This window comes from Streptomyces sp. NPDC059373 (assembly GCF_042751495.1).
Classification (GTDB): domain Bacteria; phylum Actinomycetota; class Actinomycetes; order Streptomycetales; family Streptomycetaceae; genus Actinacidiphila.
Window position 1 is genome coordinate 168,067 of sequence record NZ_JBHYXC010000003.1, and the last position, 57,671, is coordinate 225,737.

The 57,671-nt window shown below is 67.0% G+C and carries 44 protein-coding genes, 1 tRNA gene and 3 pseudogenes (2 of these 48 only partly in view); 21 read left to right on the forward strand and 27 right to left on the reverse strand.

From position 1 onward, the window contains the following. The 14 genes and pseudogenes from ACFXJ5_RS08590 to ACFXJ5_RS08655 form a co-directional block, all read right to left on the reverse strand. Positions 1–2,095: the 5' portion of a LamG domain-containing protein gene (locus ACFXJ5_RS08590; RefSeq protein WP_384628734.1), read on the reverse strand. Its footprint begins 695 nt before the window's first position; 2,095 of the gene's 2,790 nt are visible here — the first part of the coding sequence; the start codon lies at positions 2,093–2,095; its stop codon lies off the left edge, out of view. 43 nt (positions 2,096–2,138) lie between these two features. Beyond that, complete coding sequence (gene arfA / locus ACFXJ5_RS08595; protein WP_384628737.1) at positions 2,139–3,641, reverse strand: arabinosylfuranosidase ArfA; 1,503 nt, start codon at positions 3,639–3,641, stop codon at positions 2,139–2,141. 50 nt (positions 3,642–3,691) lie between these two features. Next, positions 3,692–4,624, reverse strand: a complete 933-nt coding sequence (locus ACFXJ5_RS08600) for a family 43 glycosylhydrolase (protein ID WP_384628740.1) — start codon at positions 4,622–4,624, stop codon at positions 3,692–3,694. A gap of 4 nt (positions 4,625–4,628) precedes the next feature. After that, on the reverse strand, positions 4,629–5,525 hold the full coding sequence (locus ACFXJ5_RS08605; protein ID WP_384628743.1) for a carbohydrate ABC transporter permease: 897 nt from the start codon (positions 5,523–5,525) through the stop codon (positions 4,629–4,631). A gap of 6 nt (positions 5,526–5,531) precedes the next feature. After that, positions 5,532–6,506, reverse strand: a complete 975-nt coding sequence (locus ACFXJ5_RS08610) for a carbohydrate ABC transporter permease (RefSeq protein ID WP_384628745.1) — start codon at positions 6,504–6,506, stop codon at positions 5,532–5,534. Between the two features lie 8 nt (positions 6,507–6,514). Then, positions 6,515–7,870 carry an extracellular solute-binding protein gene (locus tag ACFXJ5_RS08615; RefSeq protein WP_384628748.1) on the reverse strand — a complete coding sequence of 452 codons (1,356 nt, stop codon included), beginning with the start codon at positions 7,868–7,870 and terminating at the stop codon, positions 6,515–6,517. A gap of 349 nt (positions 7,871–8,219) precedes the next feature. Further along, positions 8,220–9,089, reverse strand: coding sequence for a glycoside hydrolase family 43 protein (locus ACFXJ5_RS08620; protein WP_384628750.1), 870 nt, complete (start codon positions 9,087–9,089; stop codon positions 8,220–8,222). Further along, on the reverse strand, positions 9,089–10,102 hold the full coding sequence (locus ACFXJ5_RS08625; RefSeq protein ID WP_384628753.1) for a LacI family DNA-binding transcriptional regulator: 1,014 nt from the start codon (positions 10,100–10,102) through the stop codon (positions 9,089–9,091). Before ACFXJ5_RS08625 ends, ACFXJ5_RS08620 begins: the two co-directional genes overlap by 1 nt. Then, the gene (locus tag ACFXJ5_RS08630; RefSeq protein ID WP_384628755.1) at positions 10,087–10,602 is read right to left on the reverse strand and encodes a hypothetical protein; all 516 of its coding nucleotides are present in this window, start codon (positions 10,600–10,602) and stop codon (positions 10,087–10,089) included. The genes ACFXJ5_RS08625 and ACFXJ5_RS08630 overlap by 16 nt, the downstream gene beginning before the upstream one ends. Beyond that, positions 10,596–10,706 (reverse strand): IS3 family transposase, encoded by a 111-nt coding sequence (locus ACFXJ5_RS08635; protein WP_384628758.1) that lies wholly within the window; start codon positions 10,704–10,706, stop codon positions 10,596–10,598. The genes ACFXJ5_RS08630 and ACFXJ5_RS08635 overlap by 7 nt, the downstream gene beginning before the upstream one ends. Before the next feature lie 265 nt (positions 10,707–10,971). Beyond that, the gene (locus tag ACFXJ5_RS08640) at positions 10,972–13,860 is read right to left on the reverse strand and encodes a SpoIIE family protein phosphatase (protein ID WP_384628760.1); all 2,889 of its coding nucleotides are present in this window, start codon (positions 13,858–13,860) and stop codon (positions 10,972–10,974) included. Positions 13,861–14,134: 274 nt separating this feature from the next. Then, a pseudogene (locus ACFXJ5_RS08645) lies at positions 14,135–14,305 on the reverse strand (IS3 family transposase); the annotation flags it as partial. A gap of 141 nt (positions 14,306–14,446) precedes the next feature. Continuing rightward, positions 14,447–14,950 carry a hypothetical protein gene (locus ACFXJ5_RS08650; RefSeq protein WP_384628762.1) on the reverse strand — a complete coding sequence of 168 codons (504 nt, stop codon included), beginning with the start codon at positions 14,948–14,950 and terminating at the stop codon, positions 14,447–14,449. A gap of 139 nt (positions 14,951–15,089) precedes the next feature. Next, on the reverse strand, positions 15,090–17,306 hold the full coding sequence (locus tag ACFXJ5_RS08655; protein WP_384628764.1) for an MMPL family transporter: 2,217 nt from the start codon (positions 17,304–17,306) through the stop codon (positions 15,090–15,092). A gap of 308 nt (positions 17,307–17,614) precedes the next feature. Between ACFXJ5_RS08655 and ACFXJ5_RS08660 the strand changes: the two genes are divergently transcribed. Both ACFXJ5_RS08660 and ACFXJ5_RS08665 read left to right on the forward strand, forming a co-directional pair. Next, positions 17,615–18,337, forward strand: a complete 723-nt coding sequence (locus tag ACFXJ5_RS08660) for a response regulator transcription factor (protein WP_384629558.1) — start codon at positions 17,615–17,617, stop codon at positions 18,335–18,337. Positions 18,338–18,432: 95 nt separating this feature from the next. After that, on the forward strand, positions 18,433–19,791 hold the full coding sequence (locus ACFXJ5_RS08665) for a sensor histidine kinase (protein ID WP_384628766.1): 1,359 nt from the start codon (positions 18,433–18,435) through the stop codon (positions 19,789–19,791). 551 nt (positions 19,792–20,342) lie between these two features. Here the strand turns inward: ACFXJ5_RS08665 and ACFXJ5_RS08670 are convergent. After that, the gene (locus ACFXJ5_RS08670; protein WP_384628768.1) at positions 20,343–21,950 is read right to left on the reverse strand and encodes a M61 family metallopeptidase; all 1,608 of its coding nucleotides are present in this window, start codon (positions 21,948–21,950) and stop codon (positions 20,343–20,345) included. Positions 21,951–22,238: 288 nt separating this feature from the next. Here ACFXJ5_RS08670 and ACFXJ5_RS08675 point away from each other — a divergent pair, with 288 nt between their 5' ends. From ACFXJ5_RS08675 to ACFXJ5_RS08690, 4 genes are all read left to right on the forward strand, one after another. Next, entirely contained in the window at positions 22,239–23,879 is a 1,641-nt protein-coding gene (locus ACFXJ5_RS08675; protein WP_384628770.1) for an ABC transporter substrate-binding protein, read from the forward strand. A 68-nt stretch (positions 23,880–23,947) separates the two neighbouring features. Then, positions 23,948–24,913: an ABC transporter permease gene (locus tag ACFXJ5_RS08680; RefSeq protein WP_384628772.1), complete on the forward strand. Its 966-nt coding sequence runs from the start codon at positions 23,948–23,950 to the stop codon at positions 24,911–24,913. Continuing rightward, the gene (locus ACFXJ5_RS08685) at positions 24,913–25,800 is read left to right on the forward strand and encodes an ABC transporter permease (protein WP_384628775.1); all 888 of its coding nucleotides are present in this window, start codon (positions 24,913–24,915) and stop codon (positions 25,798–25,800) included. Before ACFXJ5_RS08680 ends, ACFXJ5_RS08685 begins: the two co-directional genes overlap by 1 nt. Next, positions 25,797–27,650 (forward strand): dipeptide ABC transporter ATP-binding protein, encoded by a 1,854-nt coding sequence (locus tag ACFXJ5_RS08690; protein WP_384628778.1) that lies wholly within the window; start codon positions 25,797–25,799, stop codon positions 27,648–27,650. The genes ACFXJ5_RS08685 and ACFXJ5_RS08690 overlap by 4 nt, the downstream gene beginning before the upstream one ends. 32 nt (positions 27,651–27,682) lie before the next feature. Here the strand turns inward: ACFXJ5_RS08690 and ACFXJ5_RS08695 are convergent, their stop codons facing one another. After that, positions 27,683–28,408, reverse strand: coding sequence for a transcriptional regulator (locus tag ACFXJ5_RS08695; protein WP_384628781.1), 726 nt, complete (start codon positions 28,406–28,408; stop codon positions 27,683–27,685). 215 nt (positions 28,409–28,623) lie between these two features. Here ACFXJ5_RS08695 and ACFXJ5_RS08700 point away from each other — a divergent pair, with 215 nt between their 5' ends. The 4 genes from ACFXJ5_RS08700 (at position 28,624) to ACFXJ5_RS08715 (ending at position 33,650) form a co-directional block, all read left to right on the forward strand. Further along, positions 28,624–29,727, forward strand: coding sequence for an aminotransferase class V-fold PLP-dependent enzyme (locus ACFXJ5_RS08700; RefSeq protein ID WP_384628783.1), 1,104 nt, complete (start codon positions 28,624–28,626; stop codon positions 29,725–29,727). Between the two features lie 19 nt (positions 29,728–29,746). Then, positions 29,747–30,127 carry a RidA family protein gene (locus ACFXJ5_RS08705; RefSeq protein ID WP_384628786.1) on the forward strand — a complete coding sequence of 127 codons (381 nt, stop codon included), beginning with the start codon at positions 29,747–29,749 and terminating at the stop codon, positions 30,125–30,127. A 65-nt stretch (positions 30,128–30,192) separates the two neighbouring features. Further along, positions 30,193–32,226: a S9 family peptidase gene (locus tag ACFXJ5_RS08710; RefSeq protein ID WP_384628788.1), complete on the forward strand. Its 2,034-nt coding sequence runs from the start codon at positions 30,193–30,195 to the stop codon at positions 32,224–32,226. Next, a complete protein-coding gene (locus ACFXJ5_RS08715) occupies positions 32,223–33,650 on the forward strand; it encodes a S10 family peptidase (RefSeq protein WP_384628790.1) in 1,428 nt (475 codons plus the stop codon). Before ACFXJ5_RS08710 ends, ACFXJ5_RS08715 begins: the two co-directional genes overlap by 4 nt. A 41-nt stretch (positions 33,651–33,691) precedes the next feature. Here ACFXJ5_RS08715 and ACFXJ5_RS08720 read toward each other — a convergent pair whose 3' ends face one another. Continuing rightward, complete coding sequence (locus ACFXJ5_RS08720) at positions 33,692–35,686, reverse strand: amidohydrolase family protein (RefSeq protein ID WP_384628792.1); 1,995 nt, start codon at positions 35,684–35,686, stop codon at positions 33,692–33,694. Between the two features lie 178 nt (positions 35,687–35,864). Continuing rightward, on the reverse strand, positions 35,865–36,035 hold the full coding sequence (locus ACFXJ5_RS08725; RefSeq protein ID WP_384628795.1) for a hypothetical protein: 171 nt from the start codon (positions 36,033–36,035) through the stop codon (positions 35,865–35,867). Between the two features lie 31 nt (positions 36,036–36,066). On the opposite strand from ACFXJ5_RS08725, the pseudogene ACFXJ5_RS08730 reads away from it, so the two are divergent. After that, positions 36,067–36,213, forward strand: a pseudogene (locus tag ACFXJ5_RS08730) (IS110 family transposase); the annotation flags it as partial. Between the two features lies 1 nt (position 36,214). Here ACFXJ5_RS08730 and ACFXJ5_RS08735 read toward each other — a convergent pair. Together ACFXJ5_RS08735 and ACFXJ5_RS08740 are read right to left on the reverse strand one after the other, a co-directional pair. Then, the gene (locus ACFXJ5_RS08735; protein ID WP_384628798.1) at positions 36,215–36,604 is read right to left on the reverse strand and encodes a transposase; all 390 of its coding nucleotides are present in this window, start codon (positions 36,602–36,604) and stop codon (positions 36,215–36,217) included. Between the two features lie 23 nt (positions 36,605–36,627). Continuing rightward, positions 36,628–37,224 (reverse strand): helix-turn-helix domain-containing protein, encoded by a 597-nt coding sequence (locus ACFXJ5_RS08740; RefSeq protein ID WP_384628801.1) that lies wholly within the window; start codon positions 37,222–37,224, stop codon positions 36,628–36,630. Positions 37,225–37,388: 164 nt separating this feature from the next. Here ACFXJ5_RS08740 and ACFXJ5_RS08745 point away from each other — a divergent pair, with 164 nt between their 5' ends. The 3 genes from ACFXJ5_RS08745 to ACFXJ5_RS08755 all read left to right on the forward strand — a co-directional run bounded on the left by ACFXJ5_RS08745 (position 37,389) and on the right by ACFXJ5_RS08755 (position 39,704). Further along, the gene (locus tag ACFXJ5_RS08745) at positions 37,389–39,167 is read left to right on the forward strand and encodes an MOSC domain-containing protein (RefSeq protein ID WP_384628804.1); all 1,779 of its coding nucleotides are present in this window, start codon (positions 37,389–37,391) and stop codon (positions 39,165–39,167) included. A gap of 15 nt (positions 39,168–39,182) precedes the next feature. After that, on the forward strand, positions 39,183–39,473 hold the full coding sequence (locus ACFXJ5_RS08750; protein ID WP_384629560.1) for a transposase: 291 nt from the start codon (positions 39,183–39,185) through the stop codon (positions 39,471–39,473). A 78-nt stretch (positions 39,474–39,551) separates the two neighbouring features. Next, positions 39,552–39,704: a hypothetical protein gene (locus tag ACFXJ5_RS08755; RefSeq protein ID WP_384628807.1), complete on the forward strand. Its 153-nt coding sequence runs from the start codon at positions 39,552–39,554 to the stop codon at positions 39,702–39,704. A gap of 937 nt (positions 39,705–40,641) precedes the next feature. Here ACFXJ5_RS08755 and ACFXJ5_RS08760 read toward each other — a convergent pair. Together ACFXJ5_RS08760 and ACFXJ5_RS08765 are read right to left on the reverse strand one after the other, a co-directional pair. Beyond that, positions 40,642–40,718, reverse strand: a tRNA-Thr gene (locus tag ACFXJ5_RS08760). Between the two features lie 1,173 nt (positions 40,719–41,891). After that, positions 41,892–43,013 carry a hypothetical protein gene (locus tag ACFXJ5_RS08765; protein WP_384628810.1) on the reverse strand — a complete coding sequence of 374 codons (1,122 nt, stop codon included), beginning with the start codon at positions 43,011–43,013 and terminating at the stop codon, positions 41,892–41,894. 1,071 nt (positions 43,014–44,084) lie between these two features. Between ACFXJ5_RS08765 and ACFXJ5_RS08770 the strand changes: the two genes are divergently transcribed. From ACFXJ5_RS08770 to ACFXJ5_RS41255, 7 genes and pseudogenes are all read left to right on the forward strand, one after another. Further along, on the forward strand, positions 44,085–44,570 hold the full coding sequence (locus tag ACFXJ5_RS08770) for a hypothetical protein (RefSeq protein ID WP_384628813.1): 486 nt from the start codon (positions 44,085–44,087) through the stop codon (positions 44,568–44,570). 705 nt (positions 44,571–45,275) lie between these two features. Beyond that, entirely contained in the window at positions 45,276–47,741 is a 2,466-nt protein-coding gene (locus ACFXJ5_RS08775; protein WP_384628816.1) for an ATP-binding protein, read from the forward strand. A gap of 187 nt (positions 47,742–47,928) precedes the next feature. Continuing rightward, complete coding sequence (locus ACFXJ5_RS08780) at positions 47,929–49,137, forward strand: HNH endonuclease (RefSeq protein ID WP_384628819.1); 1,209 nt, start codon at positions 47,929–47,931, stop codon at positions 49,135–49,137. Continuing rightward, the gene (locus tag ACFXJ5_RS08785; RefSeq protein WP_384628821.1) at positions 49,137–49,451 is read left to right on the forward strand and encodes a pyrophosphohydrolase domain-containing protein; all 315 of its coding nucleotides are present in this window, start codon (positions 49,137–49,139) and stop codon (positions 49,449–49,451) included. The genes ACFXJ5_RS08780 and ACFXJ5_RS08785 overlap by 1 nt, the downstream gene beginning before the upstream one ends. Before the next feature lie 242 nt (positions 49,452–49,693). Then, positions 49,694–51,133 (forward strand): DNA phosphorothioation-associated putative methyltransferase, encoded by a 1,440-nt coding sequence (locus ACFXJ5_RS08790; RefSeq protein WP_384628824.1) that lies wholly within the window; start codon positions 49,694–49,696, stop codon positions 51,131–51,133. A gap of 429 nt (positions 51,134–51,562) precedes the next feature. Then, positions 51,563–51,868, forward strand: a complete 306-nt coding sequence (locus tag ACFXJ5_RS08795) for a hypothetical protein (RefSeq protein WP_384628827.1) — start codon at positions 51,563–51,565, stop codon at positions 51,866–51,868. A gap of 76 nt (positions 51,869–51,944) precedes the next feature. Beyond that, positions 51,945–52,591: pseudogene (locus tag ACFXJ5_RS41255) on the forward strand (transposase); the annotation flags it as partial. A gap of 19 nt (positions 52,592–52,610) precedes the next feature. Here the strand turns inward: ACFXJ5_RS41255 and ACFXJ5_RS08805 are convergent. The 5 genes from ACFXJ5_RS08805 to ACFXJ5_RS08825 all read right to left on the reverse strand — a co-directional run. After that, positions 52,611–53,621 (reverse strand): DUF4238 domain-containing protein, encoded by a 1,011-nt coding sequence (locus tag ACFXJ5_RS08805; protein ID WP_384628833.1) that lies wholly within the window; start codon positions 53,619–53,621, stop codon positions 52,611–52,613. A gap of 518 nt (positions 53,622–54,139) precedes the next feature. Further along, on the reverse strand, positions 54,140–54,940 hold the full coding sequence (locus tag ACFXJ5_RS08810; RefSeq protein ID WP_384628836.1) for a phosphoadenosine phosphosulfate reductase: 801 nt from the start codon (positions 54,938–54,940) through the stop codon (positions 54,140–54,142). 248 nt (positions 54,941–55,188) lie between these two features. Then, positions 55,189–55,866 carry a hypothetical protein gene (locus tag ACFXJ5_RS08815; protein WP_384628838.1) on the reverse strand — a complete coding sequence of 226 codons (678 nt, stop codon included), beginning with the start codon at positions 55,864–55,866 and terminating at the stop codon, positions 55,189–55,191. Between the two features lie 144 nt (positions 55,867–56,010). Further along, the gene (locus tag ACFXJ5_RS08820; RefSeq protein WP_384628841.1) at positions 56,011–56,922 is read right to left on the reverse strand and encodes a phospholipase D family protein; all 912 of its coding nucleotides are present in this window, start codon (positions 56,920–56,922) and stop codon (positions 56,011–56,013) included. Further along, positions 56,922–57,671: the 3' end of an ATP-binding protein gene (locus ACFXJ5_RS08825; protein WP_384628844.1), read on the reverse strand. The gene runs 1,116 nt beyond the window's last position; the window shows 750 of its 1,866 coding nt (coding positions 1,117–1,866); the start codon falls outside the window, past its right edge; it ends in the stop codon at positions 56,922–56,924. Before ACFXJ5_RS08825 ends, ACFXJ5_RS08820 begins: the two co-directional genes overlap by 1 nt.

Sequence of the window (57,671 nt, forward strand, 5' to 3'; positions counted from 1 at the left end):
TGGCGCCGTTGGTGAAGTCGACGGCGTTGCCGTTCCACTTGGCGCGGCCGATTACTGTGTGCCCGGTTGCCTTCCAGGGGGAGGAGAAGGCGGTGGTGCCCTGGAGCGTTCCGTTGACGTACAGCGCGATGGTGTGGGCGCTGTTGTCGTAGACACCGGTCAGGTGGTACCAGGTGCCGGTGACCGGGGTGCCGCCGGTCACCTGTGTCGCGGTCGAGTTTGTCGAGTCGCTGCTTCGCACGGTGAACGCGAAGGTGCCGCCGGTGAGTTGGAGGTAGAAGGGGCTGATGGAGCTGCCGTCGATGCTGGCGATGGTCTGGTTGCCGGTGAGGCTGTTGAGCTTGACCCAGGCCGAGACCGAGTAGCTCGCGCTGGTGTCCAGTGCGGTGGTGGGTACGTCGACGTAGCTGGTGCTGCCGCCGGTCAGGCTGACCGCGTTGGTGCCGATCTTGCCGGTTGTCCAGGAGGCCCCGGACAGCAGTGTGCCGGTGTTGTGATCGTTGGTGGTGTCGGCGGCGGTGGTACCGGTGCCCTCCTCGAAGTTCCAGCGTGCTCCGTAGCTTGCTGTCGGCGTCACACCGCTGCCGTTGTAAGCGCCGATGTTGGGCGCGGTCGTGGCGGAGACGGTGTTGCCGAAGTAGTCCAGGCCGCCGTTACCCGACACCAGTACGCCCGCGCCGATGGCGGGGGAGCCGGGTTGCAGCTTGTAGGCCGCCGCCGAGCTGAGGCCCGAACTCGCCCCACCGGGGGAGACGAGCAAGGGGTTGGTCGTCACCTTGTTGGCGTCGGTCGGCTCACTGCTGGCGTGGGTGCCGTAGAACAGGTTGTGGGTCCAGGTACCCGAGGAGGAGTAGCTGCCCCCGGATCCCGCGTTGTAGACGAGGTTGTTGGAAAAGACGATGTTGTTCGCTGCCGGTGTGCCCGCGTCGACCCCGCCGTTGTCGCCGGGGCCGAGGTAGATGGTGTTGTTGTAGACCTGTGCGGTACCGGTGGAGACGACGCCCTCCAGCGTCGGCAGCACAGAGCTGATCGAGCCGTCGTTCTGGCTGATGTTGTAGCGGACGATGGAGTCCTTGGCGCCGAAGGTGCTGCTGCAGCAGTACTCCTGGAAGCCGAACGGATTGTCGTGGGTGTAGTTGTACTGGATGATCGTGCCGGTGTTGTCGTGGTCGATGTCGAACGCTTCGCCGTCCCAGAGGGCGCGCCACTGGCGGGAGATCTCGTTGTTCTGCCAGATGCCGTTGTTGTTCAGCGCCATCCAGAACCCGGCGCCGGAGAAGCGGTAGCCGCTGTTGGTCGCCATGTTGTACTGGACCAGCGGATTGTCGCAGTACACGCAGACGATGTCGTTGCCGCCCATGTCGGTCAGCGTGTTGTTCTGGATCACGACGTTCGACGTCAGGATGCCGTGTCCGGTGCCGTTGAGGGAACCGAGGTAGATGCCGCCGGCATCGACCTTGGTGAGTGTGTTGCCCTGAAGCAGCACATCGTCCCAGCCGTTGCTGCTGTTGTTGTCGTTCAGGTTGAACGCGATACCCGACGATGTGCTGGGCTGCGGCCCGGCCCCCCAGGTGCCTTTCACATCGTGGATGTTGTTGTTGACGATGTGGATCCCGTGCAGGATGCCACTGGTGTCGTTCTGGAGTTGGATGCCGCTGCGGACCGCTGCGGTCGTGGTCGTGTTGGTGATCTCCAGGTTCTGAATCGTCCAGTACTGCTGGCTGACGAGGTAGACCGCCGCGTCGGCGCCCGCGCCGTTGATGATTGGCGCGGCCCCCGAGCCGTAGCTCGACACCACGATCTGATTGCCGCTGGCGCCGGACCCCAGGGGGTGGAGTTCGCCGGTCCAGGAGCCGCCGTCCTGGAAGAGGATCTGGTTGCCGGCGACGAAGGTGGTGGCGTTGACGTTGGTGAGCGTCTTCCACGGCGTGCTGGTGGTGCATCCGTCGTTGCTGTCGCTGCCGCTGCTGGACGAGACGTAATAGGTGGTGCAGGTCGTCGCCGCGTGGGCTTGAGTGCTGGGCATGATCATGACGCCCAGTACGGCTATCGCGGTTCCTGCCGCCGAGAGCAGGCGGCGTGGCCATCTTCGCATGTGCGTTCCTCTTTGAACGTGAACGGATGGGACGGGAACCGCCTCAGGCCATTCGGATCATGTTCCAGGACAGAGGCGGCAGGGATGCCCTGAGGGTGCCGTCGGTGAGGGCGGCCCCGTAGGACGTGATGGGGGTGACGCGCTCGCGGTCCGCGAGGGTGTTGGCGGCGTCGGGGTCGGCGTCGGCGAGGACCGAGTGCTCGACGACCCTGTTCAGGCAGAGGCCACGCAGCGCGACCTCCAGGGGCAGCGACTCGGTCTGGCTGCGGTTGACGGCGAAGACCGTGACGGCCCCGATCGCGTCGTCGATGACGGCCGTGGCGTGCAGCAGGGGTACGTCGCCGAACCTGGCGGTGGGATAGCTGGGGCTGTCGATCCGGACCTCCAGCACCCTGCCCCGGCCGTATCGCGAGGCCTGGGCGAAGGGGTGGAAGGTGGTTTGCCGCCAGGCGGGGCCGCCGGGCTCGGTCGTGATCGGGGCGATGACGTTGACGAGCTGGGCGAGGCAGGCGATGGTGACGCGGTCGGCGTGCCGGAGCAGCGTGATGAGCAGGGAGCCGAAGACGACGGCGTCGGTGACGGTGTACACGTCCTCCAGAAGCCGGGGAGCCTCCTTCCAGTTGCGGGGTTCGCTCTCGGCGCGCGAGGAGTACCAGATGTTCCACTCGTCGAAGGAAATGCCGATCTTCTTCTTCGACTTCAGGCGGGCGCCGACCGCGTCACAGGTCGCGATGGTGTTCTCGATGAAGGACTCGGTGTCCACGGCGGAGGCCAGGAAGGAGTCGCGGTCGCCGTCGTCGTCCTGGTAGTAGGCGTGCATCGAGATGTAGTCCACGTGCTCGTACGCGTGTCCCAGGACCGTGGACTCCCACGCGCCGAACGTCGGCATGAACTGCCCGGAGCTGCCGCAGGCGATCAGCTTCACCTCGGGGTCGATCAGCCGCATCGCCCAGGCGGTCGTCGCGGCGAGCTTGCCGTACTCGTCGGCGTCCTTGTGGCCGATCTGCCAGGCGCCGTCCATCTCGTTGCCCAGGCACCACAGGCGCACGCCATAGGGCTCCTTGTCACCGTGATCGGCCCGCTCGTCGGAACGGGTCGTACCGCCGGGGTGGTTGGCGTACTCCAGAAGCTCCAGCGCCTCCTTCGTGCCGCGCGTACCGAGGTTGACGGCGAGCATCGGCTCGCTGCCCTCGACCTTGCGCAGGAAGTCCATGAACTCCGACAGCCCGAACTGGTTGGTCTCCGTCGCCCGCCACGCCGGGTCCAGGCGGCGCGGGCGCAGCTCCTTCGGGCCGACGCCGTCCTCCCAGTCGAACCCGGAGACGAAGTTGCCGCCCAGGTAACGGATGGCGGTGACACCGAGTTCGCGGACCAGGTCCAGGACGTCGCCGCGCAGGCCCTCGGCGTCGGCGGTCGGGTGCCCAGGCTCGTAGATGCCGGTGTAGACGCAGCGGCCCAGGTGCTCGACGAACGAGCCGAACAGCCGGGGATCGACGGTTCCGACCTCGAATGCGGAGTCGAGGACGAAGCGGGCGGGACGGTGCATAGCGGCCTTTCCACTACGACGAGAAGTCAGGCGAGGCGTCAGGCGAGGCGTCAGGGGGCGGTGAGGTCCGGCTCGACCGGCTCGTCGCGGTCGCAGCGCAGTTCCCCGTCGACCACCCGCACCGCGGCGACCTGAAGGGACGAGCGGCGGCTCGCGTACGTACCGTCGTCTCCGGCGGGTCCGCGGTCGGGGTGGGTGAAGTAGAAGACGTAACCCGTGTCTCCCTGGACGACCACGTCGGCGTGCAGGCCGATCGTGCCGTCGTCGGGGCGTGCGCCCGGGGAGTCCAGGATCAGTCCCCGGTGCTCCCAGTGCCGCAGGTCGGCCGAGCGCAGGACGCCCTGCCCGCGCCACTCGTCCACAAGCATCCAGTAGTGGCCGCCCAGCTCGAAGACGTTGGGGCCCTCGTGCGGACGGTGGGTGACGGCGGGGCCGGCCGGCTTCCAGTCGTAGAGGTCGGCGCTGTCGGCCGTATACGTATGCGAACCGTGGCGCTCGTCCTTGAACCACATACGGAAACCACGGCCGTCCGGCAGCGGGTACACGCACGCGTCGATCACCCGGTCGGAGCCCAGGTCGAGGGGGCCCACGAAGGTCCAGTCGAGCAGGTCCGTGCTGGTGTGGTGCAGAATCCGGGCCTCGCCGGACCAGGAGTCGGGCACGCCCCGGAGGTAGCTGACGTACATGTGGTACTGCCCGTTGTGCCAGATGATCTCGGGCGCCCAGAAGGTGTTCCGGCCCCATTCGAAGTCGAGCCCGGTGAGGGTTCCCCGGTAGACCCAGGTCCGGCCGCCGTCCGACGACGTCGCCACGCCGAGGTCGGTGCCGTGCACCCAGGCCACCCCCTCTCCGGGCGCGGCGGTGCGGCGGTTGGTATAAACCAGCCACCATTCGCCGGTCTCTCGGTTCCTGATGACGGTGGGGTCGGCGGCCCCGTCGTGCACCGGGTCGCGGAAAAGCGGGGCGTTCACGGCACCGGCCACGTGATCAGCCCTTCAGCCCGGAGTTGGCGAAGCCGCGGACGTAGCTGCGCTGGGCTGCCAGGAAAAGGATGACGACGGGCACCAGGTAGAGCAGCGCCCCGCCGGCGATCAGGTTCGGCAGCGGGAAGCCCTGGTTGATGACGTAGCCGTTGCCGACTCCGACGGCCAGCGTGGTGTTGGACTGGTCGAGCAGCAGGTTCGGCGCGATGAAGTCGCCCCAGACCGTGTTGAAGGCCAGCACGAACGCCGTCACCAGCAGCGGGCGCGACAGCGGCAGGAAGATCTGTACGAAGATCCGGATCCGGCCCGCGCCGTCGATGACCGCCGCCTCCTCCAGTTCCTTGGGGAAGCTGGAGAAGAACTGCCGGTACAGGAAGATCGCGTACGGTGCTCCGGCCGTGCCCCATAGCACCCAGGGCCAGTAGGTGCCCACCAGGCCGAAGTTGGCGAACAGCAGATAGGTGGGGATCAGGGTGACGATCTGCGGCACCATCATTGTCGAGATGAGCAGGCCGAACAGCAGGTTCTTGCCGGGGGCGCGCAGCCGGGCGAAGCCGTAGCCGACGACCGCGGAACTGAGGGTGGTGAGCAGCGCGAACAGCGCCGACAGGACCACCGAGTTGCGGGCGAATCGCCAGAACGGGATGAGGGTGACGACCTTCTTGTAGTTGCTCCACTCGAACACCGAGGGCAGCCAGGTGTCCTCGTTGACCGCGTTGGCGGACCGCAGCGAACTGATGATCAGCTCCGCGAAGGGCAGGACCATCAGGACGGAGACGATCAGCAGGACGGTGAAGACGACCGGGTGCCTGGGCCTCCGCTGGTACCAGATCGGTCGCGCCGCACCGTTCGCGGGCATCTTGCCGGCCGCGGAGATCTGGGATTTCTCATCGAGTGCCATGGCGGATCAGCCCTTCCCGGACGCGGTGGGATCGACGGCGTAGAACACACTGCGTCCGACGAGTTTGAAGATCAGCACGGTCAGGACGACGATGACCAGGAAGAACACGGTCAGCATCGCCGAGCCGTAGCCGTACCTCGAATACGCGAAGAACTGCGAGTACACGTCGACCATGTAGACCCGGTTGGCGTTCGGGATGTTGGTGTAGAGGTCGCCGCCGCCGGTGCTGATCGGTGAGAGCAGCAGGGCCGGGACGAAGGTCTGCAATGTGGTGATGGTGACCAGAACGGTCTGGAAGAGCAGGACGGGGGAGATCACCGGGAGCGTGACGTGCCGGAAGGCGGTGAGCGCGCCGCCGCCGTCCAGTTTCACGGCCTCCAGCTGCTCCATCGGCACGGTTTGCAGGGCCGCCAGGTTGATGATGATGCCGGCGCCGACACCCCACAGCAGGACGACGATCAGGACGATGAAGGCCCGATTGCCGGTGAGCCAGTTCACCGCGTCGGCCCCGAACATCGCCCCCACCCGGTTCGCGGCTCCGGAGTTCTGGTCGAAGACCACCTTCCAGATGAGCGCGCTCGCGACCGGGGGCACGATCGCCGGAATGTAGATCAGCGTCCGGAAGACCGTGCGCCCGCGGACGCGTTCGTTGAGCAGTACGGCCAGAACCAGGCTCCCGATGATCGTCGCCGGGACGATGATCGCGACCAGGAGCAGGGTCTTGGACAGCGACGACAAGGTGTCCGGCGACGTGAGCACCTCGCGGTAGTTGGCCAGGCCCACCCATGGTTTGAACACGGAGACGCCGTCCCATGCGGTGAAACTGAGGTACAGGGCGTAGCCCACCGGGAACAGGGTCAGCACCGCGGTGCCGATGATCCACGGTGAGAGGAAGCCGTAGAACGCCAGAGCCTCACCTTTACCGCTGTCGAGCCGGCGCCTCTTGGCCGGCCCGACGGACCGGACGCGTTGCAGTCGCATGTCCGTGCCTACTTTCCTGCGAGCTTCTTGCCGTTCGCCAGCACGGCGTTGACGTCCTTGGTCAGCAGGTCGGCCAGGGCCGCCACGGACTTGCCGGCGCCCACGGCGGCCGTGAAGTCCTTGGCCAGGGTGGTGTTCAGCGCGGTGGTCAGGGCGTAGGGGGTGGCGACCGGGATGACGGACACGTAGGGCAGTTCGTCGGTCTGGACCTTGAAGGAGGCCTTCTGGAACTCGGTCTTCTGCGGCACCAGGGACAGCATCGACTTCATCGAGGGCAGGCCGTTTCCGGCGGCGATCCGCTTGGCGGCGCCGTCACCGCCGCAGTACCACTCCATGAACTCGAAGGCGGCACCGGGGTTCTGCGACTTGGCCGGGATCCAGTAGCCCACGGCGCCGAAGGAGGGGCTGACCCGCTTGCTGCCCAGCATCGGGGCCGCCGCGAAGACGGTCTTGGACTGGTACGCCGGGGCGGTGCCGGCGACGAAGCCGTTGAACCAGTACCCCTGGCCGGCGGTGGCCTGCTTGCCCGCGAGGTATTCGGGGCCGTCCCAGTCCGGGCTGGGGTTGATGGCCGAGTAACCGACCTTCGCCTTGGCGGCGTTGACCAGCCAGGTCAGGGCCCTGATCGCCTCGGGGGAGGTGAAGTCCGCGGTGCCCAGGTCCTCGGACATGATCCGGCCGCCGGCGGTCGCCACCATCGCGGCTATCTGGTCCATGCCGGGCGTCGTGGTGTACAGCCCGTACACGCTGGTCTTGCCGTGGGACGACTTGGTGAGCTTCTTGGAGGCCTCGAGCAGCTCGTCGTAGGTGATCGGCTTCGTCGGGTCCGGCGCGGTCAGCCCGGCGGCCGACCACATGTCCGAGTTGTACCACCACATCGCGTCCTGCGACCAGTCCTTGGCGATGCCGTAGCGGGCGCCCTTGCCCTGGGTCTTGCCGTCCCACTTCCAGCAGTTGTTGATGGGCAGGATGTCGGAGGTCTTGAGGATGCTGCTCTTGGCGAAGTACTCGTCCAGGTCCAGGGCGATGCCCCGGCTCGCGATGTACGGCGTGACATCCGTTCCGGCGTCGCGCACCAGGTCCGGCGGGTTACCGGCGGCCAGCATGGCGTTCAGGCGGGTCGGGTCGGTCAGGATGATCTTGATCTTCAGCCCCGGGTATGCCTTCTCGAAGGCGGCGACCTCGGCGGGGGTGATCTCACCCTGGTTGCTCATGATCGTCAGAGTGCCCTTCTTGGGCGCCTTGACGGAGGCGGAGGAGGACGAGGACGAGGTGCCCGAACAGGCGCTGAGGGCGGCTGCTCCGGCCATGAAGCCCACGCTCTTGAGCACCGAGCGTCTGCTGAAAGCCTGTGAGTGCTGCATGGTGCCTAACTCCTTTGATAGGACCTGTTGGTAAGACCACTGGCAGAGACCGCGGTCGGTCTGGCGCATGACGGCATGACCGACCGCCCTGTGTGGGGATGCTGGTGGGCGCGCAGGCTGTGAGGCGCGCATGCAGAGGTGACTCAGGCGCCGGGGACCGCCGGATGAGGCGGGCCTGGCGGTGGGAGGCCGACCGACTTATGTCCTCGGGCGGCGGCGTGCTGATTCAGGCGGGCCCGCTGCCGGACCGGCTGTTACGCGTTCATGTGCGGGCGGAACTGTCGTGTTTCGTCTTTCGTCGTGGCTAATCGGTTCCCGGGGCCGTGCGGAGCCGTTATGAGGGGGCTGTTCATACGCCCGCCCCGTCGAGCGCCGCCGCGTGCTCCCCGGGCACGGTCAGCACGGATGCGTGCCGAATGCCCGGCGGCAGGGAGATCTCCGAACGCGTCCACCGCACCCCGTCCGGGCTGGAGGCGGCGCCGTACCGGCCCTCCAGGTAGTGGTCGAAGAGCAGCACCCACTCCTCGCCCCGGCGGAAGAAGGCGGGCCCTTCCACCGGCGCCGGGCTGACCGGCCCGCTCGGCTGGGCGAAGCCCGTGCCCGGCCGCGAGAACGTGGTGACCAGGATGTACTTGTGGTCCGTGGACGGATCGTTGGTGCCGCGCTCGTCCTTGAAGGCCATCACGAACCGGCCGTCGTGGTGGGTGACGGTCGCGTCGATCACCGAATACCCCGGGTCGAAGAACAGCTCGGCCGGCGAGTAGCTGACGAAGTCGCTGGTCGTGCAGTGCCAGATCCGATGGTCCTGACCGACGTTCGCGAAGTCGCGTCCCTCGGCCGTGCTGCCGGCTCCCTCGACCACCGACGACCAGATCAGGTGGTAGAGCCCGGTGGCCGGGTCCAGGAAGAACTCCGGGGCCCAGGCGTTGTGCGCGCCGTCGATCCCGGCCATGACCGGCAGCAGCTCCTGCTCCGACCAGGTCAGCAGGTCGGCGGAGGTCGCGTGGACGATGCTGGGACTGGTCCAGCCGTCGGTGGCCAGCAGATGGAACAGCCCGTCGGGTCCGATGCCCAGGAAGGGGTCACGGAGCCTGCCCGTGCCGACCGTTCCCCGCAGGAGCGGGCGGCCTTCGTTGACGGCGCTGAACTCCTGGCCGTCGTGGCTGACCGCCAGATGGAGTGCCTCGTCGGCATCCGTGAAGTACGAGACCACATACATCAGCCACGCTCGGGCGGTGCGGTGGTGCCACGGACGATGAGTGAGGTCGGCATCTGCATGTGCTCCATCAGGGGTGCGTTGCCATCGATGATCGACATGAGCGCGCGGACCGCGGTCTGCCCCATGTCGTGCAGCGGCTGGCGGACGGTCGTGACTCCGGGATACGACTGCGCTGCCTGGGGGAGGTCGTCGAAGCCGACGACCGACAACTGCTCGGGGACGCTTGAACCGTGCTTGCGCGCGGCATCGACCGCCCCGAAGGCGATGAGGTCGGCGCCTGTCATGATCGCGGTCGGGCGATGTTCCTCGATGATGCGGGACGCGGTACGGAAGCCTGAGACGTAGCTGAAGTCGCAGTAGGCGACCATGTCCTCGTCCACGGGGAGGCCGGCGAGCCGCATCGCGTCACGGAAGCCCTCGTACCGGATGGTGGAGCTCTCCAGGTCGAGGTTGCCGCCGATGTAGGCGATCCGCCGGTGCCCCAGGTCGATGAGGTGCTGGGCCGCGCTGCGCGTGCCCTGGTAGTTGTCGACGGTGATCCTCGGCAGATCGACGTCGATGCGGCGCGGGTCGATGACGACGGTCGGGATCTTGCGCTGGCGCAGCAGGGAGATCGTCTGGTCCTCCAGCACCGGCGCGATCATCAGCAGGCCGTCGACGAGCCCCCGGGTCAGGAACTCGATCCGTTCCCGTTCGCGCGAGCTGTCGTGATAGCTGGCGTTGATCAGGGCCTCGAACTCGACGCTGGCCAGTTCGTCGGCGATCCCCCGTACGATCTCCAGCCCGTACTGGATCGTGAGGTCGAGGGTCAGCACCCCGACCAGCCCCGTCCGGCCGCCCTTGAGGCCCCGGGCGGACACATTCGGTACGTATCCGAGGCGCTCGACGACCTCCATGACGCGCCGGCGGGTGTCGTCGGACGCTCCCGGCTTGCCGTTGAGCACGTTCGACACGGTCATCGCGGAGACGCCGGCCTCCTCGGCCACCTGCGCGATCGTCACGCGATGGGACACAACGCCTCCGTCATCCGATCGGTGTTCGTGGTGAACTGGCTCACATCGGGGCTAAAGTTAACGATAAAGTAGGACGCGGTCAACGGTCGATCGCAACGAATATGTAACGTCGAGTTCACCGGCCTCCGCACCGCCCCACCGCATCCGCGATCCGGAGGACGATCATGCGCTACCGCGAACTGGGCCGAAGCGGCCTGTCCCGTGTCCGAGACAGGCCACGGAGCCTGGGGCATCGGCGAGGCCGACTGGCTCGGCGGCCACGAAGATTCACGTGCGACTCCCGGCAGGGGCGGATCCATCCGCGGGGCCGCTTGTCGAGTTGCCACATAGGTGATGTCGCCGCACCAGCGCACCCGCGGCGCGGTGAAATCCCGCTCCAGCAGATCCGGGGCCTTCGGCGCCGGGGCATCCTGCACCGTGATCCGCTTCGCCTTACGCAGGTGCCGGCCCGAAATCCCGGCAGCCCGCATCAACCGCGCGACCCGCTTGTGATTCACCACGACCCGGTCTCCCGCAGCTCACGGGTGATCCGCGGCACCCCGTAGGCGTCCTTCACGGCCCCGTGAATACCCCGGATCCGCTCGGTCAGCTCCGCCTCTGCCACGGCCCGATCCCGGCGGGCCGGCTCCGTGACACGCCAGCGATAGAAGCCCGGTTGGTCACGGCAGTTCCGCAGGCACGTGGCCTGGACGGCACCGCAGAGTCGATCCCCCTGTCCGACGCGTCCACGGACGCCGTCCTGGTGGCCGAGGCCTGGCACTGGGTCGACTCGCAGCGGGCCATCCCCGAGGTCGCCGCAGCGCCGCAGCGAGCCCCGAACCTCCTTCGCGGTTTCCGCGGGCTGCCGCGGAGCGGGTGGACGGGACGCCTCACATCGCTTGGTCGAGGACGGCAAGAAAGGCGTCCGGCGATTCGGGGCCGGTCAGGGCCTGCTCCGTCCAGATGCACTTGCCCGTCGCCGTGTACCGGGTGCCCCACCGCTGGGACAGCGCGGCGACCAGTTGCAGACCCCGGCCGCCCTCGTCCGTCTCGGACGCCCGGCGGATCCGGGGCGTGGTGAGGCTGCCGTCGGAGACCTCGCAGACCAGCGTGCGGCTGCATAGCAGGCGGAGCAGCATCGGGCCCCTGGCATAGCGCACCGCGTTGCCCACCAATTCGCTGACCAGTAGTTCCGTGGTCATCGCCAGCTCGTCCAAGTGCCACGTGGAGAGCTGTTCACGGGCCAGTCTGCGCGCCTGGCCCGCTGCCTGCGGCTCCATCGGCAGCGGCCATACGGCGATCGCTTTGGGCGGCAGCCCATGCACGCGGACGGCCAGCAGGGCCGCGTCGTCGGCGGACTGCTGCTGGTCGGTGAGGAGGCCCGAGATGAGCTTTTCGCAGAGGATGTCGAGGTCGCCGCTGCGGTCCTCGGCGAGCAGCCGGGCGAGATGGGCCATCCCGGCTTCGATGTCGCGGTCGACGGACTCGATGAGCCCGTCGGTGTAGAGGACGAGCAGGCTGTTCTCAGGCAGCACGAGTTCGACGTTCTCGAAGGGCGGTTCGGCGGCGCCCAGCGGGGGGTTCGGAGCCGAGTCGGGGAAGTAGACGGTGCCGTCGGCACGGACGACAGCGGGCGGCGGATGACCGGCGCGGGCGAAGGCGCAACCGCGGGTGCTGGGGTCGTAGACCGCGTACAGGCAGGTGGCGTACGAGTCGTCGCCGAGCCCGGAGACGATGTCGTTGAGGTGGGCGAGGATCTCCTCCGGGGGCAGGTCCAACTCGGCGAGGGTGTGTACGGCGGTGCGCAGCCGCCCCATGGTGGCCGCCTCCGAAAGCCCGTGGCCCATGACGTCGCCGATGACGAGGGCGACCCGGTCACTGGAGAGCGGGATGATGTCGTACCAGTCGCCGCCCACGTCCATGCCCTGCCCGGCGGGCAGATATCGGGCGGTGGCGGTGCAGGCGGGCAGCGAGGGCAGCGCCTGGGGCAGCAGGGCGTGCTGAAGCTCCTGCGCGCGGGTGTGCTCCGCGTCGAAGAGCCGGGCCCGTTCCAGCGCCTGGGCGACGAAGCCGCTGATCGCGACCAGCAGCGTGCGTTCCCCCCCGGTGAGGCGGCGCGGCCGGTCGAAGGAGATCACGCACACCCCGATCGGATGGTCCGAGGCGACCAGCGGCAGGAACGCCCACGCCTTCTTGCCCCCCGCCCCTGGATGGTCGGCCAGCTCCGGGTAGCGCGCGACGTACTCCTCGGGAGAGGAGACGAACTGCGGGGCGCGGGAGGCCAGGGCGTCCGCGACCGGGTTGTGCCCGGACACGGGAAGGCCCGCGATCCGGTCGAGGAAGTCCTGGTGATAGCCGACGCTGCCGACGACGTGCATCCGGTTGCCCTCGATGACCTGCACGACCAGCCCGACCGCGCCGAACGGCGGCAGTACGTGCCGGGCCACGGCGTCCGCCACGTCCGCGGAGCCGGTCGCGCTGGCGAGCGCCGCGGTCAGCTCCGCGATGCGGGCGGCCCGCTCGGCGTCGGCGCGTACGGCCGCCTCGCGCTCGGCCTCCCGCATCCGCTTGTCGTGGATGTCGGTGAAGTAGAAGGCCAGCCCATCGGGGAACGGGATCAGCCGCAGGTGGTACCAGCGCCCGGTTCCGGGTGCCCGGATGTCCAGTTCGGTGGGCGTGGACAGGGCGACGGTCTCCTGGCACAGGGCCCGCAGGTCGGGAATGCCGAACTCGGCGGCGAGGTCCCACACCGGGCGGCCGACCAGCTCCTGGCCGCGGCCGAGGACCCGCGCCGCCTCCATGTTGAGGAAGGTGACCCGCCACTCGTGGTCCAGCGCGAGAAAGCCGTCGCTCATGTGCCGCAGGGCGCGGCCGATCGCGTCACGGGCGCTGCGGGACTCCGTGCTGTCCCAGATCGTACCGATCACGCTGAGCGGCTGGTCGTTCTCGTCCCAGTTCACCCGGCCGCGTGACTGGATCCAGCCGGTGGTGCCGTCCGGGCGATTCACCCGGTATTCCGCACCGATCATGCTCCGGTCGCGGAGCGCCTTCTCGGCCGCGACGATCAGCAAGGACAGGTCGTCGGGGTGGACGGTGTTCCTCCACGTCTCGGTCCGCCCGTCGAACGTCTGCGGATCGATACCCAGTGCAGTCATCGCCGCCTCGTCCAACAGCAACTCGCCGGTGACGATGTTCCACTCAAAGGAACCGACGTGTACGGCCTTGGGCGCCTGCCGCAGGCCGCCCTCGGAAGGGCCCGCGGGAGACGCCTGCTCCTGTGGCGGCGGAGGGCCGGGCGGGAGTGGGCGGCGCAACCGCTCGGCGGCCCAGGCCGCGACGGCTTCCAGGAACGCCCACTGCTCGGGGCCCGGCTCGCTGGTGGCGTCGGCCAGGACGGTGAGCGATCCTATGAGGCCGTCCGGGCCGGACACCGGGACGGCCGCTGCGCCGGGAAGACCAAGGGCCGCCGAAGGCCCGGGGGCGGACTCGCCGGGCAGCGGTGGCGCGGGCACCCAGACCCGGCCTTCTTCGCGCGTGGCACGGGCACCGGGCGAGTCCCCCCGGTCGTCGAGGGACACCCAAGGTCCGGTCATCGCCCCGGGCAGCCCGCTGCTCGCGACCAGGCGCAGGTTGTGCTCACGCCCATGCCCGAACTCATGCACATGCACCATGCCGCCCACTCCGCCGAACTCGGCCACGGTCTGTTCCAACGCGAGACGCAGGGCTTCGATGACCTCTGTGTCGTCGCCTATTGCGCTGAGTATGAGCCGCCGGTCCATGTCCCTAATGTATATAATGTCCATGCCCGTGACGAAGTTTGTTCCGGTGATCAGCCCGGCGCTGATGCGTATCGCCCCATGCGTGAGCGTCCGGCGGTATGGCGAGACAGAAGGCTGGGGGAGTGAAACGGCAACCCGCACCGATGACAGCGCCGACCGCATCACCGGACGGCGCGTCGACGCCGGCCGGGGTGCCGCCCCCGCCGAGCCATAGCGGCAGCTTGTCCTGCGGGGGGCGGGACGGGCAGGTCGTCCGGAGCTCAGCCCGCTTGTGTTGCTGTTCGAACTCCATCGGTGAGAGGTAGGCCGGCGCGCTGTGGCGCCTGCGGGCGTTGTAGTAGGTGATCCACCGGAATATCTCCAGCCGTGCCTGACTCATCGTCACAAACAGCTTGTTGTGCATCCTGGCCACACCTCTGCAGCGCCGCTGCAGAAATGGCCGCACCTCGGCCTCACATCGCCGTCCGCGGGCTCGCCGAGCGCTTCAACCCCCGCCGGGGAAAGTCACCGAAAGCAAAAGCCCCAGGTCACGGCGAGTGAGTCCTGAGGCTTCCACAGAGCCGCCTTCGGGATTCGAACCCGAGACCTACGCATTACGAGCTCGCAAGATCGTTCCCCTGGGCTTACCTGACTGTCCCCATTTTCTTCGTTCTAGCAGGTCAGAAGGCATGCAATCCCCCGGGGCTTCGTGATCATTCACGGGGTTTCCCTCTCCTTCCGGCCCCAGATTGGCCTCAGGAAGGCCCCGCGCGCCGCCCATGCCGCCCTGCAGGACCGAGGCGACCGCGTCGACGCCGGCGGCGACCACTTCCAGACGGTCGGCGCCGTCCCGGCTGAACACGTCGGCAAAGCCCAGCTCGTACGCCCCGGTGGTCGTGGGGTCCACGTCGTCGTCGCAGTACAGGAATGCGGCGGCCAGCTTGTCGGGGTCCACGGTGCCGTCGTCGCCGGCAGCCCAGTCCAGGACCCTGGTGCGGGCCTTGCCGCCGTCCCACGGGGCGTCAGGGTCCTCGCGCACAGGAAGTTCCAGGTCGCCGCACAGAGCGGCGGACACCTCACCCTCGGGCAGCGTGGAAGGGCCGACGTACAAGTGAAATTCCCCGGGGAACTTCAGTGTTTCGGAACGTGAGGGGGTCCGCCTTGTCCGGAGGACCCCCTTACAGGGCACCTGGTCGTGCTGTCCGTCCCCACGCCAGCCGACCAAATGGGCATGGCTGCCGGCAGTGGAACTACCTGACCGACTCCCCCAAGGTGGCGCTTTGACCGCCGGGCTGCTGGGTGCCGTGCGAGTGAGCCGCCGCGAACCCGCGGGTGAGGCGTTCACCCTCCACATCGACATCCGGCAGGATCCGCCGCAGGAAGCGGGGCATCCACCAGGCGCCGTCTCCGAGCAACGCCATCACCGCCGGCACCATCGTCATACGGATCACGAAAGCGTCGAAGAGAACGCCGGCGGCGAGCCCCAGGCCGATACCCGTTGTGCTGCCGGACCCGGCGACAGCAGCACCCGAGAAGACACTCACCATGATCAGTGCAGCGGCGGTGACTACTTTCGAGCCCTTGGCGAACCCGTGCTGCATCGCTTCGGCAGCGGGCCGGCCGTGCGTGTACTCCTCACGCATCCTGGATACGAGGAAGATCTCGTAGTCCATGGCGAGGCCGAACAACACCCCGACCAGCAGGATCGGCACAAAGCTGATTACCGGACCGGTCGTCTCTGTGCCCAGCAGGCTCGCCAGCCAGCCCCACTGGAAGATGCCGACCACGAAGCCGAGCGTCGCGGCCATCGACAGCAGGAAGCCGACTGCGGCCTTCAGCGGTATCGCGATGGAGCGGAACACGATCGCGAGCAGCAGCACTGCCAGCCCCAGCACGATCGCGCAGTACACCGGCAGCGCGCCGGACAGCTTGTCGGAGACGTCGATGTTGACAGCGGTCGTACCAGTCACGCCGATCTTGGTGTTCGTGGCCTGCGCGACAGATCCACTCGCCTGGCGGATGTCGGACAGCAGTTTCTTGGTGCGCGAGTCATCCGGTCCGCTGCCAGGCGTCACGGTGACCACGGCCGCGTCCTTGGCGCCATCAGGCTGAGGAGCGCTCACCGAGCCCACGTCTCCGAGCGCGCGGATCTTCGTCGTCAGCTGTTCGGCCGCAGGCACGGCGGTGCCGGCCGAGCCCTCGACCAGGACGACCAGTGTGCTGCTGTGCCCAGGACCGAAACCTTCGTCGATCAGCCGCTGGGCGCGCAGTGCCTCACCCTGCAACTGTGTGAGCCCCAACTGCAAAGAGGCAGCGGGCACGGCGAGAGCCCCGAGACCGGCCAGCGACAGCAACAGAACCGGGACGCGCAGCCGGGTCGCCACACGGGCCCAGCGCATGCCCAGGGTCGTGGGCCCAGCGCGCCGCTTGGAGGAGGGCCTGAGGAACGGTCGGCTGCTGGCGATTCTGTGGCCCAGCAGACCGAGTACCGCGGGCACGAGGGTCAGGGCGACGAGAACGGCGATGAGCACGGTCGCTGCTGCCGCCAGGCCCATCACGGTCAGGAACGGGATATCCACGACGGCGAGTGCTGCCAGCGCCACCACCACCGTCGCGCCTGCGAACACGACAGCGCTGCCAGCTGTGCCGACGGCCAGTCCAGCCGAGTCTGCCGGATCCATGCCGCTCCTGACCTGCTCCTGGTGGCGGCTCATGATGAACAGGGCGTAGTCCATGCCCACGGCCAGGCCGAGCATCGACGCCAGCGTCATCGAAGTGCTCTGCAAGGTGACGAAGTGCGATGCTGTGAGGAGCAGCAGCAGCCCCAGGCCCACAGTCACCATGGCTGTGACGAAAGGGATCACTGCCGCGCGCAGGGAGCGGAACACCAGGACGAGGATGAGTAGGGTCGCCAGGATGCCGATGGTCTGTCCTGCCGGGTGTTCTCCGGGCGCCTTGGGCGCGGCAGGGCCACCCAGTTCTGTCGTCACGCCCTCCTCGCGTGCGTGGTCGGCTATCTCCTCCAGCGCGGTACGGGTTGCCTTACTCACCTCGGCGTTGGATGTGGCCTTGAACCGGATGGATATCACGCCGATCGTGCCATCAGCGGAGACGCTTCCACCGCTTGTCGACGGCGCTGTCACCGTAGCCACGCCCTCGACGTCCTGGGCCTTCCCGGCCATGTCGTCAACCACCTGGTGGACCGGCGCGGTGGTAACGGTCTTACCCTTCGGGGCCTGAACGACGATGGTCCCGGTTGCATGCTGGCGGCTCGCCGGGAATCGTTCGGCCACAGCGTCCAGCGTCCGCTGAGCCTCGGTCCCGGGGATGGTCACGGTCGACTCAAACGGTTTGGCGAGAGCCAGACCTGTTCCGGCAGCGGTGATCAGCATCACCAGCCACGCGCCGATCACGACCCACCGGCGCCGGTAGGAGAACCTACCGACCCTGAAAAGGAATGTGGACATGACAGATCTCCGGAGATATTCGGCGGGAGGATGGCCACGTATCGACGTGCCCTCGCGCTGGTTCGCAATCTGGCACCGTTGGAGAGCCCCACGGTGTTCGGCGGTTTCCGTTCCGCTGTGCTGTCCACGCTAGGGACCGGCAGCCGGCAACCAGCCCGATCGGGGCTCCGGAGCCCTTTCTTCACACGCAACTCCCATGGAAGACCGCCGCCGAGACCCAGAAGATGATCTGTATGCACAGGTCACGCCCACCTGCTCACCTCGCACCGGCGAGGAATCGCATGCTCAAGCAAGAGGAAGGCAGCCCCATGGCCGCTGAGGCACCGGACACGCAGGGCGCAAAGGCCGCCCGTGGACGGATCCTCGTCGTCGAGGACGAACCGGCGATCCTTGACACCGTCGGCCGCTACCTGACGTTCGTCGGCTACGACGTCCGTACCGCAGCCACAGGGCTACAGGCGCTGACCGCCGCTCGAGACTTCCTGCCCGAGCTGATCCTGCTCGACGTGATGCTCCCCGACAGCGACGGCTTCGAAGTCCTGCGCCGTATCCGCGCCGATCAGCTCCCGGTCGCCGTGGTTTTCCTCACCGCTCGCGACACTCGCAAGGACATCGTGGCCGGTCTGGTGGCCGGTGGGGACGACTACATCACCAAGCCGTTCGGCCTGGACGAGGTCACCGCACGTATCGGCGCAGTGCTGCGTCGTACCCGCACCACGGCATCTGACACCGTGCTCGGTGTCGCAGATCTGGAATTGGACACCCGCAGCCTCGTCGTACGCCGGGCCGGGAAACCGATCGCCCTCTCCCGTACCGAGCTGAGACTGCTCCGTTATCTGATGCTCCATCATGATCGCGTTCTCACTCGTGCCCAGCTGCTTGAGCATGTCTGGTCGTACGACTTCGCAGGTGACGACAGCGTGGTGGCCACGTACATCAGCTATCTGCGGCGCAAAGTGGACGACCGAGAACCCCAGCTCATCCACACTCAGCGGGGGATCGGGTACTGCCTTCGGACACCAACGTCATGAGGGGCGCAAGGCGACGTTCACTCCACCGCTTCCCTGCCCGTGTATGGACTCGGTGGCGTGGACTGTCACTCCGCACGCGTATCACCCTGCTGCTGATGGCCCTCTTCTCGGTCACACTGTCCGCGGCCGGCACGCTCATCACATCCACCGTCACCCAGGTCGTCCAGCACCAGACGGACGCAGAACTCCGCAACAACATGGCCAGCCTGCGCCTGCTGCACTCGCGACATCCCGAGCTGTTCAACGCGTTCATCGCCGACAGCTCGCGAGAAGTCAATACGAGCGGCAGCGGCTTGTACGTCGCTCTCGCAGGCGGCTCCTCGCCGCTCGAAGACGGGCCCGTGCTTCCCGACCCAATGCCGCCTGTCGGCAGCATCGTGACAGAAGGCAACGGCAGCGATCGGCCTTTTACCCACTACCGGCTCCTCGTCGACCGAGTGCCTGGCGGCCCCACGCTCGTCCTCGCGCTCGACCTCGCGAAGACCACCCAAGCAATCTCGCGGGCACGAGAGACCGTTGCTGTAATCCAGATTCTCTCCCTGGCGCTGCTGGCCCTGCTCAGCAGCTTGGTCGTACAGCGTGAGCTGAGGCCACTGGAGCGGGCGGTCGACACCGCAGACGCCATCGCGGCAGGTAGCCTGGACCGCCGACTGCGCGATGACGGCGCACCCTCGCTTGCTCCTGGCACCGAAGTGGGTCGCTTGGCCGATGCCTTGGACGACATGCTCGACAAGATCCAGGAAGCCTTCCGCGCGCGGGATGCGTCTGAGGGTCGGCTACGGCAGTTCGTGGCCGATGCCTCACACGAACTGCGCACCCCTTTGCAGTCGATCCGCGGTTACGGCGAGTTGTACCGCGCGGGAGCCCTGCCGGACAGTGAGTCCGTCGACGAGGCAATGAGTCGGATGCTGTCCGAAGTTGCCCGGATGACCAAACTCGTGGAATCTCTGCTGCTTCTGGCCCGGTTCGACCAAGCCGAAGAACCCGAATTCGAACCGGTCGACCTCAGCCGCGTGGTCATAGATTCATGCCGCGACGCCCGTGCCGTCGAACCCGACCGCCCGCTCGACGAGCACGCCGCACAGGGACTGACGGTTTTCGGTGACGAGGCTCAACTGCACAGGCTGGTGGCCAACCTTCTGGGAAATGTCCGCATGCACACACCGGTCACAGCGGCCTGTACCGTCGTGTTGGAGGACTTCGGAGGCGAGGCTGTCCTGCGCGTCATCGACCACGGACCGGGCATTCCGGCTGCCGCGCTCCCCCACGTCTTCGACCGCTTCTACCGCGCCGACCGAAGTCGCGCCCGGGCGACAGGCGGCACCGGACTTGGCCTGGCGCTGACAGCGGCCATCGTGGAGACCCATGGCGGCCGTGTGTCACTGGACTCCCCTCCCGGCGGCGGGACACACGTCGAAGTCCGGATTCCGAAGCTGCGGAACACCTCGCGGTGAGGATGCGGTACTCCACCGCCGTTCTGTCGGTGGCCGTCGTCAGGCGGGAACGAGAACGGTGAACACAGGGGCCTCGCACCGGATTCCCCGAACAGCCTCGGGTTCGTACGCAGCCGCAGGCCAGGCGCTACTCCCGCGGCCACCCTGTGACCGCCCGCTCCACATACCTTGGTGCCCGCCAGGCATGTACAGCTCCAACACGTGTGCCCTTCTCGCTGCGGATGAGGGCACCTTCCTTGCGTCCGGCGGCCAGGAGGTCGCGGTGGCGGCCGGTGGGGACAAGTTGTGCGGCGGCTGAGAACAGGCGGAAGCGAAGCCTCTTCGGTTCCCAGCGGCGGGTCTTGCCGGTCAGGGCGACACCGGCCACATCAACAGCTGGAAGCTGACGTTCCTGTAGACCGCCCTTGAACACACGGCGCCGAGAGGGTGCCGCCCCCCGGGGGCCGACTCCCCGGGACGGCGCCCCCTTTAGCAGCGATCGGATCGGACCTCACCGCACATCCAACCGCCACGACCAACCCGGCGGACCTACGCGGTCACAGCACAAGACGTCAGGCCGGGCGCTTCTTCCAGATGCGCCCGGTCATCCAAGCGCTGGAGGGCACATAGGAGACCTTCAGTGTGTCACCGGCTCGCCGCAAGGTGAGGACAATCTCCTGCACAGGGCCCTGGGCCAGTTCGTGGGGCGTGGGGCCGTCGAGAATGACGTCACCTTCGCGGATCCCCGCCGATGCGGCCACCCCTTCATTCACCAGGCCGGTGACGACTGCGCTGGTCAGGCTGGAGTAGTCGAAACCCAGATCCAGCTGGCGGATGTCCGTCTCGTCGGCAACGAAGTCCGGGCCCAGACACTGGGCGGCCGGAAGGATCCGTTGGCCGGCGAGCATGGCGTCGAAATCGGTCCGTCCTGCCGCGCCGATTTCCGCGGCCACCAGTTCGAGCCACTCCTCCATCCCCACGTCCTGCCCAGCGCGCTGCCGATCGAGCACGGTGAGAACGAGATCGTCGAGGCCGCGCGACCCGCCGCTGCTGCTCCGGACCTTGTGGTTCAGGTCGATGAAGTAGAACAGGCCCCGCCCGTAGGGGACTCGCTGAGCGCGCCAGTCCTTCCAGTACTGGCGGGCCGCCTCGTCAAAGGTGAGCTGCTGGAGCGGGTTGGCGTAGTAGCCGTGTGCGCGCTTGTTGAGCTGATCGAGAAACTCGTCGTCGTCGCGGAGGCCCGTGCGGTGAGGCAGCACGAGCGAGTAGTACTCAGCGGTGCCCTCGGTGTACCAGCTGATTTCGCTGTGCTCGCCCTGCAGGGTCGGCCAGTTGTGCACCGTCTCGTGGGCGAGGAGGGAGGTCAGCTCCTCAACGCTTCGACTCTGCGCCTCGCTCCATCCGAACATGAACGCCCGGGGCAGTGCCGTACCACCGCCACCGCGGAAGGGATGTTTGCGCACGAAGACCCGGTGCCCGGGGGCGGGCTCCCGGAAGAAATCACACATGTCGTCGTAGATCCGCTTGATGCGAGCACCTACCTGGGCCGTGTCGAAAGCCGGCTGCGACAGCCAGTACATGCCGAAGGACTCATCAGGCACCGATGGGTACGACCCGAGCTCACCCGCCATGTAGAACGTGTAGGTCAGTGATTCCAGGGCGGCGGTGCGGCGTACTGTCCCCTCGCCGTAGTTGCTGACGCCGCGCGTGTCCCCGGCCGGCCCGGCGAGATCCCAGCGCACCTCCGTATCGAAGTCGCCTTCGCATTCCGGGATGGCGAGGAAGCTGACGCCCGCGCCGCTGACACCTGCCCCTTCGGCCCGCAGGTCGAACAGCGGGCCGTTGGTGTGGGCGGCGTCCACGACGCGAACCGGGGCGAAGTACTCGACGCGGATCTCGCCCTGGGTGGCGCGTCCCAGCTGCCATCGCCGATAGGTCCAGGACGGGGTCGGCTCGTCCTGGACATGGGTGAGGGGTATGGGCCCCGCTTCGTCGTTGGCCGTCAAGTCGCCCGGAGCGACTTTGGATCCGTCGACGCCGACGATGACCACGGGCAGCCGACACAGAGTGTCGCCGGCGGCCAGGGAGAGTCCCCGCAACTGGTATCGGACGTGCACGCCGGTCGCGGCACCGTCCACGACTTGAGGGGCGAGGGTCAGGTCGATGGAGGGCAGGGGCATGAGGGATTACCTCTCCGCTTGGTGGCGTTCCACATGATGCCACCATCAATGGAGCAGTTCAATCAGTAGTTGAATATTCCTGTGATCCGGGCGCGGACTCCTCCCGGTTCCGGCTGCGAGCGGCCGTCTCCCCCTTCGTCCTCTTCTACTCATTGTCAAGTAAGTCAACTCTCCATATAGTTCCCGCTTACGTGTGCACGTCATCGGAACCGATCTCTCCGCAGCCGTCCGGCTGTCCCCCAGTGGCGGGCCGACACAGGTGCGCCCCGACAGAAGGGAATCCCTTTCATGAGAAGCACTCTGAGGCGCGTCTCCGGCCGCTACGGCGTCGCGCTGACGACGGCGGGCGTCATGCTCGCTGCCTGCACGGCGCAGGGCTCCGGCGGCGACGTCAGGCGGGGCGCGGCCAAGCCGACGACCGACGCGGCCATCCCTTCCTTCACCTTCGCCATCAGTAAAATGCCGGACACCCTGTCCGGGTTCAGTACGTACACCGACTCGAACTTCATCAGCGCACTCGTGACGCAGACCCTGGAACTGACCGGTGACAACGCGGCCTTCAGTCCCAACCTCGCCACCAAGGCCGTCCAGACCGCCCCGACGCGCCTGGTCTACACCCTGCGTCCGGACGCCAAGTTCTCCGACGGCACCCCACTCACCGCACAGGACGTGGCGTGGAGCATCACCCACGCGACCGATCCCTCGCAGGCGACCAGCGCCAACCTGGCCAGTGTGAAGAAGGCCGAAGCGACGGGAAACGGCCAGGTCACGGTCACCTTGAAGTACGCCGACCCGCTGGGGCGAGCCGCGCTGGCCCAAGTACAGGTCGTACAGGCGGCCTCCGCCAAGTCCCACCTGAAGGATCTCGGGACCCCGGGGGCCCTGCCTTTGGGCACCGGGCCCTACCGGTACAGCAGTCAGGACGACCAGAACATCGTGCTGGTCCCCAACACCCACTACCAGGGCACGGTCCCGAAGCCGAGGAAGATCACCTTCACCGTGGTCAAGGACAACTCCAGTGCCCAACTGGCCATGCGCTCCGGCGACGTCCAGGGAAAGCGACTCACGGACCTCAAGACCGCCTCGCAGTGGCAGTCCATCAGCGGCACTTCTGTGTACGCCGCAGATGACATGAGCTCCAACCTCGTCTCATTCGATACGTCCAAGGCGCCGTTCGACGACATACACGTACGCAAGGCCGTCGCGTACGCAGTGGACCGCGACGGCGTCCTGAAGGCGGCATTCGGTAACTACGCCACCCCGCTCAAGACCCTCGTGCCCGCGTCGGAGCTTGCCACCGTAGTGCCCTCCGAGGCCGAGGCCGGCAAGTTCCTCGACTCGCTGCCCACCTACAAGCTGGACTTGAAAATGGCCAAGGAGGAGCTGGTGAAGTCCAAGCACCCCCAGGGCTTCAGCATGGACCTGCCCTACAACTCCGGCTCTGTCTGGGCCAAGTTGCTGGCCATCACCCTGGAGAAGAATCTGAAGGAGATCGGCATCAAGGCGACCCCCAAGGCGGTGCCCGGCAACCAGTGGGCGGCCACGATCTTCAGCCACAAGGCCACCGGCATCCAGCTGCTCCAGGGCTTCAGCACCACGCTGGCCGACCCGTCGGCGCTACTCACCAGCTTCGTCGGCAAGGCCAACGCCATCCCCAATTCGATCAACATCGCGAACTACTCCAGCCCGGCCGTGGAGTCCGCGCTGAAGGTCATCGACCCGCCGACCGGAGCCTCGTCCACGAAGGACGAGCGGTGGAAGGCAGTGCGGCAACTGATGACGGACACCGCGAACCAGGTTCCGTACCTGCCGCTGTTCTCGGAACAACTGGCCTTTGTCCTCGCCGACGGAGTCGCCTTCACCCAGGCACCCAAGGTCTTCGACCTGGGCGACGGGAACTGGATCAACCTGCTGCGCTCCACCCGCTGACGGGCGACCGTCCCGCACCGGCCGCCTCAGCGCGGTCCCTTCCAGTCATCGTAGAACGGCAGCGGCACATGCCTATCGTGATCTTCGTCGCCCGACGCCTGGCAGCCGGCCTCGTGCTGCTGCTGGTGCTCAGTCTGCTCATCTTCGCCCTGCTCAGTGCCAGCCCGGGATCGCCGATCCAGTCATTGCTCGGTTCCCGCACACCCACCCCCGGGCTGATCGCCGAACTGACCGCGCGTTACCACCTGGACGAGCCCTTTCTCGTGCAGTACGGGGAGTGGCTCCGTGGAGTGGTCCACCTGGACTTCGGACGGTCGATCTCCATACAGACCAATGCCCCGGTGAGCAGCATCATGGCCGGCAGGTCGGTGCTCTCCGGCGAACTCGCCCTTTACGCGATGGTGTTGGTCCTTCTGGTGGGTGTCCCGATGGGCATGGCCTCGGGTCTCAAGCGGGGAACCCCGGTCGACCGCGGAGTCTCTCTGCTTGCCACCTTCGGGATCAGCGCACCGGCGGTCGTGCTCTCCATAGCCCTGCTGTACGTGTTCGGGCTGATGCTCGGGTGGTTCCCCGTCTACGGCATCGGCAGCGGCGCGGCAGGACGCCTCTCGCACCTGACGCTGCCGGCCGTCGCGCTGGCCTCATTCCTGTCCGCCATCGTGATCCGCCAGACGCGTGCGGCCACCTTGGGCGTCACGCAACAGGACTACATGACCTTCGCCCGGCTGCGCGGACTCAGCGCGCGCCGGATCCTGTTCCGCTACGCCCTGCGGAACGCGTCCCTGCCCGTGATCACCAGCGTCGGCATGCTTCTGATCGCCGCCCTGTCCGCCGCCGTCTTCGTGGAGCAGGTCTTCTCGCTCCCTGGCATCGCCTCGCTCCTGTACGAGGCCGTCATCCAGAAGGACGTCCCGCTCGTCCAGGGCTTGGCCCTGGTCACGGGCGCGTTCGTGATCCTGGTCAATATGCTCGTGGACCTGCTGGGCCTGGCCCTCGATCCGCGCACCCGCACGGCAGCACCTGGGGGTAACTGATGACTACCACCGTCGCACCGGGGACGGCAGCGCGCGCCCCCGGAAAAAGGGCACTCCGTCGTCGCGGACGGCCTCCGCTCCTGGTCCTCACCTCCTTCGTGGTGCTGGCCCTGATGTTCGTTCTGGCAGTCGCAGGCAACTGGCTCGCACCGTACGACCCCACCGAGCAGGACCTGCTCACCAACGTCACTCCGCCGAGCGGCAGCCACTGGCTGGGTACCGACCAACTCGGCCGGGACGTCCTGTCGCTGGTCATGGCCGGAGCCCGTACCGCTCTCCTGGGACCGCTGGTCGTCGCCCTGGGTACCGTGGCCGTCGGCGCGGCGATCGGCATCTGGGCGGGCTACCGGGGCGGGATCGTCGACGCCCTGGCCAACCGCTTCGCCGACCTGATGTACGCGCTCCCCGGCCTCCTGGTCATCGTCGTGGTGGTCGGCATCGTGGGCGGCGGCTACTGGCTGGCCGTGTCCGTGCTGACCGTGCTCTCGCTGCCGTCCGAGATCCGGCTGAGCCGCAGCGCCACCCAGGTGCAGGCCCGGCTCCCGTACGTCGAAGCCGCCCGCACCCTCGGCCTGTCGCAGCGCCGCATCATGTTCCGCCACCTGCTGCCCAACATCGCGCCCACCGTGGTGGCCACCCTGCTGCTCGACTTCGTCAGCGCACTGATCGGACTGTCCGGCCTGTCCTACCTCGGCCTGGGCGTGCCGGCAGGGACCCCGGACTGGGGCGCGCTGCTCCAGGACGGTCAGAACCTGCTCGCCGACAACCCGTGGATGTCCCTCGCCCCTGGGCTGATGATCGCCCTGTGCGCCACCAGCGTCACCTTGATCGGAGACTGGATGTACGACCGATTCTCAGCCGCGGAAACGGACGGTGGCGAACGGTGAACACCCTGCGGAGCGAGCTGTCCCCGACACTTCGGCGCCCCGAGCAGCCCCTGCTCCAAGTCAGTGGCCTGTACGTTCGTGCAGGCGAGCGCACCCTCGTGCGTGACGTGGAGTTGAGCGTCGAGGCGGGCCGCACCCTGGGCATCGTCGGCGAATCAGGCAGCGGCAAGAGCATGACCGTCAAAGCGCTGCTCGGCGTCCTGCCCAAGGGTGTGACCGCGGAAGGCACTGCTTCCTTCGACGGCCGGGCACTGCTGGCCCGGCCCGAGCGGGAGCTGCGCCGGCTGCGCGGCAGCCGTATCAGCATGGTCCTGCAGGACCCCTTCACCTCGCTCAATCCCCTGCAAACCATCGCCACCACGTTGCGCGAGTCGTTGCCCAAACACGTGCGCCGCAACCGCGCGCTGCTGGCCGAGGAGACCACCCGACGCCTTGCGGAAGTCGGGCTCGACACGGACAAGGTCGCCCACCGCTACCCCTTCCAGCTGTCCGGGGGCATGCAGCAGCGCGTCGCCATCGCCGCCGCGCTGTGCGGCGACCCCGAACTGCTGGTGGCCGACGAACCGACCACCGCCCTTGACACCACCACTCAGGCCGAGGTGCTCGGTCTGCTCACACGTCTTCAGCGGGACCGGGGCATGGGGCTGGTGCTGATCACCCACGACCTGCGGGTCGCGTTCTCGATGTGTGACCGGGTGATGGTCATGTACGCGGGTTCCGTCCTGGAAGACGCGCCGGCCGACGAGCTGGAACAGAAGCCACGCCACCCGTACACCCTGGGACTGCTCCTTGCCGAGCCTCCCGTCTCGCATGTCGTCGACCAGCTCGTCGCCATCCCCGGCACGGTCCCGCGGCCCGACGACGTGGGCCACGTCTGCCCGTTCTCCGCGCGCTGCGACTGGGCCGAGGAGGTCTGCACCCGAGAGCACCCGCAGCTCGTCGCCGCCGGAGCCGACCGCCGGACGGCCTGTGTCCGGGCCGACACCCTCGCCGAGGAGATCCTCGTCCGCCGAGGCACTCTCCACAGCTTCGGCGAGCGGGCGCCCGCCCTGCAGGACACTTCGGAGAAGGCGCTGCTGCGGGTCGAGGAGGTCATCAAGTCCTATCGGGTGAACTCGCTTTTCAGCAGGGGCAGTTCGTCGGTGGCTGTCGACCGGGTCTCCTTCGAGGTGCGTCCTGCCGAGTGCCTGGGTCTGGTGGGCGAGACCGGGTCGGGCAAGACGACGCTGGCCCGCTGCGTCCTGGGGCTCTCCCGTCCCGACAGCGGGCGCATCGTGTTTGGTGACACGGACATCAGCGACTACCGGCGACTGGGCAAGAGCCAACTGCGCGACATCCGCCGCCGGATCCAGGTCGTCTTCCAGGACCCCTACGCCTCCCTCAACCCGAAGATGACCATCGGGAGCACCCTGCGCGAGGCACTGGGCGTGTGCGACGAGGCGGACCCCGCCGTCGAGGTGCCGCGCCTGCTGGATCTGGTCGGACTGCCGGATTCGTACGCCGGACATCGGCCGGCCCAGCTGTCGGGCGGCCAGCGTCAGCGCGTCGCGATCGCGAGGGCGGTGGCCGTACGGCCACAGCTGCTGATCTGCGACGAGCCGGTTGCCGCGCTCGACGTGTCCGTGCAGGCACAGGTGCTGGAGGTGCTGCGGGGCATCCGCCGGGAGCAGGGCACCAGCCTGTTGTTCATCACCCACGACCTGGCTGTCGTACGACAGATGACCGACCGGGCGGTGGTGCTGCACAGCGGGGTGGTCGTGGAGAGCGGGCACACGGATCAGATTTTGGACCGGCCCGGGCAGGAGTACACCAAGCGTCTGGTCGCGTCGGTCCCGGGTGCGCAGCAGTGAGGGCCCGGCGCGCGGCGGCGACGGGCGCCGGGTCAGGGCTTTCCCGGGCCCTCCTCGGCCTGGATCTCGTTGATGTAGTTGTAGACCGTGTAGCGACTGACCTTGAGACGTTGCGCTGCGAGGTCCACGCCGTCCCGGATGGCGAAGAAGCCCCGCTTCTGCAGCTCACGTACCACATTGAGCTTGTGCGCCTTCTTCATGAGGTCCACGGGTACATCCGCTTCGGCGATCGTCGCGCGCAGCAGACCGTCTGCCAGCTGGTCCACCGACGACGGGAAGTGTTCCGCCTGGGCCGCCGGTCCGCCGACCGTCGTCTCCAGCTCGGTGGTGTGGGCCAGCGAGGCCAGGGTCTCCTGGGCCTTCAGCACACCGCTGATGTCGGTGTTGATGCACAGCGTCGCGACAGCGCGGCCGGAGCGGGCATGGAAGAAGATGCTGGAGGAGCGCAACGGAGTGCCCTCCGCTGTTTCGGTGCGATAGCCGATGAGGTGTTCCTGCCAGCCCGAGCGGAAGTGCTGCAGCCCGAGGTCCGTCGGGGGGCCTCCCACGGACCGGCCCGTGATCGAGCCGCCGATGGCCGCGATGGTCTCGGGAATGCGCGTCAGGTCGTGGAGGATCACCTCCGTTCGCGGCCGCAGCGCCGCTGCCAGGACCGGTACGACCGGCGCCAGCAAACTCACGACCTGGGCGGCGTCGGCGAGGTCGTCCTGCGAGAACTGCGGGTCACTGAAGGCGAGGCGTTGCCCTGAATCTGTCACAGGGCCAAGGCTCGCAGAGCCCCGATACCAGGTCAATTCCCAGTTGAAGTATCAGATTGGATCTGCGTGAAACGAGGAAGCGGCCGGTTGTCGTATCGCCACTTACTCGAGCTTTCTGACCAAGAATGCTTACTCTTGGTTGAACTACTCGATAGTCTGTTGAAAAACATCGAGGGGCCCTTGCCGTCGCCTCATGTCATCCTTCGAGGAGCGCCATGACTATGGTGTACGCCGCCGACCATGCCCTCGGCCGTCTCGTCGAGCGGCACTTTCCCGACCGGCCCTCCGGCTACTTCGACACGGCGTCGATCGGACTGGTCCCCGCGTCCGTCGCCCGGGAGGCAGCCGAGGCCCTCACGGCCCAGCGTCTGGGCATCGTGGGCTCCGGCGCATGGCGCGAGAGGGTCGCCATGGCCCGCCAGGAGATCGCTGCCGACTTCGGTGTACATCCCGAGGACCTGGACGTCATGGCCAGCACCGCCGAAGCGCTCACTGCCCTGGCGCTCGCGTGCGAACTGGAGGGCGACGGCGAAGTGCTGGTCCTTTCCGACGAGTACCCCACTGTGATCGACGCGTGGACGCAGAACCCCAGGGTGGGCGGCCACGTCGTCGCGGTCGCCCCGCCCGCTGACGAGGACCGCACTGGCGCCCTGCTCGCGGCGGTGGGCCCGCGCACACGGGTGATCTCGGTTTCCCATGTGCACTACGGCACCGGTACCCGCGTCGATCTGGCGGCGCTCGGCGCTGCTGCCCGCCAGGTGGGTGCGCTGCTCGTCGTGGACGGCGCCCAAGGCGCCGTTCTGTGCCCCTTCGATCCCGACGACGCCGATTTCTACATAGCGACCGGCTACAAATGGCAGCTCGCCGGTTTCGGCGGCGCTGTGGTGCTGTCGACCCCGCGCGGCCGGGGAGCGCTGCGCCGCTCGGCCGTCACCTGGAACGAGGTGCCTCCGGCGGCACGGCTGACCTCCGGCCACCTCAACCTGACCTCCTTCTATGCCCTGGGCGCCGCCGCTCGGGTCCGGCGTGAGATCGGGGCCGACGTCATCCGTGCACGCGTACGGGTATTGGTCGCTCGCCTGCACACCGAGCTCACCGCGCTCGGCCTGCCGCCCGCCGCCCGCCAGGCCGACAGCGCCGGAATCATCAGCCTCCCCGGTATCCCCGACCCCGATGCCGCGGTGCGCACGCTACGCGAGGCCGGGTTCATCGTCGCCAACCGGACAGGCCGCCTGCGCGTGTCTCCGAACTTCTACAGCAGCGACGCCGAGGTCGACGGCCTCCTGCGCGCACTCAAGCCCTACGCCACCCGTTCCTGAACTGGAAGGATGTCCCTCCATGCCCAAGCTCGTCATCGATACCGGTTCCGCCCTCGGCTCCTACTCCACCGCGGTGAAGGCAGGCCAGCACCTGTACGTCGCCGGCACTGGAGGCTTCGTACCCGGAAGCCGTCAGATCGTGGCCGGCGGAATCGAGGCCGAGATACGGCAGACGCTCGAAAATCTGAAGTCGACCGTGGCCACAGCGGGATACGAACTGCTCGATGTCGTCAGCGTCACCTGCTACCTGCGCAACCCGGGAGACTGGCCCCTGTTCGACCGGATCTTCGCCGAGTACTTCCCCAAGGAAGCGCCAGCGCGTGCCGCCGTGTCAGTGGGGGACATGCCTGGTAACTCCCAGATCGAGATCACGGCCGTCGCGTGGCGTGACGGGGCCTGAAGCCGACTGCCAAAGGGCGTTTGCCCTGGAACACGGCCCCCTCACCCGGTAGGAGCTTCTTCTTCATGCAGCCCGGCCACATCGCCCACACCTACTCCCTCTCGTCCCCCTCGATAGCCCCCGACGGCAGCGCCGTCCTGGTGGCCCGCCGTCGGCCCGCACTCGAGCAGGACGGCTACACCTCCGAGATCTGGTATGTCCCCACGGCACACGGTGAACGTCCGCGCCGCTACACCCACGGCCGGCACGACATGGCGCCGGCGTTCTCGCCCGACGGCCGCTGGGTCGCCTTCCTGCGAGCGGCCGGCGGTCCGCCGCAGCTCCACGTCCTGCCCACCGCAGGAGGTGACGCCCGCAGGCTGACCGACCATCCGATGGGAGCAGGCGTCCCCGTCTGGAGCCCCGACTCGCGGAGGATCGCATACACGGCGCGTGTGCCCGAACCCGGCCGGTACGGAGACGGCGGTGTGCGACCCGAGCAGGAGCCGGCGCGGCTGATCACGGAGTTGCAGGTGAAGGCGGACGGCCTCGGCTGGACCGTGGACCGGCCGTCGAAGCTGTTCGTCCTGGACCTACCCGAGCAGGACGAACCGGTCTCGGCACCAAGCCAGTTGCTCGACGACCGGCACGCCGAGAGCTCCCCATCCTGGTGCCCGGAGAGCGATCTGCTGGTGTTCGTTTCCTCCCGGCTGTCGTATGCGGAGGTGACTCCGTCCGCCGACATCCACGTCATCCGGCACGACGGCACCGGACTGCGGAGGCTGACGGACGGCTCGACGGTCGCCGTGTTGCCGTCGTTCGGGGAGGACGGCAGTACGGTGTACTTCGGCGGGTGGGGGCTGACCGAGAGCCGGTTCCGGTTCGACAGCCAGCAACTCACCGTGTGGACGGTGCCGGTCGACGGCGAACTGCACGCACCCGCACCGGTGTTCAAGACGGGGGTGGTCGACGTGAGCCCGCCGATCACCGCGAACCCTCTAGGTGTACTTGCGCTCGGCGGCCGGCTGTACCTCAGCTCCCATCACCAGGGAGCCGCCGAGCTGGTCTCCGCCATCCCTGACGGTACGGGCCTCACCACCGTCCACGGCGGGCCCGCCAGCGTCGGCGGCTTCGGCGGAATCCTCCTCGACGGAGCGCCGCTGCTCGCGGTGACCACATCCGAGCCGCGGTCACCCGGTGAGGTCATCCTGCTGGACGAGAACGGCCGGCGCGCCCTCACCGACTTCGGGACCGACCTGCGCGCGGCGACGAACCTTTACGAACCGCAGGAGCGAATCGCCTCCGCGCCTGACGGCTACCCCGTGCACGGATGGGTCATCAAACCGGACGGCCCCGGTCCACACCCCCTGATCCTGCTGATCCACGGCGGCCCCCACTGGCACTTCACCGCCTCAGTCCTCGACGAGCCTCAGGTCTACGCCGAGGCGGGCTATGCGGTCGCGCTGTGCAATCCGCGCGGCTCCAGCGGCTACGGCCACGACCACAGCAACGCAATCGTCGACGCCTACGGGACCGTGGACGCCGCTGACCTGCTCGCCTTCGCCGAACACGTCGCGGCGGAGCCGGACATCGACACCGAGCGGCTGGGCGTCATGGGCGGGAGCTACGGCGGCTGGGCCACCTCGTGGCTGATTGCCCACACCTCCCGCTTCACCGCCGCCATCAGTGAACGTCCCGTCAACGACCTGCTGAGCCACTCCAACACCGGCGACCTCGGCTGGTGGCAGGACCCTCAGGCCCGCGGCGTGAGCCGCGAGGACCTCATCGCCCAGAGCCCCCTGTACCAGGCCGACCGTATCCATACGCCACTGCTCCTGGTCACCGGTGAGAAGGATCTGCGGTGTCCGCCCGACCAGGCCGAACGCCTCTACTACGCCCTCCGGCACCACGGCATCGAGACGGCTCTCCTCGTTTTCCCCGGAGCGGACCACAACCTGCCCCGCTCCGGCAGCCCCCGCCACCGCATCCAGCGGTTCGAGCACATCCTCGCCTGGTGGGCCCGCCATCTGCCGACCAGGCGCAATCCGCATCTGAAAGACAACCCCTTCTCCGTGCGTTTCGGCGAAGGAACCCGCGCTGAAGAAGAGGCCAGGCCATGAGCACACGCTACGCGGTAACTCTGTCGGGAACTTTCAACAGCCGGGACCTCGTCTACGAGTTCTCGCTGGACCAGGTCCCCGTCACCGGCAGCGGAGGAGGGCCCCTGGGCACCGCTTCCGTGTTCTCGTACCTCGCGGAAGTACCCGAAGAGGAACGGACCAGCCGCCCGGTGGTGTTCGCGTTCAACGGCGGCCCGGGCATCGCCTCCGCCTTCCTGCACCTGAGCGGGATCGGACCGAGACAGGTGGCGTTCTCCGAGGCCATCCAGGAGAGCATCACCCCGCCCTACCGCCTCGAGGACAGCCCGCACTCCGTCATCGACGTCGCTGACCTGGTGTTCATCGACCCGGTGAACACCGGCTATGGACGACTGGAAGAGGCGGACACCTCGGAGGCGTACTCCGTGCAGGGCGACGCCCGCTACTTCGCGGACATTGTGCGGCGCTGGGTCGCCCGCAACGACCGCTGGGACTCGCCCAAATATGTCCTGGGCGAGAGCTACGGAACCCATCGCGCGCCTTTCCTCGCCAACGCCCTGATGGGGGGATTCTCGGCCGTGCCCCTCGACGGGCTGATACTGCTCGGTCAGGCACTCAACGTGCAGGAGACCGCTGACCGACCCGGGAACGTCACCGGGGCCCTGGCCGGTTTCCCGTACAAGGCGGCCACTGCCTGGTACCACCGCCGGGGCACCACGGGCCATGACACCGTCGAGGAAGTCGTGGACGCGGCGGTCGAGTTCGCGTTCGGGCCGCTCGCGGCGGCCCTGGTCCAGGGCAACAGGATCCCCGAGGAGGAAGGCAAGGAGATCGCGAACCGGCTCGAAGCGTTCACCGGCATCCCGGCCGACATGTATCTGCGCAAGCGGCTGTGGCTGAGCAAGGGCGAGTTCATGCGTCAACTTCTCGGCGACCGCGGCCAGGTCTTGGGCCGCAACGACTCCCGCTGTGTGGGAGCGGCAGCCGATAAGACGGCCGCCGAAACGGACATCGACCCGGCCGGCGACCAGTACCAGGCCGCGTACACAGCGGGCATCGCCCGTCATCTCCACGGCACCCTCGGTGTTCCCGTCGACGAGGAATACCGCATGGCGGACCTCGACGCCGTGCGGAAGTGGGACTGGACCGATTCGGCCGCGGCCCGCTTCCACTTCACGGGGCAGCCCTCGCCGTTCCATGTCTACCCCTACCCGGCGCAGCTCACCCGGTACTTGAAGCAGCAGCCGCATGCGCGCCTGTTCATCGGAACCGGGCTCTACGACGCGCTGACCACGGTGGGAGCCGCGGAGCACCTGCTGCGCCAGTACGACGTTCCGCTGGACCGAGTGACCAACCGGCGCTACCCGGCGGGCCACATGATGTACACCGACGAACGGTCGGCGGTGCAACTCAACACCCACCTGCGGGAGTTCCTCGTTCGGTAGCATGATGCCGAAGACACGGGCGAGGCCACAAGCAGTTCAGTTCACGGCGCGGGGACGACGAGCGGCCGGACGAACGGGACGATGGCGAGCTCCCGGTAGATGTCGCTGGGGCAGTACAGGTCACCGTTCTTGACGACCAGCCGCACGTTACGCACTGCGCCGATGTCGCAGGTCGGATCGCCGGCGATGACGAAGAACGACGCCGCCCGGCCCCGCTCGACAATGCCGTGGCTGTGCCCCAGCCCCAGGTGGGCGGCGCTGTCGCGGGTAGCGGCACGGAGGACTTCGGTGGGCCGGAGTCCTGCCTCCACATAGAGTTCGAGCTCTCGGTGAAGGACGAACGCCGTGTTGTTGTCGGTGCCGGGCCAGAGCGGGATGCCGTTGTCGTGGAGCATCCGGAGGGTGCCGAGGAGTCTGGCGAACGCTGTTTCGTAACGGGCGAGTTCCTCCTCGCTGCGGGCGGGCACGAACGTCCGCTTGCGACCGCGCTGCGCGTTCGCCGGCAGATGGTCGAGATAGGCGGCGTCACCGCGCAGCACCGTGCGCGAGCGGCTGAGCATGAGCCGTTCGATGATGGCGATGGTGGGGTCGAGGCCGATGCCCCGCTCCCGCATGAGGTTCACGGTGTGCCGCACTTCGGGGGCGTCGAGATCGAGATCAGCCGCGCGGGTCAGGGCGGTCAGCCGAAGGGCTGTGCGGGTGTCCTCCCCGGGACCGAGCAGCCAGCCGAGGACGAGCTGGTTGAGGTGCGTGACCTCGTCGTACCCGTCCTCGATCATGCGGTCGGGTGTGGTGAAGGCCGGTACATGCCCGGTCACATTGAGGCCGAGGCGGTGGGCCTCCTTCGCGAGCGGGCGCACCCAGTCCGGGTCCACCGAGTTGTAGATCTTGATCTGGAAGTAGCCGCGGTCCGCGTACCAGCGCACCATCTCCAGCGCCTCTTCAAGGGTGTCGGGGAGGACTCCCATCCGCACCGAGTGTTCGCTACGCCCCTCGATGAGCCCCGACGCGACCACTGTCGGGCCGGGCAGCTCGCCCGAATCGAATTGCGCCGCCGTCCGGCGGAGCAGCGCGTTGTGGTTGCCCATGTCGCGAACCTGCGTGATCCCTCCGGCGAGGGCGAGCAGCCCACTCCACAGGGAAACATGGGCGTGCATGTCGTGCAGCCCCGCCAGCAGGGTGCCACCCTCGCCTTCAATCACGATGCGGCCGTCATCAGGGACGCTCGCTCCCACGTCGGTCGAAACAGCTGTGATCCGGTCCCCGCAGAAGGTCACCGAGGCGGGCCCCGTCAGGGCCCCGGTGGCGGGGTCGAATATACGTACATCACGGATCTGGACCGGCGTGAGACTGAAACGGTGCCGGATGCGCTGCTGTATCCGGGCCAAATGCTCCTCGGCGAGCCGGGTCTCCAGCGTGGTGAACTCCTCTTCCAGATGCGCGAGTTCGGTGCGCAGCAATCGGGGGGTCGGCATGAGATCGCCGCCCATCTGCGCCACAAGGCGCCCATGCGCGTCCAGCAGTACGTACTGGGGGACGAGACTCACCCCGGTGAGGGCGTAGGCATCCACAGGCAGCGGCCCATCAGGGGTGCCCAGGGTGATCGTGGTGATCCGATGGGCGCGGACGACGCCGGAGGGCAGCGCCCGTACCTCACCGCCGGCGGCCAGAGCGGCCCGGGTGTAGATCCACGCGGCGTACGGGCTGCTGTCGGCGGCCAGGTAGAGCCGCTCCTCGTCCGGACACGTGCCTTCGTCGGCCTGACATTCCCAGGCGAACGACGAGCCGTCCCAGGAAAGTTCCTCACGGATCTCACCGCCCATCAGCGACGTGCCGGTAATGGTCCATCCGCGGGGCAGGCCGGACGAGTCCAGTTCCAGGCGTTCTCGCAGCTTGGCGCCGCGGCCGTTGTTCGAGACGGCGTACTCGACCGTCAACCTGGTGGCGCTGTCGCCGCGTACGGTCAGGCCCCCGACTGTCTCGGCGACACTGACCACGGAAAAGTGCTCGGTGAAGGGTTGCGATGCGGGGGCCATCAGCACACCACCTTGTCGAAGCGACCACCTGGTTATCGGTGGCAGTTGCCGTTGGCGCACGGCAAACCGCCGCACACTCCCAATAATTCAACTGACAGTAAATGTCCTCAACGTCATGTGCAAGAGCCTGGCTGGTGGGAAGATGCCCTTGGCCGCCCGCGCAGCGGGCCCACTCACCTCACGGTCGGCATACGGAGAACCGAGCATGCGCGTCGTCCTCGCCGAAGACAGGGTGATCCTTCGCGACGGGTTGGTGCACCTGCTGGAAGAAGAAGGCCACCAGGTCGTCGCCGCTGTGGGCGGCGACGGCCTCGCGTGCGGCCGCGGTCGAGTACCCGCCGGACATCATGGTCAGCGACGTCAGGATGCCCCCTGCTCTGGCCCAGCCGGACTCTCGGGCCTACTACGACAGAAAACGACGCAAGGGAAAGCACTGCGTCGCAGCCGTCGTCCGCCTTGCCAGCCGCCGCATTGACATCCTCTTCGCCATGCTCCGGGACGGCACCTTCCACCAGCCACCCACCCCGGTCACCGCTTGGCCAAAACCGCAGGAGCACCTTTTCGGCCGGTGGCGGCGGCATGCTGGTGGCCGCGGACGATGGCGGAGTCGATCTGCGCCGGCCAGTCAATGTCGCCGGCCGCGTCCGCGCGGCCCTGGATCTGCTGGAGAGCTCGAGTGAACACGCCGTCCAGGACATAGCTGCGGAAGCGGGTGTAGACCATCTTCCATGGCCCGTAGCGTTCCGGCAGGCCGCGCCAGGAGATCCCGGTCCGGATCTTGTAGACCATCCCCTTGATGAGCTGCCGGTCCGACACGCGTGGCCGGCCTACCGCGGCCCGCGGTATGAGCGGAGCGAGTAACTCCCACTCTCGGTCGGTGAGTTCATGGCGGCGTATCACCCCACCGTGATCCACCACCCGATGATCTTTGAAGACGGACCCTAGACGCCGGGAGCCAGAACCCAGATGACCCGAGCCTTGACCCGGGGAGAGGCGTTGCGCCAGGTGTGTCGGGTGCGGCCGCCGAAGGTCAGGGTGTCGCCCGCCTGGAGCGGGAAGGTCTCGTCCTCGATCTGGACGGTCAGGGATCCTTCGAGAACGTGCACGGTTTCCTGTTCGACATCGAGCGCGTATGGCTCGTCCCCGGAGGTGGCAGCGGGTTCGAGTTCCGCCTCGATCAGTTGGAAGCCGCGGCGGTTCGGGGGTGTCAACAGGAAGTCACGGACCCCGTGGCCGCCGAAGTTGATCTCCGTTCTGTTCTCACGGGTAACCAGTGCGTGGCCGGGCGGGCGGAACAGGGATCCGACGTCGACACCGACCACGGCGCAGATGCGCACCAGGTTCGCCACTGACACCTGGGTGTTGTCGCGCTCCAACTGGCTGACGAAGCCTTTGGACAGGCCCGTTCTCTTGGCGACGTCCTCAATGGTCAGCCCCGCGCTGCGCCGGGCGGTGCGGAGGCGCCCGCCGAATCGCGTCAGGTCCTCCGCCCGATCGGCGGACCCGGTCGGCCGATGGTCCGGTCCGTCGTTGTCCACTCTCGCTACCTCCCCATGACGCCGTATCGCCGCTGCAGGCTACCCGGACGTTACGCGTTGACCGGAGCACCCATATAAGTATGATGCCATGAATAAAAGTTCAGTGTCAGTAACCTTCATGTTTAACGCTCAGAGTGTTCAGGCTTGGGCGAAAGGTAGCCGCCATGTCCAGCATCAGCCACCAGGATGAGGCCCGCGCGGGCGAGACCCTCTTCCCGCCCTCGGGCGTCGTGCTCAGCGTCAACGTCGGGCAGCCCCGGGAGATCCCATGGCGCGGGACGGTGGTGCGCACGGCGTTCTTCAAGTCGCCGATCCGCGGCCCGGTCGCCATCCGCGACACCGGCCTGGAAGGCGACGCCCAGGCCGACCGGGAGGTGCACGGCGGTCGGGACAAGTGTCTGTTCGCCTACGCCGACGAGCACTACCCGGCCTGGCGGGAGTGGCTGGGGGAAGGCCCGCTGGAACCCGGTACATTCGGGGAGAACCTCACCCTCACCGGGCTCACCGAGGACGCCGTCGCCCTCGGTGATCACTTCCGCATCGGGACCGCGGAGCTGGTCGTCACCGAGCCGCGCCAGCCCTGCTACAAGGTCGACGTCCGGCTGAACCGCGAAGGCGCCACGGCCGAGATGGTGCGCAGCGGCCGGATCGGCTTCTACTTCGGGCTGGTGCGCGCGGGAACCGTCGGCGCCGGTGACCGCGTCACGTACCTGGGCGGGCCCGCAGAGGACCGCATCAGTCCTCTGCTGCTGCACCGGCTGAGCTCGGCGGCCCGACCCGAGGATCTTGACCTGCTGGAGCGGGTGGCGGAGTCACCGTATGTGCTGCCGGACTGGGCCGAGATGCTCACCGGCAAGGCCGCCGCCCTGCGACGGCGCGCCCAGCGGGCCCGCCGCCCCGGACCGGCGTGGGTGGGAATCCGTGACTTCACCGTGGTCCGGCGCACGGTCGAGGCCCCCGACGTGGTGAGCGTGCACCTCACCGCCGTCGGTGGGACGGGCCTGCCGAGGTTCGAGGGCGGCCAGTTCGTCACCCTCGAATTGCCGGGTCACGTCCCGGGCGATCCCGCGCTGGCCCGCTCCTACTCGCTGTCCGGCCCGCCGGGCGACGAGCCATGGCGGATCACCGTGCGCAGGCCACCCGACTCCCAGGGCGGCTCCCGGCGGGTGCACCTGCTTGCTCCCGGGGACACAGTCGGCGTGCGCGCCCCGGCCGGTGACTTCACGCTCGGCGAGCATCCTGCGGGCGCCCCGGTCGTGCTGGTCTCCGGAGGGATCGGGATCACCCCCATCCTGTCCATGGCCCGGGACTGGGCCGCCCGGCCGAGCGGCCGCCTGATCGCCGTGCACGCCCTCCGAACGGCCGAGGACGCCGCGCTGGTAGCCGAGTTGAGCTCCGCACTCGCCCCGCACCCGGAGGCGTCCTTGGACCTCTTCGTCGAGGACGGCACGCACCCGCCGGGCCTGCCCAAGGCGACCGTCCACGTCGGCCGCCTCTCCGCCGCCCGGCTGACGGACCTCCTCGCGGGCCGTACGGACCAGGCCCACGCGTATCTGTGCGGTCCCCTCGGACTGGTCAAGGCGATGACCGAGCTGCTGCCCCGGCTGGGGGTGGCCGAGGACGCCATCCATACCGAGGTCTTCGCCACCCCTGCTCCGGCGGGCGGCGAGGTCACCGTCCCGCCGGGCGGATGGGAGGTCACCTTCGCCGAACGCTCGGTCACCGTCCTGTGGTCCGACCCCGCCGAAACCCTCCTCGACCTGGCAGAGGAAACCGGCATCGGCATACCGGCATCCTGCCGCCAGGGCGTGTGCGGTACCTGCACCACGGTCCTGCGGTCCGGCGACGTCACCTACCTGCGGCAGCCCTCGATCCCGGTACCCGAAGGGAGCTGCCTGCCCTGCGTCGCGGTCCCCGCATCCCGGGTTGCCCTCGACGCCTGACCTGACGGTGTCACCCTGCACGATGCGCCCCAGGACGATCGGCGCCGGGGTGAACCCCCTTCGCCTGAAGCTTCCCCTTGTGACCGGACGCCTGGAGACTGGAAAACGAGGGAGGAGTTCAAGCAGGACGTGATCGCGTTGGCCCGCTCCTCCAGCAAGACGATCACGGAGATCGCGCGGGATCTGGGGGTGAGCCTGGAGAGCCTGCACGGCTGGGTCAAACGTGACTGGATCGACCGCGGTGAGGGCGCATCGGATGAGCTGACCAGCACGGAGCGCGAGGAGCTCAGGCGGCTGCGTCGGTAGTCAGTAGAACGTCGAGCAGCAGAAGACGATCGAGACGCTGAATAGTGCCGCGGCCTTCTTCGCCCAGGGCTGCGACCGGTGAGCGAGGTCTACCCCGACCGAGCCAAGCTCGACGTGAAGTACCTGCTGGCCCTGGAGCTGACCGATCCCGGCTTCGACCACACCGTGCCGACTGGATTCCGGGACCGGCTGCTCGCGCAGCTACGGCGAGTTCCGCGAGGCCGCGCGTAGAGCCGTTTGTGAGATTCACGCCCCACCCCCGCGCTGCGACGAGGAACACCCGCCGTGCCGATCCGCGTTTCACGTTGAACTCATCCAGCCGCGGGTTGCGGCTCCCGACACACGCAAAGATGGATGAACCATCACATAAGGTATGCATCTCGCCGAGATTCATACCATTTGTCGGCGGCGCACCGCGTAGCGCACGGCGGCCCAGCGCCGTTGGCTTCAGTCCGGCCCGGTCTGCCAGCGCCGAGGGCCACGGCGGGATGCCGGCCCAGGACGCGGGGATGTAGCGAACGGCGTGCGCGCCGGTCCCCTCCGCGTACGCCCCCCGTCCCCGGCCAGCCAGGCTCCCAGCTTCCCCACGGCATCCGACGGTAGCGGGCACTCAAGCATTCACCCGTCCAGTTCCCCGGCGCCCTCTCGCCACCCCATGCGAAACCCCCTCCTGCGGATCCGCCAGTTTTCCACGGCCGCAGTCGCCACCGGTACGTGACGGGATCCGGTCCCGAGGACTTCCACTCCGGCACGGGTGCGGGACGGTTCAGCTGATCTTGCGGGCGGACAGCGGGCTGGAGCCGGGCACGGCCCGGATGCCGGGAACGTTGTCGGCGCGGAGCCTGGCGGCTACGGCTCCGGCACTGATCTCACCCGGCCTCGTCCCCAGCAGCTTGGGCTACCGAAGTCCCGCCGAACATGAGGCCCGCACTCGCCGCTTGAACACCACATCGAGGGTGTCCGTCGAAGGAGGCTCAGGCGTCAGGGCACGTAGTCACGCCCTCGAAAAATGTTCAATCGGGCGGCTTTGTGATTCGATCAGAGGCTTTGGGGGAATTTCCCGGGCCCCAGTTGGGCCCCATCTAACCCTCGTTAACCAGTGGACTAGACCAGCCATTGAGACACACATGATAAAAACCCAGGTCAAAGGCCATCTGATCTGGAAAAGTGGAGCCGCCTTCGGGATTCGAACCCGAGACCTACGCATTACGAGTGCGTTGATTCAGCAAACAAAGTCAGCGCGGCATGCCGCCCCACCGACCCGGCGTGAGCAGCAAATATAAGCCTACACGGGCTCGGCGGCGTTCTGAACAGCAACGATGCAGTCGCGGACAGCCACCGTCGTGCGCTGTCACGCTGCTGAGTCGTCCTGGCGGGTCCGCATGGTCCAAAGGCGTCCGGCCACCCCTTGGCCACCCCTTGGCCACGCACGGGGACATATCAGTCACCTCACGTGGGGAGTCCCGACCATTCCATCTAGCTCACCCTTGATCACCCAAGGCGGTACCCCCGAGTCCGTTCCAACCTTCGTGATGGCTCTTGTAGCGATCCAACAGAGACAATGACGGTCCCGACCGGCCGATCCCTCACCGCAAGAGCCTACGGGCCATGCCTTGAAGTCGCTCTTCGAAGCATGGATGGTCCGAGCGTCGCCACCTTCTCTGCCGAGGTCCACAACCGCGTGTTCGCCCCGCCCGTCTCCCCCACTGGCTCCTGCCCCAACCAACCTCCTACGGGTGCGGCTCCTCTCGAGCGAAGCTTCTGATCCGGCGGTGAGGTCGTAATCGTGCTGGTCGGGGGTGGGATAGTGGTGTTCGTGCTCCCGTTGAAGGCGGCAGGCCCAGTAGGCGTCAGGGTCGCAGTTGTTGAACAGGGTGCGGAGTTTGAGGATGGGCTTCGACTCTGTGGAGCCCCCAGTGAGCTCCGGTGATGTCGTGGGCCTCCGCCGGTGACCCGGCCGACTCGGCGGCGGGCTCGCTCAGGGAAGTCTCGGTCATCAGCTCGGCCATCTTCTCCCGCGTGATCACCAGCCTAGACAGCGCTTCCCGCGCCGGCTCCAGCCCGCGCGGTCAACTCAGTAACTTCCTCCTGGAGTTCTCCACTCGGGCACGGGCTGCGACCTCCCGCGTCTCCAACTCCGCGAGCAACGAACCCATCGCGGCCTCCTCTAACCCCACGGTAGGAGGACCCCACCCCGCCCACACGCCGATCGGCGTTATGCCAGCTCAGCTCTTCCCCGCGGAGGAGCGCTCATCTCCAATCGGTGCCCGCCAGCCGCGTCGGCCCCGCCAACTGGCCGAGATGCGGGTCATACGCCACCGGTCATGTCCACCCCACCGTCCCTGATGCCGCAGGCGAGACACTGCTGGTCACGCACCCGCAGGCCGTCGGCTGCGGGAGGGGCCGGTCGTTGCGGGCTTAACTCTCGGGAGTCCTCCCGCTGACGATCAAACGCTCCTGCAGGCGTGCGTGGCGGAACTGGTAGACGGAGCCCTCCTGGCGCAAGACGCCGCGGTGGTGGGCGTCGTTGAGAAAACGCATCAGACGCCAGGGAAGTTTGCCGCCCAGGGCCAGCCTGGCATGGGCCACCTGGTAGATCCCCCACCGGGAGGCGGCCATTGACCACAATGCAACCCCCACCGCGCACTGGGCGAATCTGAAGCCAAGGGGAACCTCGTCGGACACCCACGGTAGCCCGATGCCGTTGTGCACGATGTTGATGCCGACGAGGATCAGGAGCGCCGACGCCGCAGCCACGATGAGCGGTGCGCGACGCTCACGGGCCATCAGCACGGCCGGGCTGACGGATTCGGCATCGACCTGTCTGTGGTCCCAGTAGGTGCCCATCACGGCGATCGGTATAAAGACGCCCAGCCCGATAGCGAAGGACAGCGCCGTTTTGACGAGAGGCAGGCGACTTCCCATGGCGACCCAGGCGACGATCAACACGGTTGCCGCGGCGAGCACCATCGCGACAACCAAACTGGAGTAGCTGGACCGGTAGTGAGGGCGTTTCCTGGCCTCCACGCCACGCCAGACCACGAGGCAGCAAATGCCGCCAATGGGGCCTCCTCCAGACCAGACGAAGCCCCACGGCACGGCTTCGCCGCTGACGAGCGCAGTAAGCGTGATCGCCGTGCTGAAACAAACCCATGCGGCTACTGCGAACATCCACGCGTTCTGACTGGCAGGTCCGTCCTGTTCCAGCTGCCACCAGGCCAGGTCGGGGGCCTGCAGTCGCTTCAGGCGCCGGGCCAAAAACTCCAGCCAGTGCCGGGACTTGGCCTCGTCCCAGCGCCGGGCCCGCCACACGAAGGCGTGACGAACCGCCGGTTCGTGCCGGAACGCCGTCGACAGGAGCGCGTCCAGCAGATGTGCCTCGATCGCCGCTGCATTTGACAGCGTTACGGTGTCAGCGAGTTCCGCCGGGTCACGGCCGCTCTCCGTCGCGTAGGCCGTGTACGCGAGGCTGAGCAGCAGCGGACTGGCGAGCGCCTGGGCCAGTGGTCCGCACGGTTCGGCCGCCAGGCCATCGAGCACGGGTCGCCATCGGGCCTCGCGCTGGGTGCTGTGCGGCGCGAGCAGGTAGCGCTCGACGTCCTTAAGGGGCACGGCCTGGCTCGCACAACCGTTGCCGTGTGCAGGCCGTCAGTGCCGCTCAGCAGTGCCTCATACTCGTCGGTTCGGCAGGTCAGCACGAGCGGATCATTGCCCGTAAGCGCCTGGTTGATCTCGGCGAGGGCGTTGGCCCGGCGGCGTTGCGGCAGTTCATCCAGCCCGTCCAGCACTGGCAGGATCAAGCCGGCGTCGAGCAGATGGCCGGCGTTCGCGGCAGCCTTCGCCCCGGTACCCAGAACCGGGTACTCCTCCCCCAGTCGGCGGGGCAGCCAGTTGGTCAAGTGCTCGACCGTCGGATCCCACGACCCGATGGACAGCAGCACCGGAATGGGATCGCCGGCCTCGCGGTGCGCCAGCAGCTCGCAAACCAGCAACACGGCCGCGCTCGTCTTCCCGCCGCCCGCGGTACCGAGAATCACCAGTCGGCGTGGTGTGGGCAGTTGGCGGTACCGGCCAGCGAACTCGGCAGCGAACCAGACACCCTGACCTCCGACCACCTCCCATTCGATCGGCAACGGCTCAGCCCCGAACAGCCTGCGCACCGCCGCCTCGGCCTTCCACTGGCCAGCCACCGCGTGGGCCAGGCGCTGGGCCAGCCTCTCCACCTCGTCGGGCGGCGCGGCGCTTCCGTGGACGTGCACGTCGCCGTGGATCGATCCCGCCTGCACGACGCTTTCGGCCTTTCCGGAGAACTCGTTGCGCACCCCACCATCCATGCCGCGATCGTCCCATCAATCGGCCAGAGAGGTATAGGAGATGCCCACCGATGCCAGGCCAGGTGCCGCAAGTAGAACATCCCAGCCGTCTCGATCACTGGCAGGGTCTGATCATCCTGACCTCGAAGGCGGTAGCTGGCTCCGCTCCGGTCTCGGCACCTTGGCAGTCGAGACCGGCAGCGGCGAGGATCTCATCACCGAACACCTGCCCCACTGATCTGAAGGTCTTGCCCGCAGCCGGTGACGATGTCCCCAACCCGACGTCAACTGCCAACCGATGGCGCAGCTCACGGAGTACGGTGGCTGCCTCAGTTACTGCGAAGGGGGCTTGGTGGAAACAGAGTTGATAGCGCTTGCTACCGCAGGTGCTACGGCAGTCGTTCAGCAAATGGCGACGGATTCCTGGGAACATGCGCGCGACCGCATCGTCTCGTTCTTTTCTCGCCGTGGCGGCGGTGAGGAGGAAGTGATCGAGGGGGAGCTGGAGACTTCACGGGGAGAACTGACGGCGGCGTTGGAGTCCGGCGATGAGCAGACTGTCTCGGATGTCCAGGCTGAGTGGCGCACACGCTTGCGGCGTACCCTGCTGGCCGATCCTGCCGCTGCCTCTGAACTGCGGTCAGTACTGGACGAATTGGCACCCCCTCGTGGCGATCAGCAAGTCATCCACAACGTGATCAGTGGCGGCGTGCAACACGGTGCGGTGATTCAGGCGGGCACAGTGGGTTCACTCAACCTCGGGACGCGTAATACTCAAGAATGAGGCGGACGCCCCTGGAGGGATGGGGCCCCAGCTCGTGTGTCGCAACGCGAGCACGAGCGCTTCTATCCCACCCACGACCAGCACGACTACGCCCTCACCTCTCTGATCAGGAGGAACTTCCCTCGAAAGGAGCCGCACCCACCTCCGACAGGCCCCCCCGCTGCGTGCGGTTGTCCCTGCGGACGACGGCAGCGACGATCTTCCAGGCCACGCACTCAATTGCCGTGCGCTGGAACCAATGTCCCGCCTAGCGTGTTCCTCCATTGGGATGGCCTTGCACAAGGGGTGGTGCGGAGTGGATTCGGTCTCAGTAGGGCTGCTGGCAGCGCTGGCCCGGGGCGCTGGTGGCAAGATGGGCCGCCAGGCTTGGGCAGGGCTGCGCCCGTTGGTGCGCCGGCCACTTCGGGCTCAACAGCAGGAACGAGTGCCTTCTGTAAGCACGGGCTACGCCGAGCTAGTCGCCTTGGAAGAAGCCCCGCAGGATACCACCCGCGCATACGCGCTAGGCACTGCCCTGGCAGTGCGCTCGGCACTCGACGGGGCGTCCCGCTCTGAGCTGCGGCAGTGGGTGCAGCAAGCTCAGCTCGTCCACATCGATACGGGTGAGGTACACAACGACATCATCGGCGGCGCACAGAACCGACCCGTGCTCCAGGGAAGAGACTTCAGCAGCCTTTCGTTCTCTGCGTCCGCACCGCCCACGCCTTGCTCGGCGACGGTGCCAACCAAGTCGTAGCCGCCGAGATGAGCGAGAGGGATTACCGAGCCCAGCCGGATACGGCAGTCTTCAACAAGATCAGCGGCGGCACACAGAACGGTCCTCTGTTCCAGGGCCGGGACTTCACGGTCCATCTGCCACCGGAAGCTAGGCCGGCGCTCGACGGTCTTCCTGCCCCGCGTTCTGAGACCTTCACTGGACGCTCAGCCGAACTCAAAACGTTAATCCAGGCGCTCGATCCGAGTACCGAGCAGCCCGTGGAACGAATCTCGGTCGTAGCGGGCATGGCGGGGGTAGGCAAGACAGAACTAGTCCTCCAGGTCGCCGCGCAGGCGACGAAGCAGCGTGGATGGTTCCCCGGTGGTGTGCTGTTCATCGATCTGTTCGGCTACGACGCGGAGCGCTGTCTCAGCCCCGAGCGTGCCCTGGGGGCCCTGCTTGGTGCGCTTGGGATACCGGGCGAATCCATCCCGCCCGAGCTGCAAGATCGAGCACGCTTGTACCGCTCCGTGCTGTCCGGGTACGGGGACCGCGGAAAGCGGATACTTGTCGTCCTCGACAACGCATCATCAGCTGATCAGGTCCTGCCTCTGCTGCCGGCCGACGGGGCTATCAGTGCGCTGGTTACGTCGCGGCACACGCTCTCTGTCGGAGGTCGCATTCACGAGCTTGCCATCCTCGAACCTGCCGAATCGGTTGAATTGATCCATCAGGCTCTCCGGCTGGCGCGTGGCGCATCCGATACGCGGGTCGACGACGAACGGGATCAGGCGGAGCTGATCGCTGGCTTCTGCGGCCATCTGCCTCTGGCGCTGCAAATCGTCGCAGCCCTCCTTGCTGACGCTCCCACTCGTCCGCTTTCGTCCCTGGTTCGCGCTCTCGCCGCAGAGCACACGCGGTTGAGTCGTCTCGCCCGCGAGGAGCGGGCGGTACGCGCAGCCTTTGAGCTGTCCTACCAGCTGCTGTCGCCTCAACAAGCCCTACTGTTCCGGTTGCTGCCACTCAACCCCGGCCCTGATCTATCCAGCGATGCCGCTGCGTACTTGTTCAAGAATCCGAATGAGAATACCGACGTGCTCCTGGAGGACCTTGCACGTGCGCATCTGATCGAGCCTGGTCATGTCTGGGGCCGTTGGCGGATGCACGACCTCGTTCGGCTCTACGCCGACGAGAAGGGACGTGCTCACTCCGAGGACGACCAGCGTGAGGACTCGTTGTACGTGCTCATGTTCTGGTTTCTCCGGACCGTCGATTCGGCTAACTCGCATCTGCGGCGTCCACGGCAGGAGGAGTCAAGCGACCGAATCGCAGCTCTCAAGTGGTTGGAGGACGAACGAGCAAACCTCGTCGCAGCTGCCGTCTCTCCCCATGAGTTTGGCCCCCTCCTCGCCAACTCCCTCGGTGAGTTCTTCCATCAACGCCGCTATTTCGATGACTGGGTGGCTGTCAGCAGTGCCGCAGTGACAGCCGACACCCGTGGATTGGACAGCTCTGGGTCGTTCGATGGCTGGGCCTTGAGTAATCTCGCGCTGGTCTACCACCACGTCCGAAGATTCGACGACGCCATCGAGACCAGCCAAAGAGCCCTGGCCGTCTTCCGGGAGTGTGACGACCGAGGCGGGGAGCTCGCAGCCCTCAATACGTACGGGATGGCCTGCGAGGATCTGGGACGGCACAAAGAAGCCGTCGAGGCCAGCCTGCAGGTGGTCAAGCTGTGTAGGGAGCTGGGCGAGCAGCGCCACCTTGCGGGAGCTCTTGGTAACTTGGCCAAGGCAATGCAGAGCGTCGACCTCACCCTGGCCACTGAGATCCATCAACAATCTGTTGGCGCGTGCCAGGAATCTGGTGATCACCACAGCGAAGCAGCAATGCGTAACCTCTTCGGCACGGCTCTGCGCGAGGGCGGGCAGTTCGAAGCAGCAGCAGAGGAACATCGACGGTCCATTGCCCTCTACCGCGAGACACGTGATCGTCATGGCGAAGGTGCGGCGTGGGGCAGCCTTGGATTGGCTTTGCAGGGCCTGCGACGGTTTGACGAGGCGATCGACGCTCATCGACAGGATGTGACCGCCTGCGAGGAGACGGACGACCTGCACGCCAGGGCTCAGGCGCTGAACAACCTCGCCCTGGCCTTGAGGACAGCGTGCTGCCTCGACGAATCCGTTGAGATCTACGAGGAAGCTGCCTCACTCTTCGCAGAGACCGGCGACCTCCGCAGCCAGGGAATGGCGTATGGAGGTCGGGGCTCGGCCTTGCAAGAGGCAGGCCACCTTTCAAAGGCGATCACCTCATACGAGCGGGCTGTCAACCTGTCTCGAGAGAGCGGCGATCTTCCCTCAACCATCACCGGTCTGCGATGCCTAGCTCACGCACTGTGGGAGGCCGGGTGCCTTCCTGAGGCGGAAAGCACCCACCGTCAGGCTGTAGGTCTACAACGAAATCTTGAAGCCTAAGAAAGCCCTGCGGCTCCGGAAGGTGTCGCCGCAAATGGGTGAGCTTGAGATTCCCCCGAGATACGGACCGGCTCCGCTGCATCTCCGGCCCTCTGGACGATACCTGCCATCGCCAACGCCGCCCGCGCCATGGCGCACGTCCTACTGCCGTCACTGATTGTCGGTGACGTCGCCTACTGTTCACGTCATGGCGTTGGCGGACATCACAGGATCAGAGATCACCAAGGCGATCGAGGAATGCGACCGCCTCGGCCGGGACAGGTTTCTCCATACCCACGGGTTCAAGCGGGCTCGGCGCTACCTCCTCTCGCACAACGGCAAGTTCTACGACTCCATGGCGATCGTCGGCTCGGCGCACGGATACCTCGCGGACCAGGAACCTCTTGAGGCGAAAGCTTTCTCTGGTGGCGCAGACCATGCCGTAGCTCTGCTGCGCAAACTCGGTTTCGCCGTCGCGGACAGTCCCGGCGCCGGTTTGGAGGATTACGAGGAGTTCCTCAGCTGCGTCGACAGGCTGAGGGTGAACCGTGCCTCCGACCGCCCTCTCCTGTACCAGCCGATCACCCTGCTCTGGGCCATTGGACGGGCTCGCCGCGAAGAAGAACGCCTTGTCTCCTGGAACGCCACTGCGGAAGCAGTCTGCAGCCTCTTGGAACGGCACGGCATGCGAGGGGAGCGCCCGCGCCCCGACTATCCGGTCGCCGCCCTTTACCACGCCGACCTCTGGGAACTGCACGACCACTCGGGCCTGGTGCCCACCGCCCACGGAGATTCCGCGCTGAGACGATGGTTCGCAGACAACCAGCCCCGCGGCGGTTTCGTCGAGCCGATCTACGACATGCTGCACCGGTCCGGCGAAGCCCGCGTTGCCGTGATCGACGCACTGCTGTCTACGTACTTCGGCGACCTGGACTACGGGCCGCTCCTGCACGACGTCGGGCTGTACGACGATGAGGTAGCAGACGACCTCACCAACGACGCTGCCGAGCCGCTGCCTCCGGTGGTCACGGCAGCCCAGTACGACCGACTGTGCCGGATCGTCGAGCACCGCGAGGGCGAGAACCGAGGCATGCGCACGCCCGACACCTCATACAACCCATTCCGGTCGGGGACGGCCAGACGGGCGGTGCTCTTGCGCAGCACGGGAGTCTGCGAGAACCCGAACTGCACCGGTCAACCCGCCGATGTGACGAGCAAGGGCGCACCGATACTCGAAGTCGATCACGTCATGGACCTTGCCCGCGGTGGGCGCGACCACCCCAGCCGGATGGTTGCGCTGTGCCCGAACTGCCACGCGATCAAGACCCGCGGGCAGAGCCGGGAGGAACTCCGCGCACTGTTGCTTGAGGTGGCGCAGGAGCGCCACACCCACTGGACTACGTTCGAGGATGACTGATGGCAGATGGCAAACTCGTGCGAGACCTGATTCCTCAGATCATCTGCGAGAGCGGTGCGGAGCCGATGGTCTACGTTGCCGACCCAGAAGAGTACCGGGAGCGGCTGCGCCATAAACTCAGCGAGGAGGTAGCCGAGTTCCTCTCCGCAGACGACTCCTCTGTTGCCGAGGAACTGGCAGACGTTCTCGAAGTGGTTCACGCACTTGCCCTCAACATTGGCATTACGCCGGGCCACCTGGAAGAGCTCCGAGCGCAGAAGGCCGAGGCCAGGGGTAGCTTCGCTGGCAGAGTCGTCTGGACCGGCAATGGTTGAGCCTGCGCTGGGTCCTGAAGCCGTAGACCGCGTGCCGGCTCCGCGAGGAGCCTCTGGCCAATCACTGCGGGCTGCGGGTCCACTGAGTGTGGCGGACATCCTGTACAGCGCAGCACCTGCAATGGACGTAAAGCTGGACAACCGCCCGCCCCAAGCGTCGGTGCAAGCTTCCTGAGGCGGCTACAGCGTATGGTTCGGTGCTGCCGTATGCAGATTCGCCGGTCGAATCCCAGGAAGCATCCATGCCACAGCAGCTCTGGAGTAGCCAACGCCACCGGACGGCCATCGGCCGTGTTGGGTTGTCCGTCCCGGCGCGTCAGGCCGTGGTCGATCTGCAACCGGAGCCGGGGATGCAGGTCCTGGACTACGGTTGCGGCCGAGGTGGCGACGTACGCGCTCTTCAGCACCTCGGGCTCAACGTCTCCGGCTGGGATCCGGTCCACCACCCCGGTGGTGAGCTCAAGCCCGCAGAAATCGTGTTGCTCACCTACGTACTCAACGTCATCGAAAACCCTGCCGAACGACGACAGACCCTCCTGGACGCCTGGAACAACACGAAGTCCGCGCTCGTCGTGTCTGCGAGGCTCCGCTGGGAGCGGAACCAAATCAAGGGCACCGAGTACGGCGATGGCATCCTGACCAGTCGCAATACGTTCCAGCACCTGTTCGCGGCGAGTGAGCTCCGGGACTACGTCCAGGAGACGACCGGAGTCCGCTGCCTATCGGCTGCTCCGGGGATCGTCTACGCCTTCAAGAGCAACGAAGCGCGGCTCAGCTACCTTGCCCGCCAGATCACGCCGGACGCCGGGTGGCTGGCTTCCCAGGACACCGCGTCGGCCATCGCCGCCGTCGTCGACCACCTCGAACATCGCGGCCGGCTACCGAGCCTCGAAGAAATGCCGCAGCCGGTCATCAGCCTCCTCGGCCACCTACGGACAACCGAACTCAAGCGGCTCACCGAGCAGTCCGCCGATCCGCTGAAGGTCGAGGAGGGCGCGAAGCGCTCCACCCTCGATACCCTTCTCTTCCTCGCAGTCGAACTCTTCCACGGCCGCGGCCCCTCCAGCAGCCTTCCGCTTCCCGTCCAGCTGGATATCCGGGCTTTCTTCTCCTCCTATGCAGAAGCATGCAAACGAGCAGATCGGCTTCTGTTCAAGCTCCGCGACGACACGTACCTACGGCGCGCCATGACTGGGTCGTCTGCTGGCAAGTTCACGACCACCGCTCTGTACGTGCACCGCCGAGCCGTCCACCGGATCCCGACAGTGCTCCGCCTGTACGAGCAGTGCGCCAGCATCGCCGCCGGCCGCCCCGAGGAATGGTCCGTGGTCAAGCTACGCCACCAGGGACGCGGAGCCAGCTGGCTCGACTACCCTTCGTTCGATGCCGATCCCCATCCCCGGTTGGCCTCTTCATACGGCGTTGACCTGCAGACCCTGAAGTCGTCTTTCCTGTCCTACACGGATTCGGCCAACCGTCCTCTGCTGCACCGTAAGCATGAGTTCCTCGCGCCAGACGATCCCGACGTGCCGAAGTACCAGCGTCTTACCGATGCCGAGGTCAGAGCCGGCCTCTACGAGCAACCACACCTCATCGGCAACGAGGAGGGCTGGGAACGAGCACTTGCCCGTTGCGGCCGGTCTCTGCGGGGCCACCGACTGGTTCGTCGCTCGAACGACTGACAGACCAAAGGGCTGCCGACCGCTGACCTCGCCGGAGCATGCGGTCAGAATGCAGCCCGTGCCCATAACCCTCCTCCTGCAGCACCAATGTGTCCGGGGTTGGTCCAAGGCTCTCTGTCGTAGGGCGAGCGCATCAGCTCTACCGCAGCGCAACCGCCCAGGGTGCCGCAGGAATCCTGTTGCGCAGCGGTCGTTCTGAAGACCGCCAACGCCTTGGCAGACACCACCAGCAGTAGGCGGTGGCGACTTGTGCCCCTTACCCCTCCTCGTGATAACGGGCCACGAACTCGCAGGTCAACGGCCATGAACGCAGATGGACAGGCGGTCTAGTCTGCGGACTTGCGCGGCTAACAACCGGTCCTGTCAGTGTGCTGACCCTGCACCTGCCCGGATGTCCCCGCGCTCCGTCCGCCATCGAAAGGCACCTTCGTGCGCTACCTCACTGCTGTTCCCGCCCTCGGGCCGATCGCCGGCGTTCTCGGGAACGCCTCCCCGTGGCTGGTCGGCTCCCTGCTCGTGGCGAGCCTGATCGTCCCGCTGAGCGACAGGCTGCTGGCCTGGCAGCAGCAACGTCTGGAGGCGGACCGAGCACACCTCGTCAACCAAACGCTCGCCTCGATTGCGGATCCCCACGAACGGCTGGAGGCACTGGCCCGGTTCGAGCCGACGAAGAACGCCTCACCAACGCAGTCGACGTCACCCCAGTTCCCCGACCCGGATCCGCCGGAACCCTGACTGGCACCCCGGCCCAACCCGGGCTCGGCGCGCGAGTCAGCTAGAGATCGGCGACGAGCGCATCAGCGACGCCATCCACCAACTCCTGGCGCTGGACCTGCTGCTGCACCGGATCGGCTGGAGCGTGCAGTTCGCGGCCCGGCAGGCCGCCGAGCGCGTGAGATGCGGATCGCCGGGTGGAATAACGAGCAGTGGCCTGTCATAAGAGGACGGCAGCGCACCTGGGCGCCTGGCTGTTGCTTCGAGGACGAAGCCGGCCAGAGGCTGAGGCCGTCCAAGGGCCGAACCTGGGGCCGGCGCGGCCGGACCCCGGTGGTGCGGGTGATCTATCGCACCCACATCGACTGCGGTTCCCGCAAGGGGCGGCGCAAAGGAATCACTGAGGCCGACTACGCGGCCCTCCTGAACGCCGCCCACCAGCAGCTCGGCGGCCCCATCGTTTTGGAGTGGGACAACCTGAACACGCACGTCAGCCGCACGATGCAGGAGCTGATCGCCGCCCGATTATGGCTGACGGCCTACCAACTGCCGCCGTACGCACCGGAACTCAACCCGGTCGAGGCAGTGTGGTCCCGCCTGAAGAGATCCCTGGCCAACCTCGTCAAGCAGAGCATCGACCAGCTGACCGCACTGGTGAAGACCCGGCTCAAACGCATGCAGTACCGCCCCGGCCTCATCGACGGCTTCACTGCCAAGACCGGCCTCGACCTTGCACCGCCATAACCCCCGCCGTTAACGATCTCTAGCTGGCGGGCGGCTCCGGGAGATTGGTCATCACCCGCTTGAATGCGTCAGAAGGACCATCGGGCAGCAAGAAATTCTCTGGCCGCTGGCTGACCTGCATCTCGCGGTCGCGGACCGACGGCAGTTCGACCCCTTCCAGGGGATTGTCATCGGGGTGATGGAACAGTTCCCTGCGCGCGTTCCACGCGAAACGCTGGTTCAGTTCCAGGGCCAGTTTGGTGTGGGTTCGCACGACGAAGTCAGGTCCTGGCGACGCCATCATGATGGCCGCCCGCCGGTCGATGGGCACCAGGACCGCTGCCGCATTGGCGATGCCGACGCCGTAAAAGCTCGGCAGCGTTTCCTCCCGCACCAACGTCACTGGGTGGTCCGGGATGAGCAGCGCACGGCGCTGGAAGCGAATCAGGCCCCAGGCGCGGCGCATGAACACGTCGTAGGCCGTCTTTATGGACTGGCCCATGGATGCCATGTGGTCGTTGACCGACATCTCGGCGTAGTAGTTGTCAAAGTCCGTCACCTCCGCCCACAGCGCCTCGACCTCCTCGTCCGAAACGGGTTCCGTTGCCGTCTCTTCGAGGTGTCTGCGGATTTCGGGCTTGCCTCCCATGGCAATCGCGATCTTGCCGAGCTGATCCGCCATCTCGTTGTGGGCCGTGCGAGCGGCAGGAATCCGCGCATGCTGGGCCGCGATCCACTCAGCGAGGACCGCCCGCTCATCGATCGGTAGGGGCCACACACCGTCGTCCAGGACCTGGCGGAGCACCTCGGCGGCCTGGCCTTCGAGGTCGGACAGCATGTTCTCCACGGTGTCGTCGAGCTGACCGGCCTCGTCGACCATCGAGTAGAAGTCGCGGTGAACGGTGACGTTCTTGATTCCGCAGGGATGCGGTGCCTTCCCGTCCAGGGGCACACGGACGAGGCTCTCACCTTCCGCGAACCGCCGCAGGAGCAGTTGCGGGACGGTGTGATGGCGGCGCTTGAGCTGCTGCTTTCCGGAGGACTTGCCCATGTCATGACGATACGGGCACCCCGTGACATCGTCATGGCCTTTTCCGAGGGCGACCGGCCGCCAGAAGGCGCCAGTACTCGGCCGTGAGTTCCAGCCTGCGCTTGCGTCCCCGCCTCGCCATCAACACTCCATAATGATCAAGGAATGTTGCGACAAGCGTTAGAACCCAAGCGTCGCTACTGGTCCACTTTTCAGCCGTCGCCGACACCGGCGGTCGGCGATTCACGATCTGAAGGCTGGCCGTTCAATCAACCCCACTCTCTTCCACGGGCGTAACGACCGCCTGAGACACCGATACTGCGCAGGAGCGCTGAACCGCACTTCGAAGTGGCAAGCGCCTCCGGAGGTCTTTGACACAAGGGCTTACGTGTTGTCACGGTTATTCGAAACGTGACCCCATATCGATGAAAAGCGGGCCCTGCCAGCATCGAGGCGGAGCATGCCGCACGTACGTGGAAGGGCGGGGCCTCTGCCCCGCCCTTCCACCGCAGTGCCGCACGTGGCCCTCCCAACGTGGGTCAGGTCATGCACCAACCGGAGTCACAGCTTCCGTCTCCGGTATCGTCGGGGCCGCGCATCGTGCGGGCGTCCGTGATGGCCTCGGCAAGTGGACGGCCGTACCGGGTGAGGTAGACGGGATCCCGTCCCAGCGCGGCACGGCGTTCGTTGATCGTTTCCTCCAGCTGCACTGACTTGAGGAACAGCTCCGGCTCGACCTGTCGCTGCTGCCGCCAGGCCCCGACGGTGCGAAAGGGGCAGAAGAAACAGGCGCTCTTGGGCGGGACAGGGAGTCCAGCCTCCTCGATGATGCGCTCGCAGTCGGTCCTGCGAAGCCGGAGGTCAAGGAGCGGGTATTCAATTCGCTCATTGGGCTCGCTTCGTCGGCGGTTGGCCCGGTGGATCTCGTCGAGGGATATGCCGATGCCCACCGTGGCGGGCTCGGCGGCCGTGGCGCCGTGTTCACGAAGCCACCGGCCGACCACTCTGATCTTGAAGTCGGCGGTGCAGGAGCGGCGTCCAGGCGCCCCATTGGCCATACGGACCGGGATCGGGATGGACCGGGTGTCCGGCCTGTTCAGCCTCTGCATGAGAGTCTCAGAAGTTCCGTCGCGGCGCACACGTTCCAGCTGCTGGAGGTCAATCCCGGCGCGGATGGCATAGGGGGCCGCGACCTCACGGATGTAAGCCAAGGTCGCCGGGTGCTCGCTGTCGTCGCCGACATTGGCGAAGAGAAAGGTCGGATAGTCGATCTCGCGGTGGGCGGCGAGGACGAGGAGGGCGGTTGATTGCACTCCACCGCCGTAAGAGATGACCTTCATGCGGCCACCGCGCGGTCGTGGACCAGGTGGATGTATGAGCGCTGCTTCGTTCTGCTGACACTGACTTCTGGCATACAAGGGCTCCGAGTGCGCGAGACAAGATCGAACACGAGAGACTCTATAGGCGATAGCAATGCTCAATCAACTGTTTCTCTCACGAGTGGACGTGAAGACCTTCCTGCTGGCTCGTGATCAGCTTCTCCATCCGTCCCGGCACAGCGGCGGCCAGGCCGCAGTCCCGTCTACGGTCAGTGCGCCTCGCGCTTGGGTCGGATCGCCACTGCGTGGCCTGCGGCAAGCACTGCAGCGAGGAACTCGGCGGCAGCCAGACTCTCTGCATTCGTGAAGGTCTGGGCTGGAGGAAGGCTCGGCTTCGGGCGTTTCGGGGATGACGGTGCGACTCTGCGCCCGCGTGGCTTTTGAGGGGCGTGATCGCCTGCGCGGAGCAGATCGACTTCGTGCGGCAGCACCGGACGGCCACGTGCTTCCGCATCGGATAGGACCGTCTCTAGGAGCCACAGCGGGGATCTCGACAGGACGAGATCGGCGTCCGCGATCTGGCGGCGGTTACGCCAACGGGAGATCGCTTGTTCATCCTCGCCCAGCAGACGGGCTACCTCTTTGATCCCAACGATCGTCGGCAGTTGCTCCGTGCTCCCAAGATCGCGACCGCCCGGGCTGCCGGCCCTGTATTGCGCCAACCGCTGCGGCGTTACTTCACGGCCACCGGCCCCACTGAGCTGGAGCACCGTCGTCAATAGCCAGTAAGGGTTTCCAGACGCCACCACGTCAGGTGCAGCCAGCGTCCCGGCGGTCCTCCACGCCTGCGACGTCTGACGCTTCACCCCATACAGGGCCGCAATCTCGGCGTGACCGAGCAGATACGGGATCCGTACCGCCGCCATGCCCACTACCTCTTTGATCATGTGGCAACTGAAGATGACCCTCGGCAGAGCGCGGGGTCAGCCAACGATATCGCTCTCGCCTCCCCCGCCGGAGCGACACCGGGCAGCGGCGGGAGCCACGCGCTGCCCAGTCGCGATCTTGCTCCGGAACCCTGGGTGCACGGTTCAGGTGATTTCTCGACCTTGTCTGATCTCCCATGGGCCGACCGGCACCAGGTGCACCTCGTCGAAGTAGTTCAGCCACTGAGCGATAGTCTCCACGGCGCGCTGGGCCTGCTCCTCTGTGCAGGCACCGCCGGCGGCCAGTTCTGCCTTCGCGTCGTCCATGTTCAAGGCGCCCACCTCGAACAGCCGCCGGATCTCCGGCATGGATCGGAGACCGGCGAGGACGGCCTTGCCGAATGCCTGCTCGGAGAGGCCGGGAGGGACGTCGAGATGCGCGAGGTCGCGGAGCACTCCAGCTAGGACGTGACCGCCGACGTTGCGGTGCCGCCCGCTATATACCCGATAGAGCCGTTCCGGGTTGCGTGTTTCCGGCAGCCAGTGAACGGGGATTTGGTCCTGTCCGGCGACCAATACCTTGGGCGCGTCTTCATCAGTCCGCAGCAGGTCAGCTTGCTCCCGGATCTGCCGCGCAAGATCTACGGACGCGGGCACGGAGTTGGCCCCGATGGCTTCAAGTACGCGCTGCACCTCCGGGTGTGCGGCATCGGTTTCCAGGAGTAACTCGATGTTGGCGTCTGGCACACGGCCAGTCGCCCTGCCGGTGAGGTTCGCCGACCCGACGAGGCAGCGGTGGTCGGCGATGTACAGCTTGGCGTGGAGGTTATGGCTCAGCACGATGCGGGCGCGTCCGTCGGCTTCGGCGATCTCGGCGATCTCGGGGTCCGACACGCCGGCTGCGACCTCGGCCACGGACCAGCGCGTGACGCAGCGGATCTCTTCAACGCTGGGCGGAATGACATCCAGCGCCGCCCGGAACACCTCCTTCTTGATGAAGGGAGCGACCAGAACGACGTGCTGGGTGGCGCCTTCGAGCAGCCGCTCAATCTGGTGCCAGATGTGATCGTTCGCCACTACTCGTCCTCGTCGTCCTCGTCGTCGGCTCCGAGGAATTCGCTGGCGATCCGGCCCCAGTCCTGCCTCATCTGCTTGGCCCGCGCACGGGGCCTCTCCGGCTGTTCGTCCTCGAACCTAGCCCAGGAGAGCAGCAGGAGCTTGAAGGCGGAGGCGGCACCCACCAGTCGGTCGATGAGTTCTTCCCGGCTCACGCCGTCGAAGTCCTTGTCCAGGACGGCGATCAGGTCGCTGTACACCGGGTGGTCCATGTTGAGGGCCACCTGGAGCAAGCCGGGGATGAACTCGACGTTGAAGAAGGCTGGCGAGTCAGGGTTCCGCGTGGTCAGGAGGCGGGTGTGCTTGCCTTTGGAGGTGGTCTCTTCGATGATCCGCTGCGCGTCGGCGGGACTGTACTTGTGGGTTTCGACCAGGCTCTCGAATTGCTGCTGCTGGCTTGCCTCTGGACTGACCTGCTCGGCCAAGGTGTCAGTGAGGCTCGGTTTGGTCTCCGCCCGGCGCCGCTTGACGGCCTCCTCGGCCTTGGTCTCCACCTGCTCGTGCCGCTTCCGGCTAGTACCCGTACCGCGGGTCTGGTCTGCCAGGTCCGCGCGTAGCTTGCCGAGCAGTTTCTCACGGATGTGATAGACGATCTGGATGAGGGGAAGGCGCGCATCGCCCTCCTCGCGGAGTACCTCTCGGAACTCCTCCCATGACAACCCAGCTGCCTCTTCACGCCAGTTGAAGTTAGCGAGTGCCGAGAAGATCGT

Excerpts from the sequence above, each read along its gene's own strand:
- arfA (WP_384628737.1), bottom strand. The coding sequence starts at position 3,641 with ATGCACCGTCCCGCCCGCTTCGTCCTCGACTCCGCATTCGAGGTCGGA.
- ACFXJ5_RS08605 (WP_384628743.1), bottom strand. The coding sequence starts at position 5,525 with ATGGCACTCGATGAGAAATCCCAGATCTCCGCGGCCGGCAAGATGCCC.
- ACFXJ5_RS08610 (WP_384628745.1), bottom strand. The coding sequence starts at position 6,506 with ATGCGACTGCAACGCGTCCGGTCCGTCGGGCCGGCCAAGAGGCGCCGG.
- ACFXJ5_RS08615 (WP_384628748.1), bottom strand. The coding sequence starts at position 7,870 with ATGCAGCACTCACAGGCTTTCAGCAGACGCTCGGTGCTCAAGAGCGTG.
- ACFXJ5_RS08620 (WP_384628750.1), bottom strand. The coding sequence starts at position 9,089 with ATGTATGTGGTCTCGTACTTCACGGATGCCGACGAGGCACTCCATCTG.
- ACFXJ5_RS08640 (WP_384628760.1), bottom strand. The coding sequence starts at position 13,860 with ATGGACCGGCGGCTCATACTCAGCGCAATAGGCGACGACACAGAGGTC.
- ACFXJ5_RS08655 (WP_384628764.1), bottom strand. The coding sequence starts at position 17,306 with ATGTCCACATTCCTTTTCAGGGTCGGTAGGTTCTCCTACCGGCGCCGG.
- ACFXJ5_RS08660 (WP_384629558.1), top strand. The coding sequence starts at position 17,615 with ATGGCCGCTGAGGCACCGGACACGCAGGGCGCAAAGGCCGCCCGTGGA.
- ACFXJ5_RS08665 (WP_384628766.1), top strand. The coding sequence starts at position 18,433 with ATGGCCCTCTTCTCGGTCACACTGTCCGCGGCCGGCACGCTCATCACA.
- ACFXJ5_RS08670 (WP_384628768.1), bottom strand. The coding sequence starts at position 21,950 with ATGCCCCTGCCCTCCATCGACCTGACCCTCGCCCCTCAAGTCGTGGAC.
- ACFXJ5_RS08675 (WP_384628770.1), top strand. The coding sequence starts at position 22,239 with ATGAGAAGCACTCTGAGGCGCGTCTCCGGCCGCTACGGCGTCGCGCTG.
- ACFXJ5_RS08680 (WP_384628772.1), top strand. The coding sequence starts at position 23,948 with ATGCCTATCGTGATCTTCGTCGCCCGACGCCTGGCAGCCGGCCTCGTG.
- ACFXJ5_RS08685 (WP_384628775.1), top strand. The coding sequence starts at position 24,913 with ATGACTACCACCGTCGCACCGGGGACGGCAGCGCGCGCCCCCGGAAAA.
- ACFXJ5_RS08700 (WP_384628783.1), top strand. The coding sequence starts at position 28,624 with ATGACTATGGTGTACGCCGCCGACCATGCCCTCGGCCGTCTCGTCGAG.
- ACFXJ5_RS08705 (WP_384628786.1), top strand. The coding sequence starts at position 29,747 with ATGCCCAAGCTCGTCATCGATACCGGTTCCGCCCTCGGCTCCTACTCC.
- ACFXJ5_RS08710 (WP_384628788.1), top strand. The coding sequence starts at position 30,193 with ATGCAGCCCGGCCACATCGCCCACACCTACTCCCTCTCGTCCCCCTCG.
- ACFXJ5_RS08715 (WP_384628790.1), top strand. The coding sequence starts at position 32,223 with ATGAGCACACGCTACGCGGTAACTCTGTCGGGAACTTTCAACAGCCGG.
- ACFXJ5_RS08720 (WP_384628792.1), bottom strand. The coding sequence starts at position 35,686 with ATGGCCCCCGCATCGCAACCCTTCACCGAGCACTTTTCCGTGGTCAGT.
- ACFXJ5_RS08725 (WP_384628795.1), bottom strand. The coding sequence starts at position 36,035 with ATGATGTCCGGCGGGTACTCGACCGCGGCCGCACGCGAGGCCGTCGCC.
- ACFXJ5_RS08745 (WP_384628804.1), top strand. The coding sequence starts at position 37,389 with ATGTCCAGCATCAGCCACCAGGATGAGGCCCGCGCGGGCGAGACCCTC.
- ACFXJ5_RS08770 (WP_384628813.1), top strand. The coding sequence starts at position 44,085 with ATGGCGCAGCTCACGGAGTACGGTGGCTGCCTCAGTTACTGCGAAGGG.
- ACFXJ5_RS08780 (WP_384628819.1), top strand. The coding sequence starts at position 47,929 with ATGGCGTTGGCGGACATCACAGGATCAGAGATCACCAAGGCGATCGAG.
- ACFXJ5_RS08785 (WP_384628821.1), top strand. The coding sequence starts at position 49,137 with ATGGCAGATGGCAAACTCGTGCGAGACCTGATTCCTCAGATCATCTGC.
- ACFXJ5_RS08790 (WP_384628824.1), top strand. The coding sequence starts at position 49,694 with ATGCCACAGCAGCTCTGGAGTAGCCAACGCCACCGGACGGCCATCGGC.
- ACFXJ5_RS08805 (WP_384628833.1), bottom strand. The coding sequence starts at position 53,621 with ATGGGCAAGTCCTCCGGAAAGCAGCAGCTCAAGCGCCGCCATCACACC.
- ACFXJ5_RS08810 (WP_384628836.1), bottom strand. The coding sequence starts at position 54,940 with ATGAAGGTCATCTCTTACGGCGGTGGAGTGCAATCAACCGCCCTCCTC.
- ACFXJ5_RS08815 (WP_384628838.1), bottom strand. The coding sequence starts at position 55,866 with ATGATCAAAGAGGTAGTGGGCATGGCGGCGGTACGGATCCCGTATCTG.